This window comes from Pantoea sp. BJ2, from assembly GCF_040255075.1.
Lineage (GTDB): Bacteria > Pseudomonadota > Gammaproteobacteria > Enterobacterales > Enterobacteriaceae > Pantoea > Pantoea leporis.
Window position 1 is genome coordinate 749111 of the sequence record NZ_CP158293.1, and the last position, 57218, is coordinate 806328.

General features: G+C 53.4%; 56 protein-coding genes and 2 pseudogenes (2 of these 58 running past the window's edge). 34 read left to right on the forward strand and 24 right to left on the reverse strand.

Annotated features, from left to right (window positions below; all coding sequences use genetic code 11):
• The 6 genes from AAF463_RS22965 to AAF463_RS22990 form a co-directional block, all read left to right on the forward strand.
• Positions 1–310, forward strand: the 3' end of a protein-coding gene (locus tag AAF463_RS22965; RefSeq protein WP_350262465.1) for a nitroreductase. It extends 401 nt beyond the left edge of the window; the window shows 310 of its 711 coding nt (coding positions 402–711); its start codon lies beyond the left edge, outside the window; it ends in the stop codon at positions 308–310.
• Positions 311–394: 84 nt separating this feature from the next.
• A complete protein-coding gene (locus AAF463_RS22970) occupies positions 395–1141 on the forward strand; it encodes an NAD(P)-binding domain-containing protein (protein ID WP_350262208.1) in 747 nt (248 codons plus the stop codon).
• 112 nt (positions 1142–1253) lie between these two features.
• A complete protein-coding gene (locus AAF463_RS22975; RefSeq protein ID WP_350262209.1) occupies positions 1254–2162 on the forward strand; it encodes an NmrA family NAD(P)-binding protein in 909 nt (302 codons plus the stop codon).
• Positions 2163–2437: 275 nt separating this feature from the next.
• A complete protein-coding gene (locus AAF463_RS22980; RefSeq protein WP_350262210.1) occupies positions 2438–3286 on the forward strand; it encodes a helix-turn-helix domain-containing protein in 849 nt (282 codons plus the stop codon).
• 415 nt (positions 3287–3701) lie between these two features.
• On the forward strand, positions 3702–4103 hold the full coding sequence (locus tag AAF463_RS22985) for a VOC family protein (RefSeq protein WP_271460565.1): 402 nt from the start codon (positions 3702–3704) through the stop codon (positions 4101–4103).
• Positions 4104–4272: 169 nt separating this feature from the next.
• A complete protein-coding gene (locus tag AAF463_RS22990) occupies positions 4273–4725 on the forward strand; it encodes a GNAT family N-acetyltransferase (RefSeq protein ID WP_271460566.1) in 453 nt (150 codons plus the stop codon).
• Positions 4726–4955: 230 nt separating this feature from the next.
• On the opposite strand, the gene AAF463_RS22995 is transcribed toward AAF463_RS22990, so the two are convergent.
• Complete coding sequence (locus AAF463_RS22995) at positions 4956–5396, reverse strand: GNAT family N-acetyltransferase (protein ID WP_271460567.1); 441 nt, start codon at positions 5394–5396, stop codon at positions 4956–4958.
• Positions 5397–5694: 298 nt separating this feature from the next.
• Here AAF463_RS22995 and AAF463_RS23000 point away from each other — a divergent pair, with 298 nt between their 5' ends.
• Complete coding sequence (locus tag AAF463_RS23000; RefSeq protein WP_192235509.1) at positions 5695–6351, forward strand: hypothetical protein; 657 nt, start codon at positions 5695–5697, stop codon at positions 6349–6351.
• Positions 6352–6873: 522 nt separating this feature from the next.
• Positions 6874–7569, forward strand: coding sequence for a helix-turn-helix domain-containing protein (locus AAF463_RS23005; RefSeq protein ID WP_101761095.1), 696 nt, complete (start codon positions 6874–6876; stop codon positions 7567–7569).
• On the opposite strand, the gene AAF463_RS23010 is transcribed toward AAF463_RS23005, so the two are convergent.
• From AAF463_RS23010 to AAF463_RS23030, 5 genes are read right to left on the reverse strand one after another with little or no spacing between them, the layout of a single operon-like run.
• Entirely contained in the window at positions 7546–8142 is a 597-nt protein-coding gene (locus AAF463_RS23010) for a 2-dehydro-3-deoxyphosphogluconate aldolase (protein WP_101761096.1), read from the reverse strand. The two genes, AAF463_RS23005 and AAF463_RS23010, sit on opposite strands and share 24 nt — an antisense overlap.
• A complete protein-coding gene (locus AAF463_RS23015; protein ID WP_350262211.1) occupies positions 8132–9028 on the reverse strand; it encodes a 2-dehydro-3-deoxygalactonokinase in 897 nt (298 codons plus the stop codon). Before AAF463_RS23015 ends, AAF463_RS23010 begins: the two co-directional genes overlap by 11 nt.
• Positions 9025–9921 (reverse strand): dihydrodipicolinate synthase family protein, encoded by an 897-nt coding sequence (locus AAF463_RS23020; protein ID WP_350262212.1) that lies wholly within the window; start codon positions 9919–9921, stop codon positions 9025–9027. Before AAF463_RS23020 ends, AAF463_RS23015 begins: the two co-directional genes overlap by 4 nt.
• Entirely contained in the window at positions 9915–11078 is a 1164-nt protein-coding gene (locus AAF463_RS23025; RefSeq protein WP_350262213.1) for a mandelate racemase/muconate lactonizing enzyme family protein, read from the reverse strand. The genes AAF463_RS23020 and AAF463_RS23025 overlap by 7 nt, the downstream gene beginning before the upstream one ends.
• Before the next feature lie 17 nt (positions 11079–11095).
• Positions 11096–12337: an MFS transporter gene (locus AAF463_RS23030; protein ID WP_350262466.1), complete on the reverse strand. Its 1242-nt coding sequence runs from the start codon at positions 12335–12337 to the stop codon at positions 11096–11098.
• A gap of 604 nt (positions 12338–12941) precedes the next feature.
• Between AAF463_RS23030 and AAF463_RS23035 the strand changes: the two genes are divergently transcribed.
• A complete protein-coding gene (locus AAF463_RS23035) occupies positions 12942–13958 on the forward strand; it encodes a citrate:proton symporter (protein ID WP_350262467.1) in 1017 nt (338 codons plus the stop codon).
• A 182-nt stretch (positions 13959–14140) separates the two neighbouring features.
• On the opposite strand, the gene AAF463_RS23040 is transcribed toward AAF463_RS23035, so the two are convergent.
• Positions 14141–14578, reverse strand: a complete 438-nt coding sequence (locus AAF463_RS23040) for a VOC family protein (protein WP_101761763.1) — start codon at positions 14576–14578, stop codon at positions 14141–14143.
• Between the two features lie 798 nt (positions 14579–15376).
• Between AAF463_RS23040 and AAF463_RS23045 the strand changes: the two genes are divergently transcribed.
• From AAF463_RS23045 to ugpC, 5 genes are read left to right on the forward strand one after another with little or no spacing between them, the layout of a single operon-like run.
• Positions 15377–16624 (forward strand): extracellular solute-binding protein, encoded by a 1248-nt coding sequence (locus AAF463_RS23045; RefSeq protein ID WP_350262214.1) that lies wholly within the window; start codon positions 15377–15379, stop codon positions 16622–16624.
• A 9-nt stretch (positions 16625–16633) separates the two neighbouring features.
• Complete coding sequence (locus AAF463_RS23050; protein WP_350262215.1) at positions 16634–17542, forward strand: sugar ABC transporter permease; 909 nt, start codon at positions 16634–16636, stop codon at positions 17540–17542.
• Positions 17532–18371, forward strand: a complete 840-nt coding sequence (locus AAF463_RS23055; protein ID WP_110866999.1) for a carbohydrate ABC transporter permease — start codon at positions 17532–17534, stop codon at positions 18369–18371. Before AAF463_RS23050 ends, AAF463_RS23055 begins: the two co-directional genes overlap by 11 nt.
• The gene (locus AAF463_RS23060) at positions 18371–19315 is read left to right on the forward strand and encodes a carbohydrate kinase family protein (RefSeq protein ID WP_350262468.1); all 945 of its coding nucleotides are present in this window, start codon (positions 18371–18373) and stop codon (positions 19313–19315) included. The genes AAF463_RS23055 and AAF463_RS23060 overlap by 1 nt, the downstream gene beginning before the upstream one ends.
• 3 nt (positions 19316–19318) lie before the next feature.
• Positions 19319–20404 (forward strand): sn-glycerol-3-phosphate ABC transporter ATP-binding protein UgpC, encoded by a 1086-nt coding sequence (gene ugpC / locus AAF463_RS23065; protein WP_350262216.1) that lies wholly within the window; start codon positions 19319–19321, stop codon positions 20402–20404.
• A 407-nt stretch (positions 20405–20811) separates the two neighbouring features.
• On the opposite strand, the gene bamA is transcribed toward ugpC, so the two are convergent.
• Positions 20812–23244 carry an outer membrane protein assembly factor BamA gene (gene bamA, locus AAF463_RS23070; protein ID WP_350262217.1) on the reverse strand — a complete coding sequence of 811 codons (2433 nt, stop codon included), beginning with the start codon at positions 23242–23244 and terminating at the stop codon, positions 20812–20814.
• A 214-nt stretch (positions 23245–23458) separates the two neighbouring features.
• Positions 23459–24868, reverse strand: a complete 1410-nt coding sequence (locus tag AAF463_RS23075) for an MFS transporter (protein WP_110867003.1) — start codon at positions 24866–24868, stop codon at positions 23459–23461.
• 115 nt (positions 24869–24983) lie between these two features.
• Between AAF463_RS23075 and AAF463_RS23080 the strand changes: the two genes are divergently transcribed.
• Positions 24984–25838: a helix-turn-helix transcriptional regulator gene (locus AAF463_RS23080; RefSeq protein WP_350262218.1), complete on the forward strand. Its 855-nt coding sequence runs from the start codon at positions 24984–24986 to the stop codon at positions 25836–25838.
• A gap of 4 nt (positions 25839–25842) precedes the next feature.
• On the opposite strand, the gene AAF463_RS23085 is transcribed toward AAF463_RS23080, so the two are convergent.
• Complete coding sequence (locus tag AAF463_RS23085; RefSeq protein ID WP_350262219.1) at positions 25843–26835, reverse strand: capsular polysaccharide synthesis protein; 993 nt, start codon at positions 26833–26835, stop codon at positions 25843–25845.
• Positions 26836–27171: 336 nt separating this feature from the next.
• On the opposite strand from AAF463_RS23085, the gene AAF463_RS23090 reads away from it, so the two are divergent.
• Positions 27172–27879: a phage antirepressor KilAC domain-containing protein gene (locus AAF463_RS23090; RefSeq protein ID WP_192235489.1), complete on the forward strand. Its 708-nt coding sequence runs from the start codon at positions 27172–27174 to the stop codon at positions 27877–27879.
• A gap of 102 nt (positions 27880–27981) precedes the next feature.
• On the opposite strand, the gene AAF463_RS23095 is transcribed toward AAF463_RS23090, so the two are convergent.
• Positions 27982–28473, reverse strand: a complete 492-nt coding sequence (locus tag AAF463_RS23095) for a GNAT family N-acetyltransferase (protein ID WP_110867007.1) — start codon at positions 28471–28473, stop codon at positions 27982–27984.
• Between the two features lie 442 nt (positions 28474–28915).
• Between AAF463_RS23095 and AAF463_RS23100 the strand changes: the two genes are divergently transcribed.
• Complete coding sequence (locus tag AAF463_RS23100) at positions 28916–30343, forward strand: trehalose-6-phosphate synthase (RefSeq protein ID WP_350262220.1); 1428 nt, start codon at positions 28916–28918, stop codon at positions 30341–30343.
• A gap of 17 nt (positions 30344–30360) precedes the next feature.
• Here the strand turns inward: AAF463_RS23100 and AAF463_RS23105 are convergent, their stop codons facing one another.
• Positions 30361–31212 (reverse strand): DMT family transporter, encoded by an 852-nt coding sequence (locus tag AAF463_RS23105; protein WP_350262221.1) that lies wholly within the window; start codon positions 31210–31212, stop codon positions 30361–30363.
• Between the two features lie 143 nt (positions 31213–31355).
• Between AAF463_RS23105 and AAF463_RS23110 the strand changes: the two genes are divergently transcribed.
• Positions 31356–32690, forward strand: coding sequence for a PLP-dependent aminotransferase family protein (locus AAF463_RS23110; RefSeq protein WP_350262222.1), 1335 nt, complete (start codon positions 31356–31358; stop codon positions 32688–32690).
• A gap of 18 nt (positions 32691–32708) precedes the next feature.
• Here the strand turns inward: AAF463_RS23110 and AAF463_RS23115 are convergent, their stop codons facing one another.
• The 4 genes and pseudogenes from AAF463_RS23115 to AAF463_RS23130 all read right to left on the reverse strand — a co-directional run bounded on the left by AAF463_RS23115 (position 32709) and on the right by AAF463_RS23130 (position 36127).
• Positions 32709–33890, reverse strand: coding sequence for an FAD-binding oxidoreductase (locus AAF463_RS23115; protein WP_110867010.1), 1182 nt, complete (start codon positions 33888–33890; stop codon positions 32709–32711).
• A 118-nt stretch (positions 33891–34008) separates the two neighbouring features.
• Entirely contained in the window at positions 34009–34950 is a 942-nt protein-coding gene (locus AAF463_RS23120) for a 2-hydroxyacid dehydrogenase (RefSeq protein WP_350262223.1), read from the reverse strand.
• A 141-nt stretch (positions 34951–35091) separates the two neighbouring features.
• Positions 35092–35666 (reverse strand): annotated as a pseudogene (locus tag AAF463_RS23125) (PIN domain-containing protein).
• Complete coding sequence (locus AAF463_RS23130) at positions 35666–36127, reverse strand: helix-turn-helix domain-containing protein (protein WP_350262224.1); 462 nt, start codon at positions 36125–36127, stop codon at positions 35666–35668. The pseudogene AAF463_RS23125 and the gene AAF463_RS23130 overlap by 1 nt, the downstream one beginning before the upstream one ends.
• Positions 36128–36383: 256 nt before the next feature.
• On the opposite strand from AAF463_RS23130, the gene AAF463_RS23135 reads away from it, so the two are divergent.
• From AAF463_RS23135 to crtB, 5 genes are read left to right on the forward strand one after another with little or no spacing between them, the layout of a single operon-like run.
• A complete protein-coding gene (locus AAF463_RS23135) occupies positions 36384–37289 on the forward strand; it encodes a polyprenyl synthetase family protein (RefSeq protein ID WP_110867012.1) in 906 nt (301 codons plus the stop codon).
• Between the two features lie 14 nt (positions 37290–37303).
• Complete coding sequence (locus AAF463_RS23140) at positions 37304–38581, forward strand: glycosyltransferase (protein WP_137387193.1); 1278 nt, start codon at positions 37304–37306, stop codon at positions 38579–38581.
• Positions 38581–39747, forward strand: a complete 1167-nt coding sequence (gene crtY / locus AAF463_RS23145) for a lycopene beta-cyclase CrtY (RefSeq protein WP_101761114.1) — start codon at positions 38581–38583, stop codon at positions 39745–39747. Before AAF463_RS23140 ends, crtY begins: the two co-directional genes overlap by 1 nt.
• Positions 39744–41225, forward strand: coding sequence for a phytoene desaturase (locus AAF463_RS23150; RefSeq protein WP_137387192.1), 1482 nt, complete (start codon positions 39744–39746; stop codon positions 41223–41225). The genes crtY and AAF463_RS23150 overlap by 4 nt, the downstream gene beginning before the upstream one ends.
• A complete protein-coding gene (crtB, locus tag AAF463_RS23155; protein WP_350262225.1) occupies positions 41222–42151 on the forward strand; it encodes a 15-cis-phytoene synthase CrtB in 930 nt (309 codons plus the stop codon). The genes AAF463_RS23150 and crtB overlap by 4 nt, the downstream gene beginning before the upstream one ends.
• Here the strand turns inward: crtB and AAF463_RS23160 are convergent.
• Entirely contained in the window at positions 42090–42623 is a 534-nt protein-coding gene (locus AAF463_RS23160; protein WP_101761117.1) for a sterol desaturase family protein, read from the reverse strand. The two genes, crtB and AAF463_RS23160, sit on opposite strands and share 62 nt — an antisense overlap.
• Before the next feature lie 184 nt (positions 42624–42807).
• Between AAF463_RS23160 and AAF463_RS23165 the strand changes: the two genes are divergently transcribed.
• The 3 genes from AAF463_RS23165 to AAF463_RS23175 all read left to right on the forward strand — a co-directional run bounded on the left by AAF463_RS23165 (position 42808) and on the right by AAF463_RS23175 (position 44680).
• Positions 42808–43047, forward strand: coding sequence for a type II toxin-antitoxin system CcdA family antitoxin (locus AAF463_RS23165; protein ID WP_137387190.1), 240 nt, complete (start codon positions 42808–42810; stop codon positions 43045–43047).
• A 2-nt stretch (positions 43048–43049) separates the two neighbouring features.
• Positions 43050–43358, forward strand: a complete 309-nt coding sequence (locus AAF463_RS23170; protein WP_101761119.1) for a CcdB family protein — start codon at positions 43050–43052, stop codon at positions 43356–43358.
• A 131-nt stretch (positions 43359–43489) separates the two neighbouring features.
• On the forward strand, positions 43490–44680 hold the full coding sequence (locus AAF463_RS23175; protein WP_101761120.1) for an MFS transporter: 1191 nt from the start codon (positions 43490–43492) through the stop codon (positions 44678–44680).
• Here AAF463_RS23175 and AAF463_RS23180 read toward each other — a convergent pair.
• The 3 genes from AAF463_RS23180 to AAF463_RS23190 form a co-directional block, all read right to left on the reverse strand.
• Positions 44673–45017, reverse strand: a complete 345-nt coding sequence (locus AAF463_RS23180) for a helix-turn-helix transcriptional regulator (RefSeq protein WP_110867017.1) — start codon at positions 45015–45017, stop codon at positions 44673–44675. The two genes, AAF463_RS23175 and AAF463_RS23180, sit on opposite strands and share 8 nt — an antisense overlap.
• Before the next feature lie 96 nt (positions 45018–45113).
• Entirely contained in the window at positions 45114–46055 is a 942-nt protein-coding gene (locus tag AAF463_RS23185) for a sugar phosphate isomerase/epimerase (protein WP_192413442.1), read from the reverse strand.
• 8 nt (positions 46056–46063) lie between these two features.
• The gene (locus AAF463_RS23190; protein WP_110867019.1) at positions 46064–47242 is read right to left on the reverse strand and encodes a Gfo/Idh/MocA family oxidoreductase; all 1179 of its coding nucleotides are present in this window, start codon (positions 47240–47242) and stop codon (positions 46064–46066) included.
• Between the two features lie 405 nt (positions 47243–47647).
• On the opposite strand from AAF463_RS23190, the gene AAF463_RS23195 reads away from it, so the two are divergent.
• The 5 genes from AAF463_RS23195 (at position 47648) to AAF463_RS23215 (ending at position 53544) form a co-directional block, all read left to right on the forward strand.
• A complete protein-coding gene (locus tag AAF463_RS23195) occupies positions 47648–48661 on the forward strand; it encodes a LacI family DNA-binding transcriptional regulator (protein WP_350262226.1) in 1014 nt (337 codons plus the stop codon).
• Positions 48662–48678: 17 nt separating this feature from the next.
• The gene (locus AAF463_RS23200) at positions 48679–49503 is read left to right on the forward strand and encodes a sugar phosphate isomerase/epimerase family protein (protein ID WP_350262227.1); all 825 of its coding nucleotides are present in this window, start codon (positions 48679–48681) and stop codon (positions 49501–49503) included.
• 208 nt (positions 49504–49711) lie between these two features.
• The gene (locus tag AAF463_RS23205; RefSeq protein ID WP_137387185.1) at positions 49712–50440 is read left to right on the forward strand and encodes a gluconate 2-dehydrogenase subunit 3 family protein; all 729 of its coding nucleotides are present in this window, start codon (positions 49712–49714) and stop codon (positions 50438–50440) included.
• Positions 50441–50458: 18 nt separating this feature from the next.
• The gene (locus tag AAF463_RS23210; RefSeq protein ID WP_350262228.1) at positions 50459–52228 is read left to right on the forward strand and encodes a GMC family oxidoreductase; all 1770 of its coding nucleotides are present in this window, start codon (positions 50459–50461) and stop codon (positions 52226–52228) included.
• 2 nt (positions 52229–52230) lie between these two features.
• On the forward strand, positions 52231–53544 hold the full coding sequence (locus AAF463_RS23215) for a cytochrome c (protein WP_350262229.1): 1314 nt from the start codon (positions 52231–52233) through the stop codon (positions 53542–53544).
• A 261-nt stretch (positions 53545–53805) separates the two neighbouring features.
• Here AAF463_RS23215 and AAF463_RS23220 read toward each other — a convergent pair whose 3' ends face one another.
• The gene (locus tag AAF463_RS23220; protein ID WP_210080080.1) at positions 53806–54270 is read right to left on the reverse strand and encodes a heme-degrading domain-containing protein; all 465 of its coding nucleotides are present in this window, start codon (positions 54268–54270) and stop codon (positions 53806–53808) included.
• 82 nt (positions 54271–54352) lie between these two features.
• Complete coding sequence (locus AAF463_RS23225; protein WP_350262230.1) at positions 54353–54703, reverse strand: cupin domain-containing protein; 351 nt, start codon at positions 54701–54703, stop codon at positions 54353–54355.
• Between the two features lie 145 nt (positions 54704–54848).
• Here AAF463_RS23225 and glsB point away from each other — a divergent pair, with 145 nt between their 5' ends.
• Positions 54849–55772 carry a glutaminase B gene (glsB, locus tag AAF463_RS23230; RefSeq protein ID WP_192414732.1) on the forward strand — a complete coding sequence of 308 codons (924 nt, stop codon included), beginning with the start codon at positions 54849–54851 and terminating at the stop codon, positions 55770–55772.
• 9 nt (positions 55773–55781) lie between these two features.
• Here the strand turns inward: glsB and AAF463_RS23235 are convergent.
• Together AAF463_RS23235 and AAF463_RS23240 are read right to left on the reverse strand one after the other, a co-directional pair.
• Positions 55782–56159: pseudogene (locus AAF463_RS23235) on the reverse strand (type II toxin-antitoxin system death-on-curing family toxin).
• Positions 56156–56377, reverse strand: a complete 222-nt coding sequence (locus AAF463_RS23240) for a type II toxin-antitoxin system prevent-host-death family antitoxin (protein WP_350262231.1) — start codon at positions 56375–56377, stop codon at positions 56156–56158. The pseudogene AAF463_RS23235 and the gene AAF463_RS23240 overlap by 4 nt, the downstream one beginning before the upstream one ends.
• Before the next feature lie 247 nt (positions 56378–56624).
• Between AAF463_RS23240 and AAF463_RS23245 the strand changes: the two genes are divergently transcribed.
• The gene (locus AAF463_RS23245) at positions 56625–57041 is read left to right on the forward strand and encodes a DUF2946 domain-containing protein (RefSeq protein ID WP_101761134.1); all 417 of its coding nucleotides are present in this window, start codon (positions 56625–56627) and stop codon (positions 57039–57041) included.
• Positions 57042–57113: 72 nt separating this feature from the next.
• On the forward strand, positions 57114–57218 hold the beginning of the coding sequence (locus tag AAF463_RS23250) for a DUF2534 family protein (protein ID WP_350262232.1). Its footprint extends 1632 nt past the window's final position; the window shows 105 of its 1737 coding nt (coding positions 1–105); its start codon is at positions 57114–57116; its stop codon lies beyond the right edge, outside the window.

The following is a 57218-nucleotide window of genomic DNA, read 5'->3' on the forward strand; positions in this document are numbered from 1 at the left end:
CTCGTTCTTTAATGCTCCCCAGGTCGCGTTCCTGTTCATGCCCTCATTTGGTGACAATGTGCGCGTTGCAGGAGACATCGGTATGTATGGACAGACCTTCCTGTTGTCGCTCGCGGCGCGTGGTCTCGGTGGTATTCCCCAAACTTCGCTTGGTTTTTTTGCCCAGACAATCCGTGAATTCCTCGGCGTGCCTGACGAATTGAAACTGCTCTTTGGCATATCTTTCGGCTACCCGGATGAGGCGGCGCCCGGTAACCGGTTCCGCATGGATCGTGTACCGGTCGACACCAGTGTCACCTTACACGACTGACAGAGGATGGGGCGTCATTGTTTTATCCGCCCCGTCCTCCACCGCATCAATTACACAGCGATTAATCGTAACGAGGATGAGATCATGAATATTGGCATACTGGGCACCGGCAATATCGGTAAAACGCTGGTTATGAAACTCAGCGCTGCTGGTCATGACGTCAAGGTCGCGAATTCACGCGGTCCTGACACGATCGAAGGCGAAATCCTGACTCATGGCGCCCGTGCCGTCACGGCCACTGAAGCCCTGACGGGCGTCGACGTAGTGATCCTGTCGACACCACTCAGCGCCATTCCGAAGATCGCCCCGCTGTTCGCCAGCGTGCCTGCCAGCACCGTTATAATCGACACCTCCAACTACTATCCAAAACGTGACGGTGAAATCGCTGACATCGAAGCCGGCCAAACCGAGAGCGAGTGGGTTGCAGAGCAGCTTGGCCGCCCCATCGCCAAAGCGTGGAACGCCATTACTTCCGCCTCCTTTGCACAGAAAGGCCTCCCTGCAGGGACAGCCGGGCGGATCGCCATTCCCGTTGCTGCCAGCGGCGAGCGTGAACGGGATGTGGCGATAAGGCTGGTCGACGAGACCGGGCTCGACGCTGTTTATGCGGGACCGCTCAGCGAATCATGGCGCCAGCAGCCCGGAGCGCCAGTTTACTGCACGGATCTGACGCGCGATGAGGTGCCGGATGCTCTGACCGCGACCGAGCGGGCCCGCCTGCCGAAACGTCGTGACCTCGCCATCGAGGCGATTATGGAACGGGTTGGCGACAGCACCACTAATCCCGACTCGGACTATGCCGTGCGTCTGACGCGCGCGCTCTTTATGTAGCTCACGCAGCGACCCGGGTATGCAGCCGTTGTGGCCGGTTCAGACATGCCCTTTCCTGAAACGTGTCGACGCTCTGACGCTCTATCAACAAACTGAATAAGGTATTGAACTCATGGCAATGCATCAGAAGCCCGTCGTACTGATTCTGGGCGCTACCGGAACTATCGGTAGCCATATCGTCAAAGAACTCGACGACAAAGAGGTTCATCTTCGTATCGCTTCACGCAAGCAAGACACGGTAGACCAGCTGCGCAGGGATGGAAAAGATGGCGTTTATCTCGATCTTGATAAACCGGAGACCTTCGCGCTCGCGCTCGCGGGCGTAGATCGCGTTTTCCTCTTAACCGGCTACAGCGTTGCCATGCTCACGCAGAGTAAAACCCTGGTGGATGCAGCCAAAAAGGCAGGTGTGAGCCATATCGTGCATGTGGGTGTGTTCGCTGAATGGGATACCACGGATGCCCACTTTGCATGGCATCAGATGATTGAAAAATATATCGAGGCGAGTGGTATTGCCTGGACGCATCTCCATCCAAATATGTTTATGAATGTATTCACCGGTCTTTATATCCCCAAAAATTTCACCTACACGACTTACTGGGCCGATCGGAGAGTCGGCTATATCGCGCCCGAGGACATTGCCGCCGTAGCCGCAAAAGTGCTCTTCGATGGGCCTGCGCGTCATGCCGGTCAGCATTACTGGCTGAGCGTGGAAAGTTTGAACGGTGAAGAAATTGCCGCGCTGATGAGTGAGGTAACCGGGCTTGAAATCAGGTGCGAAGACAAAGGACTGGAAGGATTCCGTCAGTTGATTGATTCACTTATCTCTCAAGGGGCTGACAGCTGGTACGCCAGTGCAAACATTGATTTCGTTACCCAGATGCTTGATGGCAGGATGTCCTATATGTCGATGGTGCAAAACGATCTTCCTTATATTCTCGGCAGGCCAGCGAAAACGGTGCGGGAATATTTGACTGAAAATAAAAGTCAGCTAATTGCTTCAGCAAAGAACCTTCAATAAGAAAGTACCGGTGCTCGTGAGATGCTGGCATTTTATTCACGAGCACGTTTTTGCCAGCCTTGTTGAGTTATGATTTTTTGCGGCAGGTTCCCTGCCCGGACGCAGACACGCGTGACTTAGCGCATGTAAAGGCCTCTCAGGCCTCATTTAAAGCGTCTCACTGGACAATAACCAGCGGCTTTATTTTCTCAGGCATTCAACAACGCATCTGTTTTTGCTCATGAACATGGGTAACAAGCGATGCGTAATTTAATGATGCACCGGGACCAATCCAAATGAAAAGTTTTACCCGCGATCTCATTATCTGGATTGAAGAGAATCTTGATAAAAAAATCATCCTCGACGAAGTGGCAGAGAAGTCCGGTTACAGTAAGTGGCATCTCCAGCGATTGTTTCGCCAGGAAACGGGCATGAAACTGGCCACCTACATTCGCGAACGCAGACTGTCCGAATCGGCCATCCTGTTGAAAATGACCAGCGCACCTGTTATCCATGCGGCTGAAAAGTTCGGCTTTACCAATCAGCAGGCTTTCACCCGGACCTTTACAAAATATTTTTGTCTGCCCCCGGCGCGTTACAGGCAGACCAGGGAGTGGCATTTTCGCGGCCTGCAGCCCAGTCTTTTATCAACCGCTGGCACCATGTCGGAACCGGAAACTACATGGCTTAGCGCGCCCGCGCTTTCTGATGTGACCTTCAGCTACCAGTGTGAAAGCGCCGACCTTTACAGTATTGATTTCCACACGGAGCAGCGTGAGCAGGGCCTTAAAAAGGCGGCGCGCCTCCTTCGCGGAGAATCCCCCACCTGGTTCGCAGAACGTTTTGAGCCTGACAGCTCCTCCGGCAATATTCGATTGACACTGACCTTTGGCTGTCGCGAGGATAAAGATGAGCGTGGCGGGAAGAAGACGTCCAGTCCATGCATGTTCCTGCGCTTCCCGTTTGAAGGTAGTGCGGCAGAACTGACTGAAATGCAGATGAATGTTTACCGGCACATTCTGCCGCGCCGTGCTGAAGCCCGGCGGGACGGGCACGACTTATTCATTATGGGGCCGGGCCATGAGGCAAACCTTATGTCATCTCACTTTCAGGGGGATTATTACATACCGGTGACAGCAATCTAAACGCGTTGTGAGCCGGTTTCCTGACTTCTTAAAGGATATTTAACGCAGCTATGAATTAATCTTTCAGATGAAATACTAATAAGCCTTGAAAAATTTATTTCCGGCAAAATACCTGGTGGGAATATTGCACGGGGCACGCATTTTGTTCCAGTAGATACGCAGATTGCATGTCGATTGTTTCTTATAAACGTGCCGGTAGCTGCCTATATACAGTGTAAAAATTGAGTATATGCAAGTTAAAGTTGGTAAACGTCCGCTGTTCGCTCACAGCAGACCTTGCCACGCGAGCATGTCCGCTCAGTGCCAAAAGCGAACGTTAGTATTTGCACTGATCAATGCGGGTAATAGCCTTAATTTGTGTTAGAAAGTTGTTTCAAATTTCAAGGGCGCTGTTTCTAAACTTGATGGAGCAAAAATGAGAACGCAAAAACGATGCATGGGATATGTGGCCATCGTGGTCGATGACTATGACCGAGCAATTGAGTACTACACCGACAAGCTGGGATTTACGCTGGTAGAAGACACGCCGCAACCGGGTAAGCGCTGGGTCGTTGTGACGCCAAATCCCGAAAGCGACTGTAATCTTCTCCTGGCCCGTGCTTCAAATGAACAGCAGGAAAGCTTTATCGGTAACCAGTGCGGCGGGCGTGTATTCATGTTCTTACAGACAGACAACTTCTGGCGCGACTATAACGCTATGAAGGCTAAGGGCGTTCACTTCTGTCAGGAGCCACGTGAGGAAGAGTACGGGATGGTTGTTGTGTTTGAGGACGTCTACGGCAATCGCTGGGATCTCTACCAGAATAAGCAAAATTAAAGCTTTAGGGATCAGGTTACCACGCATAACTGGTTTCAATGCCCGGTCCGCTGTTCGTTTAAAATTGCCTCTAATTTCCAACCGCGCTGAGGAGCGGCGGCGGTTCTGTGAAGAACTCAGGCGTTAAATTTTCAGCGCCACTCCAAGTCATAAAGAGAGAAATAACACCATGACCGAGACGATTCGAATCGCAGCGATTAGTGATGCAGAGGCTGTTACGGCACTTACCAGAATGGCTTACGCCAAGTGGGTGCCTGTGATTGGTCGAGAACCTCTTCCGATGACGTCAGATCATGCTGCATTCATCAAAGAACACAGAGTTGACCTTTTGTTCTGTGGCAAAGATCTGGCCGCGCTCGTTGAAACAATTCAGCGCAAGGAAGATATCCTCATTGAAAACGTAGCAGTTAGCCCGCGTTTTCAGAAACGTGGTTATGGAAGAAAAATGGTGGCTCATGCAGAGCATTTGGCAATTCAGGCCGGTTTAGATATCGTCCGGCTTTATACGAACTCGCTATTTGAAGTGAATCTTCACCTGTACGCATCATTAGGCTATGAATTTGAGCGCAGTGAAGAACGCAACGGCGGAGTCGCTATCCACATGCTCAAGCGCTTGGCCTAGACGATATCGGATGTGGTCAGGCAGGATGTCTGCTGGGAAAACGGCATCACCAGACCATGATGCGCAGCAGGGATTGGCGCGCTCCCTGTTCGATAACACATCGCAACGTTAGTAATACATCCTTCGCGGTAACAACCATTGCGAACATCCGCACCTCGCTCATAGCGGACCGTTCCCGGTCTTAGGTCCGCTTAGTGCCAGAAGCGGACATCGATTAAAATTGCTGTGAATTAAACGCCACGAGATTTCTCTAATTTGATGTCAGTGCCATTGAGATCTGTTTCATTACCCCAACCGAGCTGCATATAAAATTTCGCCGCTCGACTATTTTTATCGGTTTCCAACCAGGCAATCTCATGATGTTGGAATAACTCCTGCTCAGCTAGCCTAACAAGCCTGCGACCTATTCCTTTGCCTTCATATTCAGGCAGAACAAAGGCTGCAAACAGACAGCCTTCATCCGGCAAAATCATGGAGAAGCCAATAATTTTGTTATTTTCAGTCGCAACCCATGCGCAAAGACTTTTTTCAATCATATCGCCTACGACGCCTTCGGTAATACCCATCTGCCGCATCTCTTCACGACTCAGGTGATTCTCCATTACCGATGTTCTGACGTCGAACATACCCTCGATATCAGAGAGTTGAGCTGTTCTTAGGTAGATACTCATTAGTCTAACTCCATGTATGACAGAATAATTTTCATAATAATGTCAAAATAAAATCAACGGAATATAAAGTTTAAGGTAGCTAATTATGTCCGCTGTTCGCTCATAGCGGATTTCCCGAGGTTGCAGCGACCTATGCGCAGCCGTTACGTTGTCTAATTGCATGCGGATGAAGGGATTACAGTGGTGGTGTACAGTTAAATTTTCTTACCGTGACGACTGTTCCTCAACCTCGCCTTTTGCTAGCCTATGCGGCTGGACTGCTTCCAGCCGCATTAGCGTTGCCGGTTAAGGAGTTTCCATGTCGCCTTTCAATAAACACCGCCCCTTCATTTCCCTTTCTCGTCGTCAGCGTCGTAAAAAAGTCATCGAACTTAAAAACCGTATCTATCGTGGACGTCAGCGTTGTGGCGGGTTGTTCTATGATGATTGCGATATCCAATACTACAAAGATAACCCTGACCATATTTGGGCATGGAGTGATATCTATTTTGTCGGCCGCGATCCCGCCGATCTCTGGAATGCTGAAATCATCACGGCTAAGTTGGCGTTTCAAGATGCGGTACATGATCGCGCATTCAATGAAACCTGGGCGATGCTCAGTCAGCAGGAACAAGAAGAAGAGGCGCGATATGAAACAACTCCCAATGTGAATAGCAAAGGCAAAATCGTTAGCCGTACCTTTCTACACCGAGAAAAACAGGCTTATGCGATTTTTGGTGGGCTGACATTTTGGCAGTTTGTTGAGAAGCGTGAGCAGGAAATAGGACAAGATGAACAGCAGGATGTATGTTGTAGTTATCAATTTCTGCCGGGGTTCGCTTATGGGCATGGGCTACGGATGGTTGTTGATGCTGAGGCGCTTAGTGTGCCAGTTATTGAGGCTTCGATTGGAGATTTTTTGAAAAGAGTGAGTGATGTGCCTAGGGGACAGCGATTTATAAGTGGGAGGATTTAAGATGCGAGTGTCCATTAATTAGGGAATAGGAGGGAGTTAACCTTTATCACCCTCCCATATTATTATTTCCCAGTGGATTTACTAGGTTTTAATCCTGGAGTATTTCCGGGAGTATCTTTGTTGTCACGCCGACGCTGATCAGGCTTTCCTGTCGATTTAGCTATTGGTTTTGGACCAGGTTTAAGACCCATGATATTTATCCTTCTAATTTAAGAGGGGCTGCCCTCCTATTCGGTTTTATGGCATAGCTCAAAAAATAACAAGAGGATTAATACGTCACATGCCAGTTAAATTATTATTTTTGATCAGTGTCATTTTATGGCATGTAGCGGGCTTTCGAATGGAGCATTATTCACCATTTGCTATGCGGTTCTTACTAATATTGATGAGCCGGGGTTGTTAACCTGGTTATCCCTCTTAATGCTTTCTTCTTACGTGCATCACAATCTCTTTCTGAATTCATATCACGCTGAAACAATAGGATTTATCATTTTCAAACCATAGTTATCAATGAGGCCATCTATGAACAGCACAGTATACGATGCTTTCCGCTGCCTGAACTTACTTGCGACAGCGACTCGTCCGCATGGAATTCGTGAAATGGGACGGGAGCTTGGACTGGATTCAGCTAAGGTTACGCGATTGATACAGACCTTGCTGACATTGGATATGGTACAGCGCGATGCCAACCGCAAATACAGTTTAGGTATCGGTATCCACCGCTTGTCGGCTCACGCGATTCACAATTCAGCATTTTACAATGCGGTAATGGACTTACTTGAAGAGAGCGGGAATCACGCCATCTCCATCGTGATCGGTGTTCTAAGTGGAAATAAGGTGGTCTATTTGATTCATACCCGCGGCGGAAAGAGTATTGCGCGTGCCATAGGCAATTATGAGTCCTATCCGGTCCATGATTCGGTGATCGGCATTAAGCTTCTATCAGCGATGAGCGACGAAGAGATTATCAGCCAGATTGGTATCCACGATTATCAACTGCTGAGAAATGATATTGACGAGTCGCGTCGGCATCAGGTGTTTGCCAAAAATTTTGGTGCGGGAGATTACCGTCTGGCATGTAATATTCCCGGCATGCAGGCAGCGATCGCACTATCGAATATCAGCAGTGAAAAAATGGATATTGAGAGCTTACGTTTGTACCTTACGTCGGCAGCGAAGAAAATTAGCGGAGAATCACTGCCGATGCTGCAGCAGTAACTCGCAACGAGCAGCTGTCTCAGACACGAGCTGCCCGGTTTTATATAGCGTAGAACCCAGTCCCACACTGTCGTAATAACGCAGGAACTCAGCTGCATTCTCCACCCCTACCCCGCCCACGGCTGAAAAGCTTACGGGCTGAGAGAGTGGACCTTTCACCAGTTGAGGGTAATTTTTCGGTAGCGAACAGGCCGGAAAAACTTTCATCACATCCACTCCCAGATCGATAGCAGTGAATATTTCACTCGGCGAAAACACCCCCGCGTACACTACAAGTCCATATAGTTTAGCCTGCGCAATCACAGCCGGGTTTAAATTAGGAGTCAGAATAAAATCCGCAGCGGCTGCAAAACTGCGCTGCACCTGATCTTCTGTGGTGACAGTTCCCACGCCAAGCTGGATATCATTCCCAAAGCGATGGCGGACTTGTCGCAGGCTGATTTCCCAGTTAGGTGAATTGGTAGTGATTTCTATACGATGAATGCCCTGCTCAACCAGGCAGGCAATATGCGGCACTGCGTCTTCTGGCGTTATCCCGCGGAGGATAGCGATGATTTGCTGATTATCCACCATAACTAAATACCCCATTTAATCCGGCAATGATTGCGTCTTCAGCAGCTAAGAGTTCATAACGACGATGCAAAACCTCACATGCCAACTGGTAATGTGGCAAAAGCATTTCACTACCAATAAAGCATACCGTTTTATTGCCGCCAGGGTGTCCGCATGCAACTTCGTATCCAATGAGCAATCCGGAAAGCCAGGAAGCGGCCTGTTCCTGAGCCAAAGCACCAAGAATATAACGGCCCCGGCAGCGAAACAGTTCCGTCACCAGTTCAACTTTATCATGCACCACTGATAGCGCGGTTTCGACACCCGCCTGAAAAGCGGCCGGTGAGTGAACTTGCTCCGGCAGCCCTTTACCCACCACGGATTGATTGAGTAACAAATGATAAAGTTCGCCAGTCATCAAGGTCTGCATCTCAGTGACCTGCTGCTGCGAGCGTTCAACCCACAGCCATTTGCTGTGGGTGCCGACGGCGGCGAATGTGGAGGCATCAGAAAGCGTGAGCGCACCCGCCAGTTGCATCTCTTCACCACGGCAGATCTCATTCACTCGTTTATCGCAAATACCGGGCCGTATGGTCAGCGGATTTGGCAGGATACCCGGCAGTTCCAGGCCTTTACCCAGCAGTTGCGAAAAACTAAGTGGCATATTGAGGTAACCGGCGTCAGCAATACCGATATTGCTGCCAATCATGCCGCAGAGCAGCACGGGTATTTGTTCATCGTAAGCATCCTCTAGCCGATGCAGCTGCTGCTTTAAAATCTCAGGCAACGCTGAGCGCTGGCACTTGCCGACGCCGCAGCTGTCTTGCACAGATTTAATCACTACGCCATCGCGCACGCTGAGGGCGCGAAAGTTGCTGGTACCCCAATCCACCGCGATATAGTTCATGGACGTCCTCCTAACACGGCGAGAGGCAGGAAATCCGTGATCTCTTTCAATTCCCGACGCGTGGCGTCATCCAGACTTTTCGCCGGCTCACGTACATAATCGCTGGCAAAAATCCCTGCCTGGTGCAGCACTGTTTTATGTATGGCTACCCCGATCCCCGGTTGCACTCCATAGCGCAGGAAAGGTAGATAGCGATAAAACAGCGCTTGCGCTTCCTGACGATCTTGCTGCCATGCCGCCAGGATGGCATTAATCACGTCCGGGAATTCGCAAGCAGGCATGGTGCCCGTTACACCACGGCATAACTCCTCAAAGAGGAAACCTGCGTTCAAGCCGCCAAACAGGCCTACGCTATCTCCAAGCGCCTGTTTTAACGCAGTGATTTTCAACGTCGTCGGCGGTTGTTCCACTTTGATATACCTGATGGCGGGAAAGTCCTGACACAAACGCACCAGCGTCGAAACGGGAATGTTAACGCCCGTCATCAGAGGCGCGTCCTGGATCATGATATCGATTTCGCTGGCCTGACATATGTCTCGCCAGAAGTGATAGATCTCCTCCGGACCGGGCTTAACCACCGAAGGCGGATTGACCATCGCCACCTGAGCTCCCCAGCGATGCACCCGGTTGATGTCTTCAATGGCAACAGCGGATGAAGCACCGCCAGCAGCAGCCACCAGCGGTAAATCCCCCACCAGCTTTTTGACGCAAAAGAACAGGATCTGCTTTTCATCCTGCGTTAAGGCGTAGCCTTCGGAAGCATTGCCAAACAATGCAAGACCATCAATGCCTTGTTGCAGCAGAAATTTCACCAGACGTTCAATGGATGCCAAATCCAGCTGGCCCTGCTCATCAAATGCCGTGGCGAGAATGGGTATGTTACCTTTTAACATGCAGCCTCCATCATCACGTCGCGCACGCGATCTTCATCAATTTCAATGCCTAACCCTGCGCCCTGCGGCAGGTGATACTCACCGCGTTCGCAAATCAGTGGCTGCTTGAGCAGTTGATTAGCGATGGCAAAAACTGGCGGCTGATATTCGAGCATAAACAGGTTGGGTATGGCGGCAGCAACATGGATCGACGCGGCGATGCAAGGACCTAGACCCACGCTTAAATGCGGTGCCACACGTAAATTCCATGTTTCGGCCAGCGACGCGATATGCATCAGCTCGCTAATGCCGGTTCTGCCGACATCGGGCTGAAGGATATCTGCAGCGCGCTGTTCAATCACTGCTTTGAATTGATAACGCGTACGCTCGGTTTCACCTAACGCAATGCTGACCGCACTTTTGGCACGTAATTCGCGATGGCCAGCGATATCTTCTGGCAGCAGTGGTGCTTCGAGAAAGCCGACGCCCAGCGCGTGCAGTTGCGCTGCTAAATCAGTAGCGTCTGCCACACCGTAATTCCAGTGCGCATCAATGAAGACTTGCGCCTCATCGCCGAGCGTTTCACGAATGGCTCGAATATTTTTAATGTCTTCTCGCACGCCGTAGCCTAGAGCTAACTTAACGGCATTAAAGCCTTTCTCCTGCCATTGCCTGGCGAGGCGGCTGCGGCTTTCAATATCAGGCTCAGGTAAACCCGAGACATAGCAAGGGATCACATCGCGAAAGGCACCGCCGAGTAGTTGATGGACCGGAAGACCAAGAATTTTGCCCTTGAGATCCCACAATGCGATATCCACACCTGCAATAGCGTCGATATGATAACCACCGGTATGTCCACGATCGCGCATGGAGTCATACATTTTTGAGTTGAGCACGCTGCTTGAGAATGGTGATTCCCCTATCAACAATGGCGCGAATAGCTGCTTAATCAGTTCTGCGATCACCTGAGGCACCACCGGCGCCAGGGCTTCTCCCCACCCTATATGCCCTTCGCTACTGGTAATTTTCACCAGGCAGGTTTCCATCTTGCGTGAGTAGACGCAGCGGTATTCTGAACGATAGTAATAATCCGGACCGGTTCCGTCCGGCTTACCGCCGAGGTAGGCATGCTCCGGGGTGATTTTGAGTGGGAAACACTCCACTTTCGTTATGTGCATAAAGGCTCCAGTTTCCGTTAATTCAACACTTTTCCGGCAGTTTCTTTTGCAAACCACACTGCAATGAATGAAATTAGCGCGGTGATCATCACGTACCAGGCGGGTGACAGCGGATCTCCCGTTAAGGAGATCAGGCTGGCCGATGCCAGGGGTGTTACACCGCCAAACACCGCCACAGTCAGGTTGTAGGACATCGCGATGCCGCCATAGCGAATCGCCGTCGGGAACAGTTCGACCATTGCTGCGCCACAGCCACCGTTAAACAACGCAACACACACACCCAATACACTCATTGCCGCGATAGAGCTGCCCACCGATCCCTGTGTCATTAGCAGCATGGCGGGATAGGTCAACAGGATGAAACCAGCGCATGCCACCAGCATCAGCGGCCGTCGTCCCCATCTATCAGACAAGTAGCCCTTGATTGGCATGCAAATAGCGACGCTCAGTAAGCCCAGCGTGGTGATGAGATAAGAATCAGTACGGCTGTAGTGCAGATGCGTAGACAAATAGCCGGGCATAAAGGATTGCAGCACCCAGCTGCTGACCGCTTTGATCACGACGAAACCGGTACAAAACAGCAACGCCGACAATGAGGTTTTCAAGGCAGTGCGCAGTGGCGATTTTTCGATTTTGCCGGTGGCTTTTAACTTGTGAAATTCAGCCGAATCTTCCATGTTGCGGCGCATATATAACCCACCCAATCCGAGCGGTGCTGCGAGCAGGAAAGGAATGCGCCATCCCCAGTCATTCATTGCCGTCTCACCCAACCAATAGGTCAACAGCAGCACCAGTCCAGAGCCGCAAACAAACGCCATGAAACTGAAGTTCTCACTCCAGCAGGTAAGCGTGGCGCGACGATGCGGCTCAGCGCTTTCTGCCAGATAGGTAATTACGCCGGAACTCTCACCACCTGCGGCGAATCCTTGTACTAATCGAGTCATCACCAACAGCACCGGTGCGACAATTCCCACCTGATGCCAGGTCGGCAGAATGCCCATCACAAATGTAGATATTGAGGTGATGACAATTACCGTCACCAACACTTTGCGTCGTCCCAGACGATCGCCCATGGAACCGAAAAAGAAGCCGCCCAGCGGACGCATTAAAAAGCCGGATCCAAATACAGCAAAAGATTTCAGAAGTGCGGTAGCAGGGTCAGAACTGACAAAGAAGTTGCTGGCAATAATCGCCGCCAGGGTGCCGTATAAGCCAAAATCGAACCACTCGATAAAATGACCAATCCCGGCTGCCATCATGATTTTGGCAGTACGCTTTGGCGGATTATTGGTTTTTGTCGCCACGTACTCACCGCCATACTGACGGGTTGAATTCTCCATACGACCTCCAGAGGGTAAATGTCGCGCCATAGGAAGGCGCGTCATGTCTTGGAAGTTAGCGTATGAATTTTGATGAGATATTGCGCCGGCGATGAGAGATAGCGTGAAGCCAATCAAAGAACAAATCCGGCAATTGCTTCACATAGTGAAGCAGAGAAGAGATCCCTTACAAAGCGCCTAATGTAAGCCGGGTTTATAGTTATCAGACCAAGCCATTACGTATAATCCCAAAGCTTTGCCTATGCTGCCGGTGGTTTTATTCAATGCGTATATTTCATGTCCGTCCACCAAAAAACCGAATTGAAACATATGGTGTCAGCACATATCTCCTCGTCATTGAAACAGCGCTAAACGAGCTATCCTTCCATAAGGAGGAACAACCTATGTGCGGAAGATTCACACAGTTCCAGAACAGAGATACCTATTTTGATGCCCTTAGTGTAGCTGATGGTGACTACATCCATGATCCTGAACCTATCGGGAGGCCGGGCTTTTTGATCCTTTTATCCGTCTCATTGTTCGTATTGTAAAAGGCGATCCGCTTAAAGTGGTGATCGGCACTGCTATCCTTGGTATCAGCGTGGCGCTCGACGGCGATGGTGCCACCACCTATCTCATCTGTACGGCAGCACTTCTTCCACTGTATCGTCGGCTGGGAATAAAGCTTCAGTACATGGCCACCGTACTGCTGCTTTCAATCGGCGTAATGAACATGCTCCCGTGGGGAGGACCAACAGCGCGCGCTGCCAGCGCCATGAAGGTAGACGTTGGAGAGCTCTTTATGCTGCTTCTGCCCATTATGATCTGTGGCCTTGCCTGGGTAGTGCTGGTTGCCGTTATTTTTGTACTGCGCGAACGTCGCCGGCTTGGGGTGATTAAAATCGATCTGAGTGAAGAGACCGGGCAGCTTACATCTGTAACTAATTATCGTTATCTCTTTAATTCAGCGCTGACCATTGCCCTACTGGTTATGTTAATTCTGGGCATGCTTCCTATGGCAACACTGTTTATGATCGCCTTTGCAGTGGCGATGCTAGTGAATTTCCCTAACCTGAAGCATCAGAAGGAGCTCCTTGCCAAACATGCAGAGAACGCGCTTGCCATTGTTTCTCTCATTTTTGCAGCAGGAATTTTTACCGGCATCCTGTCCGGAACAGGTATGGTAGATGCCATGTCTAACAGTCTTGTAAATTCACTGCCAGCCTCAGCCGGCCCCTGGCTCGGCATCCTCACGGCGCTGATCAGCATGCCGTTCACCTTCTTCATGACAAACGATGCGTTCTATTTTGGCGTTTTACCCATTCTTGCGCAGACAGCGACAAGCTACGGAATCTCGCCTATGCAGATGGCCGTTGCTTCACTGATTGGACAACCTGTTCATCTGCTCAGCCCGCTTGTTGCGTCAACTTACCTTCTTGTCGGCATTCTTAATCTGGATTACGGGCTGAATCAGCGCGCAAGCCTTAAATGGGCGGTGGGAACAGTATTGTGCATGCTGTCAGGCGCCATCGTGCTTGGCACATTACCGCTACACAACTGATCTATACACGTTAATTAATTCGCTGTGATTTAACGCTGCCCTTATTATTTATAAGGGCAGCGTTAATGTACGCTTTTCGCTAAAAACAGAAATTGGCCTGGCGTCGTCCGCTCTTTTCACTAAGAGGGCTTTGCAAACATCACGGTTTTAATTAAAGGATAACAGCTAATAATATGTGGGTCTCATTGGCTGCGTTCCATCAATTCAAGCGTCTGACCATCTGGACTTTGTAAATATATTACTCTGGTACCCTGCATGGGTCCTGACGACACTGTTTGAGGTTTACCCGGCGTCTTCCAACCGTAGTCCGATACTTTGCCTAAGAGCGTATCAAGATCCTCAACCATAAAAGCAAGGTGAGCGTAGCCTGGGATATAGGGCGCTGAAGGTTCTTCTGGCTGCTCAATGTTATTGTATTGGAGTAATTCAATTTGGATATCAGCCAGTTCAAGCAAAGCCATCCGTACATCAGCTCCCCTTGCACCTGTAACCTCATCGATTATAGGCCCAGACATTTTTCCTTCACGTAATAATTTACCGCCAAGAATCTGAGTCCAGAATAATAATGAGTCTTCAATATTTTTAACTGAAAAACCAACGTGATTGACACTTAAGATCATGTGATTACCTACTGAGTTTTGAAAGTCCATCAGCCAACTATATAAAAAGAATGCTTTATTTCTACACCATAAATGCGCGAACGTTTTACAAGTCTGCATCCTTTATCGATAAATTGCGAATATCCTCTTTCGTCTAAAGCTGTCTCTAATTTCCAATCGCGCAAAGGGGCTGCAGCGATTCAGTGAAGCACTATTATGTTAGAAGAGAGCATACGGTAGGATCACTTGAGGATAAGCAGAATGCTTCTGGAAAAGCTCAGGTTGCTTTAAGTTCGGAGGAAGGAACGTGGACTCTGGTTTTTCACCAGGGAACGCCAGCAGCACATGGTGCTTAGGTTCAAGATGCGGTGTTATGTTTGATGTGACAGAACTACCTAAGCCGTCATCATTTTGACGTCCGCTTTTGGCTGTATTATCAGCCGAAAATCTCATCCTAACCAGCTACTGATAACGGCATTTCGCCGTTAAGAGATGCGCTTTCATGCAGCAAGCCCCAACGCAACTGCACCTAAACAATGCATTCGGCAAAAAGCTGATCGGCACTTTTCGCAACTGTCCTCCTTTTTAAAACCACATGAATATCTATGATCGGCCACACATTTTACAATCTGTTTACCTGACAGCGGCGAAAATCTGTGCAAAGTAATGTCCAGCGGCAAACGAGATTTATGCCCTGGCACGTCAATTGCTTTAGCTAACCAATGTCAGCCGCAGCAACCTGACAACCTGTGCGCGTTATTAAATCCATCAAATTGATTTAATAAAACACCCTCTTTTTGCATCAAGGCGGAAAACACCATGAAAATCCGATTCAACCCAGTCATAAAAGGTTGTTTTGCAGCAGTTCTGTTAGCCAGCGTAGGCAGCGCGGTAGCGGCAACCACGTTGAATGCATTGTTTATGACGCAGGCGGCGTATAGCGAAAATGATATCCGCGCCATGACGCAGGCGTTTCAGAAAACGCACCCAGACGTGCAGGTTAATCTTGAGTTTGTGCCGTATGAAGCGCTGCATGACAAAATTGTTGCGGCGCGTGGCGCGGGCGGTAACGGCTACGATGTGGTGCTGTTCGATGCCATCTGGCCGGCAGAATTCACTAAGTTCGATCTGTTGCAGGACGTCAGCAGCCGCATCAGCGCTGATGAAAAAGGGCAGATTTTCCCCGGCGCAATGAACACCGTTGAGTTCAAAGGCAAAACCCTCGGCATGCCGTGGATCCTCGATACCAAATATCTCTATTACAACAAAGCGATGCTGGAAAAAGCCGGTATCACCACGCCGCCGCAAACCTGGCAGCAGGTGATGGATGACGCGCGCATCATCAAGCAGAAAAACATCGTGAAATATCCGCTGGTGTGGAGCTGGTCGCAGGCGGAAGCGCTGGTGTGCGATTACACCACGCTGGTATCAGGTTTCGGTGGCAAGTTCTATAACAACGACAAACTCGATTTCTCCTCCCCGGCCTCGTTGCAAGCGGTGAAGCTGATGAAAAGCTCGCTGGATGAAGGCTTGAGCAATCCGGCTTCACGCGAATATCTGGAAGAGGATGTGCGTAAAGCCTTCTCCAATGGCGATGCGGCTTTCGCGCTCAACTGGACCTACATGTACAACATGGCCAACGATCCTAAACAAAGTAAGGTCGCCGGCCAGGTGGGCATCGTTCCCGCGCCAGGCGATGCGCCGGGCAAATTCGGTGCCGTTAATGGTTCGATGGGCCTTGGCATCACTAAAGGCAGCACGCATGCGGATCAGGCATGGCAATACATCCGCTACATGACTTCACAGCCGGTACAGAACCAATACGCCACGCTGAGTCTGCCGATCTGGAAAAGCTCGTATCAGGATCCGGCGGTGCTGAAAAACCAGGAAAGCCTCATCGCGGCGGCGGATAAATCGCTTAACGTGATGCTGTCGCGTCCGGAAACGGCTGACTATTCGCGTCTCTCCAACACGCTGCAGCAGCAGTTGCAGCAGGTGCTGGTGGGCAGCGCAACGCCAGATGCCGCGCTGCAAGCGGTAGATAAGAGTGCGGCGCGTCTGCGCTAAGGGGCAACAATGCTGAGTTTGCGTCAACGCGAACAACGGCAGGCATGGGTGCTGCTGGCACCCATGTTGTTGGTGATGCTGTTGCTCACCGCATGGCCGCTGTTACGCACCATCTGGCTGAGTTTCACCGATGCCGCCCTGATCGGCAGCGGTGAAGCGCCGGGCTGGATTGGCTTTGAAAATTATCTGTTCGCCATCACCGATGCGGATTTCCGCAGTTCGCTATGGCGCACGCTCTATTTCACCGTGGTGTCGGTGGCAATTGAAGGCGTGATCGGCGTGCTGGTAGCGCTGTTGCTGAACCAGAAATTCGCCGGTCGCAACGTGCTGCGCGTGCTGGTGATTTTGCCATGGGCGCTGCCGACCATCGTTAACGCCATGATGTGGCGTCTGAATTTCAACCCGGATTACGGCAGCATCAACGCCCTGCTGACGCAGTTAGGGATCATTGATGGCTATCGCAGCTGGCTGGGTTCGCCGGATTCGGCGCTCAACGCGGTGATGTTCGCCGATATCTGGAAAAACTATCCGCTGGTGACCTTACTGGTGCTGGCGGCGCTGCAATCGATCCCCGACGATCTGTTTGAAGCCGCACGATTGGATGGCGCATCGGCGTGGCGGCGTTTTCGTGCTATCACCTTCCCGGCGATTGTTGGCCCGCTCAGCGTGGCGCTGGTGCTGCGCACCATCGACGCCTTCAAAATTTTCGACATTATCTACGTAATGACACGCGGCGGTCCGGTCGATAGCACCAAAACCCTGAGTTTTTACGTGTATCAGGAGTCGTTTAGCTACCTGCGTGCCGGCAGCGGCGCGGCCTACGCGATGTTGATGACCTTACTGTGCGCGGTGCTGATCACGCTTTACATGTTGTTACTGTGGCGCCAGCGCCGCAAAGGAAGCGCTTATGAAGGTTAAATTGCGCCATGTCGGTAAATACGCCGCCGCGCTGCTGGTGGCGTTCTCGGTGTTAGCGCCGATGGGCTGGCTGTTTTTAATGAGCGTCAGCGCCGCCAGCGATCTCACCCGCGTACCGCTGGAGTGGCTGCCGCGCCAGTGGGATTTCACCCGCTACGGCAAGCTACTGTCGCTGGCGCCGGGCCAGCCGGGCGTGCTGTTTCTGCATGCACTCGGCAACAGCCTTTTAGTGGCCACCGGCGCAACAATCATCTGCTTACTGCTGGCCATTCCGGCAGCGTTCAGCTTTTCGCGCTACCGCGGGCGCGACGGCTGGCTGTTTGCCTCGCTTGCCATCTATATGGTGCCGCCGGTGGCATTCGTGTTGCCGCTCTACTTCCTGTTGCAGCAGTTCGATCTGCTCAACACGCGGCCCGGATTGATCATCGTTTACTGCTCGCTGATTCTGCCGTTCCTTACCTGGATGCTGAAAAACCAGTTCGATACGCTGCCGCAGGATATTGAGCAGGCGGCGCGGCTCGACGGCCTGCGCGTCTGGCAAGTGCTGTTACGCATTACGCTCCCGCTGGCGAAGCCGGTGTTGGGGGCCGCCGCACTGTTTGGCTGGCTGCTGGCGTGGGACGAATTTTTCTATGCGCTGCTGTTTACCAGCAATATCGCCGCACAAACCTTACCGGTCACCATTGCCGGATTTACCGCCGGACGCGCCACCGATGATGGCTTAATCGCTGCCGTTGGCATTCTGGCGTCGGTGCCACCGCTGTTTATTGCCATCTGGCTGCAGAAGACGCTGGTTAGCGGCCTTGCCAGTGGCGGGAGCAAAGGATGATGGAGCAGAAACTCACCGCCACGCTGTATGTGGTGGGTAACATTAATGTCGATTTGATCATGGGCACGCTGGATAACTGGCCGCAGCGCGGTACTGAAGTGATGCTGAATCACAGCGAACTGCGTCCTGGCGGCTCGGCGGGCAACTGCGCGCTGGCGCTGGAAGCGATGCAGGTGCGCCATCGCGCGGTCGCCAATCAGGGCAATGATGGCCTGAGCGCCTGGCTGGCGAGTCATTTTCCGCACAGCGCTGCGCACTGGACGCGCTACAGCTGCGAAACCTCGCTTACCGTTGGCGTGACGCATTCGGATCACGAACGCTCTTTCCTGAGTAATCTCGGCCATATCGTGCAACTCACCGCGCAGGATGTGCTGGATCAACTGCCGGCTACCGCGTCTGACGGCGATATCGTGCTGCTGTGCGGCACGTTTTTGTGTCTGCATCTGTATGACGATTATCCGGCGCTGCTCGCCGAGCTACGGCAGCGCGGCTTTGTCACCGCCGTCGATACCGGCTGGCCGCCGCAGGGCTGGACAAACGAAGTGCGTCAGCAGATCACGCACTGGCTGCCGCTGTGCGACTGGCTTCTGCTCAATGAAGTGGAAACGCTGGGATTGGCGGCGTCAGACGACTTGCCCGCCAGCGCGCAAATGCTGGCGCAACAGCTGAGCGGACGCGGCGGCTGCGTGGTGAAATGTGGCCCGAAGGGCGCGCGCTGCTGGCAGGTAGATCATTCAGTGAGTCAGCCTGCGCGTCCGGTCACGGTGGTGGATACCATCGGCGCGGGCGACAGTTTCAACGCCGGATTTCTCACCGCCCTGCTGCATCAGCAAGATCTCACCACGGCTTTGCAATGGGGGATTTCGGTGGCGTCACTGGCTATCAGCACCTTGCCGCGTCGTTACCCCGACTGGCATCAACTGCAACTTTCCCAGGAGTTTTAAATTATGGCCAGTGTTGAACTCGTAAAAGTGGCCAAACGCTACGCAAAACAGTCGGTGCTGCATCCGCTCGATCTCACCATTCCTGACGGCAGTTTTACCGTGCTGGTTGGCCCATCCGGCTGCGGAAAATCGACGCTGTTGCGCTTGCTGGCCGGGTTGGAGAGCTTGTCGGATGGCGCGATCCTGATGGACAAAGTGCAAATCAACGACCGCGATCCAGCCGATCGCGATATCGCCATGGTGTTTCAGAGCTATGCGCTCTATCCGCACTTAACCGTGGCGGAGAATCTGGCGTTCCACATGCAGGTGAAGAAGGTGAAGCGCGAGGAGCAGCACACTAAAATTGCGCGCATCGCCGGGATTCTTGGCATCGATAAGCTGCTACAACGCTATCCGCGTGCACTGTCAGGCGGACAGCGTCAACGCGTGGCGATGGGCCGCGCGATGGTGCGAAATCCCAAAGTGTTCCTGTTCGATGAGCCGCTGTCGAACCTCGATGCGCAGCTGCGTATGGAGCTACGCGCCGAGATCAAATCGCTGCATCAGCGTTTCAAAACCACCATGGTTTATGTGACGCACGATCAGGTTGAGGCGATGACGCTGGCCGATCAAATTGTGGTGATGAAAGATGGCCGCATCGTGCAGCAAGGCGCGCCGCTGGCGATTTACGACCGTCCGGCGGATACCTTTGTCGCACGCTTTATCGGCTCACCGCCGATGAACCTGTTACCGGCACAGCTGATTGCCCGCGATGGCGTGCCCGGCGTGCAGTGCCAGGATCTGTGGCAGCCGTTGCCCGCGCGTTGGCAAGCGGCGGCGCGCGCACGTGCTGGCGCAGTCGTGACGCTCGGGGTGCGCCCGCACGATCTGCTGGAAGCCAACAGCAACGCCGCGGCCTTGGTGAAAGTAGTGGAGATCACCGGCGAATCCACATTGTTGCATCTGGAATGGCACGGTCAGCCATTGCATATGCAAATTGCCGGTCGCCATGCAGCAGTAAGCGGCGAGAGCATTATGCTGGGCTTCAACCCCGAGAAAATTCATCTGTTTGATGCCGAGACGGGGCTGAGGTTGGCTGAGTCGCTCTAGGTTGGTGCTCAGGCCTGAAAAGGCCAACCCGTTGAGATGAACATCGCTGTTGATGGTGCGATTTGGAAAACCGCAATGAATCACCATCAAGGAGGAAAAGGTGGACAGTGGAGTAAAGCGTCCGCCGCAAGGATGCGGCGGCCGAGGCTACAGGGATGTATTCACGCCGTCTTTACGCAACGCCCGCCTTTTCCGACTGAAACGCACGTTTTTACCTAACAAATAAAAAAGCCACCCAAACCTGGGTGGCGAAATACAATTTATCACATGCATAACAACGATATTGGCGAAGACTCATTCCTTAAGCATTTCACGACGGCTATTTTACCCTGCTGGCTATTTTATTCTGTCTTCACCGTTTAAAGATAATGTAAAACTCCTCTCAACCTTTAACGAATTAAATACATCTACCAGGTTTTACCAACATTAAACTGGAACTGCTCCGACTTATCGCCCTCATATTTTTTAATCGGCAACGCATACGAAAACACCAGCGGACCCAGCGGTGACTGCCATTGCAAGGCCACGCCACTCGACACGCGAATCTGGCTGGGATCGCCATAATCGGGAATCCCCGCCGCTTTAGTGGCTGCGGTATTCTGCCAGCCGGTATCCCATACGGTGCCGGCATCAACAAACAATGAAGTGCGCAGCGCATCGGCATAGCGCTCGCTGATAAACGGCGTAGGGACAATCAGCTCCGCGCTCACCACCGCCATCGCATTACCGCCCACCGCATCATCCGATTTCTCCACCGGGCAAGCACCGTAACTGCTTTCGCTGCCGCTGCAGCGGTAATAGGCGGCTTTTGGCCCGATGGTGTTGGAAGAGAATCCGCGTACCGAACTCGAGCCTCCGGCATAGAAGTTATCGTAGAACGGCACTTCTTTGCCGCCTAAACCGTCAGCGTAACCGGCTTTACTACGGCCCATCAGCACCCAGCGATGATCGCTGCTCAGCGGCAAATAGCCGTTGGCGGTCAGCGTGCTTTTGTAATAACTGTTGGTGGAACCTGGAATAGTCACTTTGGTGTTGAAACCGGCGCTCACGCCCGAGGTGGGAAAGAAGCCGCGATCCAGCGAGTTGTAGCTCCAGCCTATGTTCCAGAAGAAATCGTTGGCGGTAAATTTGTCCGCCACGGTGGCATCGTCATCGTCGTCATCGCTGGTGATGACTTTTGGATGAATGCCCTGCGAACCCAAATAGCGCCACATTGCTACCTGCGGTGCCATATTGCTGACGCGGTTATAGACGTAATCCAGCCCACTGTTCACGCTGCTGTTTTCGCCAATTGGGAAGCTTAACGTGCTACTCGCGCCGAAGCTTTTCAGCGTGTATTCGGAAAGATCGTTATCTTCCGCGCTGTAATCGTTGTAGAACAGTTTGCCGCCAAGACTCACGCCATCCACGGTGAAATAGGGATCGGTAGCGGCGATTTCGACATAGGTTTGATAGCTGTTTTTCGTGCCGCTGAAACTCACAGTATTGCCGGTGCCCATCCAGTTATCCTGGCTAACACCAAGCTGATAACTGATGCCGCTGTCGGTGCCGTAACCCAGTCCAACGTTGAAGGTGCCGGTATTGCGCTCCTTCACTTTGTACACCACGTCCACCTGATCCGGGCTGCCCGGCACGCGCTGCGTATCAACATCTACGCTTTCGAAATAACCGGTACGATTAAGGCGCGCCTTGCCCTGCTCCACCTGATTGCTCGCCAGCCATGCGCCTTCCATCTGACGCATTTCACGACGCAGCACCGCATCTTTTGAGGTGTCATTACCCGAGAAACGCACCTGTCGCACCGAGAAGCGCCGCCCGGCATCGACATTCACGTGTAGCTGCACAGTTTTATCGCTGTCGTCTATTTCCGATTGCGTATTCACCTGCGGGAACGCATAGCCGTAACGACCGAGCAGGCTTTTAATTGCCTCTTCGTTTTGGCTGATTTTTGCCCCGCTGTATAAGCTGCCCGCCGGCATGTGCGCCAGTTTTTCAATTTCGGCGGAATAGCCGGCCATATTTCCGCTCAGCGTTACGCCGCTAACATGATAAACATCGCCTTCATGAATATTTATCGTGACGTAAATATGCTTTTTATCCGGCGTTAAACTGACTTGTGTGGAATCGAGGTTAAAGCGTGCGTAACCGCGATCGAGATAATAACTGCGTAGCGTCTCTAAATCGCCCGAGAGTTTCTGTTTCTGGTATTTCTGATCGGCGATCAAATTCCACCACGGCACATCGTCGCGCAGCTGGAAATGCGAGATCAGTTCATCAGCGGAAAAAGCGTGGTTGCCGACAATGTTGATCTGCTGAATTTTCGCCGACACGCCTTCGGTGAAAATGAACTTCAGATCGACACGGTTGCGCGGCAACGGCGTGACGACCGCTTTGACGCTGGCAGTATATTTCCCGGCGCTGTAATAGAAATCTTCCAGCCCTTTTTCCATATCCGATAGCGTGGTGCGGTCCAGCGCTTCACCCACGCGCACGCCCGAGGCATCAAGGTTTTGCTTGAGCTGATCCTCTTTAATCGCTTTGTTACCAGAGAATGAGATGCTGGCAATCGCCGGGCGCTCTTTGACTTTGATCAGCAGCGCATCCCCGTCACGCAGCACCTGCACATCGTCAAAATTGCCGGTGGCGAACAGCGCGCGGATGCTGTGGCGAATATCATCATCATTGACGCGATCGCCAACACGCAGCGGCATATGCAGCAACGCCGCGCCGGGTGCGACGCGCTGAAGCCCAGCAAAGTGAATATCCTTTAGAGTGAAATCATCTGCACCAAAGGCAGTGGTGGTTACCATTAAAAGTAACCCGGTTAACATCTTCTTCATCTGTTGTGAGCCTGCCGTTTTTCCTGTGCCTGATTCAAGCGCCTTGCTTCCGCACCACATAAAAACGGGCTGAACACGCGGTTCAGCCCGTTAACTGCGGCGATATGTTCCGGAAAAAAGACCGCTGAGCCAAAGGTAAATTCAGCGCGACTCGCGGATTTTCGGTTGTTTTACAATAAGCTGCATCGCTCCTGCCAAAATCTCCGCATAAGAATTACCCTTCTGCCGTTACCGGCTGAAACGTACGGCGATTGAGGCTGGTGAAGATCACCAGTAATGCCATCATTACAAGCTCAACGCCGAGCGTACCGGTGATCGCCGCCAGATGATTGCCGTGCGTATAAATCTGCGTGAATACACCGCCCAGCAGCATCGGGCCTAAACCTAACGCCGATTGCTGCACCGTCGACAGCACCGCGCTGCCCGCGCCCGCCTGATGATGCGGCACGCCGCTCATGCCAATGCGGTAGAAGGTGCTGACGATAAACGACTGACCAAAGCCAATCAGCACCGTGGCGGGAATTAGGGTGAAAATACCGACCTGCGGCCAGGCGAGTTGCAGCGTGGCGATAAGGGCCACCAATCCAACCATCTGAATACCGCAGCCCATCAGTAAGGCGCCGCGCTTACCTAAACGCTCGACGATGCGCGTGGATTGCATCGCCCCGATAAAATAGGCCACGCCCAGCGCGATAAACGCATTCCCGGACTGAAACGCCGTCAGCCCTAAACCGGCCTGCAGCGTCAGCGCGACGGAAAACATAAAGCCGCTCCAGCAGGAGAAGAACAGCACCGCTAACGTCAGGCCAAAACGCACGCTCGGCAGACGCAGCAGTGAAGGCGGCAGCAGCGGCGCGCCGTTGGCCGCTTCCAGACGCAGCGAACTCTGACGCAGACGATGCAGAAACAGCGGGAACAGCACCAGCAGCAAGATGCACGGCCACGACCAATGCAGCAGCGGACCGAGCGCCAGTGCCAGCATCAGGCAACCAATCGCGCCCGCCAGCAGCAAGGTTCCGCTAATATCCACCGGTACGCGCTGCGTGTTCTGCGTCTCCGGCACAAAGCGGCGCGCGGTGATCAGCACAAACAGGCAAATTGGCAGGTTAATCAGGAAAACGCTGCGCCAGCCGTAGCCGCCGATATCCGCTTTGATGAGAAATCCGCCCAACACCTGACCGATGATAAAGGCCAGCCCGCCAATGCCGCCGTACAAACCGATGGCGCGCGCATGCGCTCTGCCCTTCAGCGTGATGTGCAGCGTGGCGAGGATTTGCGGCACGATAAAGGCCGCGCCCACGCCTTGAAGCGCGCGGGCAAACATCAACAGGCCAACGCTATTGGCGATGCCGCATAATAAAGATGCAATACCGAAGATCCCTACTCCGGCAAGGAACACGCGACGGCGGCCGTAGTTATCCCCGAGCCGTCCGCCCATCGCCAGGCAGATGGCAAAGGCAATGCCGTAGACCGCGACGATCAGCGCCAGCTCAATCGCCGTGGCCTGCAGCGTGTGGGCCATCGCGTCTAACGCTACGTTAACGATAGAAAAATCAATCATGGGCAGCAGCTGCCCGGCAAGCAGGACCATCAATCCTGTGCGTTGAAGTTGCGATGTCTGCATCGGTTTTACCTTGTTTTTGCTGTCAGTACGGCATAGCATCACCTAACCATTAAACGGGTACCAGTTCTTAATTATCATGGTATAAACACTACCCGTCTTGTCGAAGGATCTGCTTATGAACCTGGCATCCTCGCCTGTTACCACCGAACAAAACAACCGTAAATTACTCGGCACCTTTCTGCGCACGCGCCGGGAAAATCTCGATCCCAATCGACTCGGTTTACCCCGCATGCGCCATCGCCGCACGCCGGGTTTACGCCGCGAAGAAGTCGCGCAGTTAGCGGATGTTGGCGTGACCTGGTATACGTGGCTGGAACAGGGACGCGATATCAAAGCCTCGCCGAAAACCCTGACGGCGATCGCTAGCGCGTTGCAGTGCAACGATGTGGAAACGCAGCACCTGTTTTCGCTCGCCGGGCACGCATTGCCCTCGGTGCGCGTGGTGGCCGCCTGCTGCAAAATTGCCGCGCACAATCAGCAGATGCTCGACGCGATCCAGTTACCGGCGATTATTGAGACGCCGCGCTTTGATATTATCGGTTACAACGCCGCGTGGTGTGCCTTGATGGGCGTGGATTTAGCCGAAATCGCGCCTGAAGATCGCAACTGCATCTGGCTGGCCTTCAACCACCCAACCTGGCGCAAAGCGCTGAATGACTGGGATGAAGTGATGCCGCAGATGGTGGCGATGTTTCGCGGGCAGATGGGCGAGCACCTTGGCGATCCGCACTGGGAAAGCTTTCTTGCTCGTTTGCTGAACAGTTCAGATGAGTTTGCTCACACCTGGCAGCGCTATGAATTGGGCCAGGTGGAGAATCGCGTTAAACGTTTTTACCGCGACGAAGTGGGTGAAATGACGCTGCGGCAAAATAACTGGTGGTCCGCGTCACGCAACGGCGATCGCCTGCTGGTATATGTGCCGGACGATGAAATCAGCGCCGCAGCACTCCAGCAGTTGATCAATCCGTGATGCGTTATGCCTTGCTCGTCAGTGCCGGAACCGGTGTTTGCGGGTGGGCGCCCTTCTGGCTGTTTAACAGAATCTGACCCAATAAGCTGTCTTTGTTCACCACGCCATATTTCAGGTTGGTGTCGAGATATTTACGATCAAATCCCGTCAGTTTGGTCAGCGGCGGCAAGACGGCCGGCAGACGATCGACCATCAGCATGCGGCTCAGCTTCACCGGACGCCACTCCACCAGGCTTTGATATAGCAACGCGCTGGCTTCGCATTTACGCAGATAGAAGTTGTACTGATTGTTCTCACGCAGCGCCTGCTGCTGCGCGATATACACCACCAAATAATCTGGTGGCGTGATGCCCTGAACAATGGTTTCGTAATTGGGCAGCGCGAGCAAACGACGGAAAAACTCGTCGGCGCCCACTTCAACAATCGGGCGGAAAAAGTGCAACCAGCGCGCAATAAAGGCGTTATTTTTTGGCGCGGCCAGGAACCAGGATTCAATCACCGGATAGGCTTTATCCAGCGTCGAACTGTCGCGATAAAAGGCGATCAAGTCATAACCATCGTCAACATTCACCGCTAACAATTCGTCCATCGTGCGGTTGAGAATGATGGTGCCATCCATCCAGATTCCGCCGTAGCGATACAGCAGTTCCAGCCGAATTACGTCACTTTTATGTGAAGGGCGCATATCCTGATGCACGAAGTGCAGATCGGGCAGATAGTGCTGAATATTCAGGTTATTGATGACGGTTACCTGATAGCCGGGGTTTTCGCGCACGATTTTATCGACAAAAATCTGCACCTCTTCCGGTAGCGTTTCACTTTCCCAGTACATCCAAATCTGACGCGGAATGGCCGCGGGCGCGGTCTGGCGTGCAACTAAATTGATATCCTGCTCTGCGGCAGGATTGTAATCGGGCAGCGTTCTGCGTTTGGTCAGCTTTTTTTCCGCCAGTAAACCTAGTGAAACCAAATGGGTTTTAATTTTATTCTTTTTCATCGTTTCTCCAGCAGCACAGCCGCCAGTTAACTACTTATTGCTGTTAAAAAAGGCACACATCAGCCCTGCACCTAATGCTGCAAAAGCCGACAAAAGCCCGGAAAATTGGCTCAAAATTATCAAACAGCACTCAGCGCGACAATTTAATAAACCGCTAAAACCTCACTTTAAGAGAATACGTAGAGCGCAGGGTTTGCGAAATCTGGCTTTGTGAAACGTTACGCAAAGCCGAACATCTTAGGTGAACGGTTAAAAATAATACTGGATATATAAACAGTGTTGCGTATACTTATTCAACAGCCACGAGGCTGAGTAAGTCTTCAAGAGGTGATAATGATGATGATCTCAACGGAAAGTCTGTCTGCTTTGAATGCATCAATGATGATGAGCAGCCGCGAAATTGCCCATGTCACGGGCATTACGCACGGCGAAGTGAAGCGCCTGGTGAAAAGCCTGGAAACTGCACAGCGTCTTTCCCAGCCTTTGACGGTGAATCTCTATGAGCATCAGGGTGAAGTGCGTCAGGAGTTTCATCTTAACAAGCGCGATTCATTACTCGCCGTTGCCCGGCTTTCGCCTGGCTTCACTGCGGAATTACTCGATCTCTGGCAGCAGCGTGAACAGTTTACCCATCTGCCTGATTTCACCAATCCGGCGGAAGCGGCCCGCGCCTGGGCGGAGCAATTTGAGCAGCGCCGTGCGGCTGAGCAGCAACTTGCGTTGTCGGCACCTAAGGCTGAATTTTTTGATCGCTTTGTCGAGATCGAAGATTCGCTCGGCTTTCGTCAGCTGTGCAAGATGTTGAAGGTAAAGGAAACTGAATTTCGTGAGTTTTTGTTAGAACGCAACATTATGTATCGCGAAAAAGGCACGCTGGCACCGCAGCAGCACCATATACAGGCGGGATATTTCACCCTGCGCTCCGGACGTGGCGAGAATCAGCATGCTTTCTCCCAAGCGCGTTTCACCGCCAAAGGCGTGAAATGGGTGGCCAGTTTATGGGCGGGACATCTGTCGGCTCAGCCGAAAGGTGTGGCTGCATAAAGTGTGCGCAGGTGTCGTAGCGGCGTAATTTATTGCGCGATAAATCGCGCCGCCAGGGAATGTGCGATCATTGAATGCTTAGCGTTATATTTACCTGTTGAATTACAGTTTCATCAGCATCTCATGCCACGCCATGCCACCGTGGTCTGACTCAGACGGTTTGATGTACTGATAGCCCCATTTTTTATACAACTCAACGTGCTGGGTTTTGCACATCAGATGAATGGTTCGCTTGTCCATTTTCTTCATCAGCTCGATAAACTGGCGCATCAGCAGCGACGCATAACCTTTGCCCTGATAAGCGGGATCAAGCACCACTGACATAATCACGGCGTTGGGTGCTGCCGGATCGTGGCCGATTAACTCTTTGAACGCTTCATCCGACATCACCACCTCCCACGCACAACCGGCGTTGATAAAACCAATCACCTTGCCATCGGTTTCCAGACATAAAAATCCCTGTGGATACTGCGCAATGCGGGTAGCAATTTTTTCACGCGTGGCGGCTTCATCACCTTCGTAAGCCTCAATTTCAATCGCGTAACAGCGATCCACATCTGCCAGCCTGGCTTCTCTAAATACTAACGTTGACACGATTAAACCTCTTAGATTCCTCTATGAACGGCGGTCATTCTAACAGGCCGAATGTGTCTTTGCGCATAAGTGCCCTCCTCAAACGATTAAAGTCGCCATGTAAAGTGATCAAAAAAAATTAACGAAAACATTTATCTGGGTTCTAAATAAAATCTATTAAATTTTTATAACTCTCAGCGTCTTTTTTACGACATTTTTACGGGTTGGTCGGTTAGATTAATTTCATCGACAGCCCTGAAGGATTCGGAGAGGTAGCGCGAGATGAAAAGTATCGAACTCACTAATAGCGGTTCATCCGCATAACGTCAGCGGTCAACACGCACCGGTCCATTAACGCCTGTGAGCGTAAATCATGAGCGGCATGCTGCAATTTTTACTGCGCCAACCTTTTTTAAATTCTCTGCCAACGATTCATGGGCAGATTAAGCAACGGGTCAAAACTATGTCAGGCTTGATTTTGGTATCACACAATCAAAATAATCACTCAACGCTTTCTAACATTTATGAAAGCATATTGACGCGTCGCGGTGGCATGTGGGTGAAATGGAGTGGCGAGTTTGAATCATTTACCACTGAACCTCATCGTGAGCTGAATTTTACTAGCGGCAAAGCATTCGATACGCTGACATTTCGCTTAACCAAAGCAGAATATGAAGAAGGTTATCATCAATATATTCATCAGGGATTGTGGCCGGTATTTCATCAGCGCCCCGACATGGCGCGTTTTTCCACCAGCAGCCAAATCGGTTATATGAAACTGAATGAAACCTATACGCGCGCCATCAGTGAATATGCCATGCCCGATGATGATATTTGGTTGCAGGATTATCACCTGATTCCCAGCATTAAAATGCTGCGCGATGCCGGCCTGATAAATCGTATCGGCTTCTTTTTCCATCAGCCTTTCCCAGCAGGACAATCTTTTGAATCGGTGCCGAACTGGCGCTATCTGGCCGATGCATTATTGTGCGCCGACTTAATTGGCTTTCAGACCACCCAAGACATGAACAATTTCACCGCCTGGATTGAATCCCGCTTCCGTTGCGAGCGTCTAACGCCTTACACGCTGCGTATCCACGGCCGTCAGATTCGCGTAGGCGTATTCCCGGCAGGCATTGATACCGTGGAAACCAGCGCGCTAGCTGAAAGCAACAGCTGCCATTATATGGAGCAGCAATGTCGCGCAACCTTACCGGAGAATCTGATCCTTAGCGGTGGCCATTTTGACGACAGCACCGGCACGCCCTACCGCATCAGCGCCATAGAAGTTTTACTGCGTCAACACGAGGAGTATCACCACAAGTTTTCCATGGTGCAGCTGGCTTCAGCGGCGTCAGGTTACAGCCATCGCATTAAAGAGTTATCGCGCGATTTGGAAACCCGCTGTGGCGAAATGAACGGCGTGCATGGCGAGCTGAACTGGTATCCGGTGCGTTATTTGAGCAACCATTATTCACATGAAGAACTGTGCGGATTTTACCGTGCAGCGCGTGTGGCGTTGGTCACACCGCTGATAGCCGGAATGAGTTTAATGGCGAAAACCTATGTGGCGGTGCAAGATCATGCTAATCCCGGCGTGCTGATTCTGTCGCAGTTTGCCGGCGCCGCCGAACAGATGCAGGGCGCGCTGTTGGTTAATCCCTACGATCCCGATGCCATCGCCGATGCCATTCATACCGCGCTTATCATGCCGCTTTCGGTGCGTCGCGAACGTCACGCCAGCCTGCTAAAAAACCTGCATCTGCATGATTGCCACAAATGGGCCGATAGCTTCATCAACGCGCTGCAGCCGCGAGAACAGGAATGCGATTTAACCCTGAAATCAGGTGCGATAATTTCGAATGGTTTCAGTGGGCGACTGCGTTATTAATCCAATATGCATGAACATTAACACGCAAATTTTCGCGAACCAATGACGCAGAGAATGACGCCAAGCGTGACAGCTATCATCAGCGGGTTGACGCTCTCGTGCAGCAACGAAGCCGACAGGCCCAGCCCAAAAAATGGCTGAAGCAACTGCAGTTGCCCGACAGCTGCAATTCCACCGATAGCGAGCCCTTTGTACCAAAAGATAAAACCTATCAGCATGCTAAAAAGCGAGACATAGCCCAGCGCAAGCCAGGCTGAAGTGCTGATGTGGTTTAGGGATTCAGGCAAGGTCAAATATGACGCGATCAACATGAAAGGCAGTGAAATAATCAGCGCCCAACAAATCACTTGCCAGCCTCCCAGCTCACGCGAAAGTTTTGCCCCCTCGGCATAGCCCAGGCCGCAGACGATCACTGACGCGAGCATAAGCAGATCACCTTTGAGTGATATAACAGCGAGATGAGAAAGCGCAAAGCCCATAACCAGCAAGCTGCCGCAGAGGGAAAAGAGCCAGAAAGCGCGCCGCGGACGTTCACCACCACGAATGACGCCAAAGATGGCGGTTGCTAGCGGAAGCAACCCGAGGAAAACGATTGAATGTGACGAAGTTACGTGCTGCAAAGCCATGGCGGTCAGCAATGGAAAACCGATCACTACGCCCATAGCGACGATGAAGAGCGAGTATAGTTGGGTGGGATCAGGTCTTTTGACCTTAAACAAGCAGATCAACATGAGCGCCAGCACACCCGCTATCGATGCACGGATGAAAGTCAGGAAAAACGGGTCGATGTCCTGAACGGCAATGCGCGTTGCCGGCAGCGATCCGCTGAAAATAATCACGCCCGCCAGGCCGTTCAGCCAGCCTGACATCGACTCAGGACGCGTCTTTTGTATCACCACGTTAAACCTCTTTCAGTAGCTGAGTGAAGGTGACTATTTCCTTCATGAATTGACGCTGCGGAGGATAAACGCCATGATCCAGAACAATCAAAATATTGTCATGGATACAATAGATGAAAGCACGTTATAAGGATGTGGTTGACGAATATGCTGCGGCTATACGCAGTGGAGGATTGTCTGCAGGCACGCGCCTGCCTACGCATCGCGCGTTGGCTACGGAAAGACGGATCTCATTAGCAACCGCTACACGCGTCTACGCCGAACTTGAAGCAATCGGTCTGGTCAGCGGTGAAACCGGACGCGGGACTTTTGTCAGGGAAATTTCTTTGCCTCATGGCCTTGGTGTCGATCAGCATGTGGTCGCAACCGATGTGGTGGACCTCAATTTCAATTATCCCGCATTACCCGATCAGGCCGATCGCCTGCGCGATGCCCTGCGCAATCTCTCCAATGCTGGCGATATTGAATCGCTGCTACGCTATCAGCCGCATGCCGGGAAAGAGAGCGACCGGCATACCATTGCATCATGGCTTAGCTCAACCGGGATCACGCCTTCGGCTGATGACATTTTGATTGTCAACGGCGCACAGCACGGCCTTACCATAGCGGTGATGGGATTGCTGAAACCAGGGGATGTTGTGGCAGTAGACGCGTTGATTTATCCCGGCTTTAAGGCGCTGGCGGCGCTTTATCATCTTGAACTTGCCGCCATACCTGCTGGGCCAGACGGTCCTGATTTCAATGCATTAAAACAGATTTGTCAGCGCAGACGCGTCCGTGCGATTTATACCATGCCTACGTTGCACAACCCGCTTGGCTGGGTTCTGAGTGCTGCTCAGCGCAGAGAGATTGCCCTGATTGCCCGAACATTTGATCTTCTGGTAATTGAGGATGCCGCCTATGCTTATCTGGTGCCTCGTCCGCCGCCGCCAATGGCTTTTTATGCCCCTGAAAGGACCCTTTATGTAACCGGCTTTGCGAAAAATATCGCTACCGGGTTGCGCGTCGGCGCCGTCGTCTGCCCTGCTGGCATGCGTGCAGCGCTTGAGCGCGCTATTCGTGCCACTACGTGGAATACCCCTTCTCTGATGGTCTCGTTAGTGTGTGGCTGGATTAAGGATGGGACGATCAGACGTCTGGAAACACTGAAAAGACGGGATGCTCGTGAACGCCAGTCGATCGCCCGCCAGATTCTTGCGCCCGAGGATTTTATCAGCCATCCCAACTCTTATTTTCTCTGGCTACCGTTGCCATTCGAAGTCAGGGCTGAACGGGTGGTACAGCGTTTAATCCACCAGCAGATCTCGGTATCTTCGGCTGAACCGTTCAGTACCTCAATCAATGTGCCGCATGCCATTCGTCTTGCGTTGGGATCGGTCAGTAAGGATAAACTGCGGCTTGCCATGGCGGCGGTGAAAGAGACCATCGATTATGAAAGAGACCTATAAAAACACAGTCTCATCGCGTTATTGCGCCGCCGGGAAATTACGCTTGATGGGCGCAAACGCTTCCACGCTTTTCCCCAGCAGACGCTGCGGACGGAAATCGCTCAGCAGCTCACTTGCCGCATCGCCGATCAGTTCTTCAGCCACCAGCTTGCCAATCAATGGCGAAAGCGTGATACCGCTGTGGGTCACCGCCACATACACGCGCTGATGCGCGGTGACATAGCCCAGCGCCGGTAAACCATCGGCAGGTCTTGCACGTTGCCCCACAACAATTTGTTCAATCTGCAACTCGCCCGCATCCGCAAACAGCGCGTGATAACGCGCGCGGAATTGCGCGGCGATATCGCTGGTGATTAAGGGTGGCGCAGCAGAATCGGCTAGATGATCCAACTCTAAGGCTTGCAGCAGCAAACGTCCGCCGCCGTCCGGGCGTACGTTAAGTTGCGGAGAGATGAGATTGGCATTGAGCGATAACGGCTGCGGCGCGGTGCGCACCAGGAAACTACAAGCCACCGCGTTCGGTTTGCTGGTATCCAGCAACGCCAGATTGAGTCCCAGTGAATTTAGCAGCTGATTGGCCCAGCGTCCGGTGGCTAACACAATACGATCGCCCTGCCACTGCTCGCCATTTTCCAGCTGCAGCGTAACCCGATCGGCACTTTCACTGATGCTATTGATGCGCTGATGCTGGTACAGCACCGCACCGCGCGCTTTGGCTTCTGACCATAAGCGCGCCAGATAGAGCGCCGGATGCAGCACCGATTCTGTCGGGAAATGCCACACACTGCCGCTGATGGCCTGCGCCCGCAGCTCCGGAATATCGCGCAGCACATCTGCTGGCGACACTTCACGCGCCGCATAACCTGCTGATTGCAGCGACGTGGCACGCTGCAGCAAACGTTGCTGCGCATCGCCCACGGCGGCCCACTCCCATGTACCGCCAGTTTCCAGCCAGCGCAATCCGTTCGGCTGCGCTTGCTGCAGTTTGAGGTGCTCTTCCATCGAGAGCGCATTAAGCAGGTGATAACTGCGCGGCTGTTTGCCATTGGAGTTTACCCAGGCAAACGTCGTGCTGCTGGTGCCCGCGCCAATGTGCTGTTGTTCGAAAACGGTGACTTCAACGCCCTGCAACGCTAAGGCGCGCGCCACCGCCAATCCGATAACGCCGCCGCCAATAATTGCAATTTTCTGTGCTGTCATAATGGGCTCCTGAATTAAGTGCCGATATCATAACAGCCTGGCTGAACGAAAATTGCTATCGCTAAATAGGGATTATTACGCAGGATATAAGAATTTCGTCTTAATCCGGATGCTTAAATTATACCGATGTCAGAATCTTCCCATCGGCAAAATAGGCCCGTAAATTCTCCAGCACATTATTGGTCATTTGCGCACGCGTTTCGTGAGTTGCGCTGGCAATATGCGGCGTTAACAGCACATTATTTAGTTCACGCAGCGCGGGATTAATTTTTGGCTCATCCGGATACACATCCAGCGCAGCCCCTTTAATGATTCCCTGCTGCAGTGCAGCGATCAAGTCGGGTTCATTGATTACTGTGCCACGCGCAATATTGATCACTACGCCCTCTTGGCCGAGCGCCGCCAGCACCTTCGCGTTGACCAGTTTCACATTCTCTTTGCTGCCCGGCAGTGCCAGCACCAGAAAATCGCTAAAGGTGGCGAGTTGTTCGATCGTATCGCAGCGCTTATAGCTGACGTCTTTCGCCGAACGCGCGGTATATGCCACTTCCATACCAAAGGCTTCGGCACGGCGCGCGATGGCTAAGCCAATCGCGCCCAACCCGGCGATGCCAATTCTTTTTCCGCTGGCGCGGCTGGAGAGTTCGACGCCGTTATTTTCCCATGCCCCGGATTTCGCAAACTGATGGTAAGCGACCAAATTACGCGAGAACGCCAGCGTCATTGTCATTGCCAAATCGGCAACATCGTCAGTCAAAATGTCGCGGGTGATGCTGACCTGAATATAGTTTTCGGCAGTGTATTTCAGGTCAATACGATCGGTGCCGACACCGAATACAGCAATGACTTTACACTCCGGCAGTTGCTCCAGCAGTGCCGTTTCCACCCCGACATCGCCGCGCGTAACGATGGCATTGATCGCTTTGCCATGCTGCTGGATAAATAGCATTGCGTCATGCTGCTCATATAAACGATGGCAATGGAAATGTTGCGTGAGCTTTTCATCTAACTGCGGCATTAGCGGCTGAATAATCAGCACGGCAGGTTTGGTATTCGTCATTTTATGTTCCATTAGCGGTATTTATTGACCACCAGCCTAACGGAGTTATTTATGTTACGGCGTTGCTGTTACTTTTTTCGCTGATAAGATCACGCGGAAATATATGGCATGCCGTGCAGCAGCGTAATGATTTAATCGTTGCTAAATGAGAAAACGAAACTTATCTAATGCGCTTACTGTCATCGGTAAACCCTGGCGTAATAACGAATCCAGATAAACCGTAACGCCCATTGCTGGTTGTCTAAAACTCGCGCGTTGCGCATTCACTGCCTTCAAAACCAGCGCCTGATTTAAGTCGAACAGATCCATGATGAATTCGTCAGGATGAAGAGCTTCAATTTCGAATTCAGCCATGAGGTTTCTCGGGAAATCCTTCAGATTCATTGTGACAATCACTTCAGCTTTACACCGTATAGCGGCAGCGACAACATGGCAGTCATTGGAATCAGGTAATGTAATGCCAGAAATAAGCGGTTCAAATCCCGATACCATTGCATCTGGAAGCGCTTTATTCATCAATGTCTGCGTGCGCGCCAACTGATCTTCAGCAATATCTGGTCTGTTAGTGCGTAAATTACGCTTCCATTCATCCTGAATGGTGGCCGTCATTTTGGCTGGTAGAGCCCCGTCAGACCGAGGCGAAGCAGTACATCGCGCAGTATGGATGGATACAACACACATGCATACAGTACCACGGCATAGGGTGAATGGTTCATCAGTAGAAATTGAGATCCTGTCCCTGGTCTGCCAATTCCTGCATTGCATCATTGCTCTCTTGCGCACGCTTGTCTTTAAACTGCATAAGATCCGCAAAAAGCACGCGACGATGGCGACCTGTTTTATGGTACGGAAGCTGACCTTGCTCTAACAGTTTCACCAAATGTGGGCGTGAAACGTTTAAAATATTTGCCGCTTCCTGCGTAGTTAATTCAGTGTGTACAGGCACAACCTGAACCGCATTTCCCACCGCCAACTCGCCCAAAACAGCCATGAGTAGTGTCAGGGCAGACGTTGGCAGCTCAATCTGATGCGTTTCGTTGTGCGCATCCTGAATCGATATTTTTTGCGTTTCCTGCTTGGTGGATAGATAAGTTGCGAGCTCCCTCTGCCCGCGCGAAGCGGCCTCAATCTCCTTCGGAGCCGGAAGGCTCAAGCTATCCAGAATTGAGTGTTTCATGCGTTTTCCAATTGATAGTTTGTGGTTTCAAATTGCAGTCACCGAATGATAATCGCAATAAACGAAACAATCAATATTCGAAATAAACGAAATGATCTCTCTTTAGCCGACGCTTGAGCATTACTTCTCTACGTAATTCTCATCCATTATCGGGTTTGGAATGGTTTAACCACGCTGCCCTCGCTGGCAAACTTACCTTACGCAGTCTACGGTTAATCAAAAAGCATAATAATTTCATCAACCATGGATAGCCATTATGACCACCCATGTCGATAGCACAGCGCATCAGACAAGCGAACTGCTTCAGCTGCAGCAAATTTTACAGGCGCATCTCGAACATTTACTGCCTGCAGGACAGCAAAGCGATCGCGTGCGTGCCGCGATGCGTGCCGGTACGCTGGCGCAGGGCAAGCGCATCCGTCCTTTATTACTGATGCTGGCAGCGCGCGATATGGGTTGCGAGCTGACGCAAAATGGCATTCTCGATCTCGCCTGTGCCGTGGAAATGGTGCACGCGGCATCGCTGATTTTGGATGACATCCCGTCAATGGATAACGCGCAGATGCGCCGTGGTCGCCCAACCGTGCATCGCGAGTTTGGTGAAACCGTGGCGATTCTCGCCGCCGTCGCGCTGCTGAGCCGCGCATTTGAAGTGATTGCCATCGCACCCGATTTGCCTGCGGTGCACAAATCTGAAGCGATTGCCGAACTCTCCGCCGCCGTGGGCCTGCAGGGATTAGTGCAAGGGCAGTTTCAGGATCTGCACGACGGCACCCAGAGCCGCAGTCCGGAAGCGATCGCCTTGACCAATGAACTAAAAACCAGCGTGCTGTTTCGCGCCACGCTGCAAATGGCGGCGATTGCCGCTGACGCTTCACCGCAGGTGCGGCAACGTCTTAGCTTCTTTGCTCAGGATCTGGGCCAGGCGTTTCAGCTGCTCGACGACCTCGCCGACGGCTGCAAACACACCGGCAAAGATGTGCATCAGGATCAGGGTAAATCCACGCTGGTACAGATGCTCGGGGCTGACGGCGCAGAACGTCGTCTGCGCGATCATCTGCGCAGTGCCGATGCACACCTTGCCTGCGCCTGCCATCGCGGCATCGCCACTCGCCAATACATGCACGCGCTGTTTAATCAACAGCTAGCGATGTTCAACTGAGCGCGGCTAAGCCGTTGGGCCACTTTGCGGTGATCGCGCCGCCGCTTTACAGCCACTTTCACGCGTTGCAGGCGTTAGCACAAACGCTGCTGGCGCGTGGCCATCGCATCACCTTCATCCAGCAAGCCGACGCCCGCACTTTGCTCAGCGACGAACGCATTAATTTCGTTGCAGTAGGCCAGCAAACGCATCCGGCCGGTTCGCTGGCGCCCGTGCTGCATCGGCTGGCTTCGCCGGGCGGCCTGTCGCTGTTCCGCGTAATCAACGATCTCGCCTCCTGCACCGATATGCTGTGCCGAGAACTACCAGCGGTACTGAAATCGTTGAACATTGATGGTGTGATCGCTGATGAAATGGAAGCAGCAGGCGGATTAGTCGCTGAAGCGCTGCATCTGCCGTTTGTTTCGGTGGCCTGCGCCCTACCGGTCAACCGTGAAGCCGGCATTCCGCTGGCGGTGATGCCCTTCCGTTACGCTCAGGATGAAAAAGCGCTGAAACGTTTTCAGGCCAGCAGCGATATCTATGATCGCATCATGCGTCGCCACGGCGACGTCATCCTCAAACACGCGCGGGCGTTCAATTTGACGGAGCGGCGCGGATTGCATCAGTGCCTTTCGCCGCTGGCACAAATCAGCCAGATGGTGCCCGCCTTTGATTTTCCGCGTCAGCAACTGCCGGCCTGCTATCACGCCGTCGGACAACTGCGCGCGCCGCTTGCGGCAGCGCCGCTCAATGCGCCCTGGCCGGCGCTGCGCCAGCCGGTGGTTTACGCCTCGCTGGGTACGCTGCAAGGCCATCGCTTCCGCCTGTTTTTGCATCTGGCACAGGCGTGCCGCCGCCAGCAACTTTCTCTGGTGATCGCTCATTGTGGGGGATTGAACGCCGATCAGGTGCACAAGTTGCAACTGGCTGGTGCAGCGTGGGTGACGGATTTTGTCGATCAACGTGCCGCCCTGCAACACGCGCAGCTTTTTATTACTCATGCCGGATTAAACAGCGCGCTGGAAGCGCTGGAATGCGGTACGCCGATGCTGGCGCTGCCCATTGCCTTTGATCAACCCGGCGTGGCCGCGCGCATTGAGTGGCATGGCGTTGGACGGCGCGCATCGCGCTTTAACCGCGTTCATCAACTGGAGCAGCATCTGCGACAATTACTTACCGACGATCGCTACGCGTTACGGATGTCAGCGATACAGGCACAGTTGCAGCGCGCAGGCGGTTGCCAGCGTGCGGCCGACATCGTCGAACAAGCGCTGTGCCAGCAACAAGTTGTGCTGGCGGAGGCCACCTGATGCGTGCGCACTACGATGTGATTCTGGTCGGTGCCGGACTGGCAAACGGTTTGATTGCGCTGCGTCTGCGGCAACTGCAGCCGCAGCTCAAATGCCTGTTGCTGGAGAGCGACGCACATCCGGCAGGCAATCATACCTGGTCATTTCATCAGAGCGATCTTAGCGCCGATCAGCTGCGCTGGCTGCAGCCGCTGATCACGGCGCGTTGGCCTGGCTATCAGGTGCGTTTTCCCGCGTTGCGCCGCAACCTGGACGGGGATTATTGTTCCATCGCGTCAGGCGATTTTGCCCGGCATCTACTCGCGGCGATGGGTGACGATCTGTGGACAAATGCTGCCGTTAAACAGGTAAAACCCACACAGGTGACGCTGGCGGATGGCCGTGAACTTGATGCGCAGGTGGTGATTGATGGCCGCGGCCTGCAGCCAACGCCGCATCTGCAGCTGGGTTATCAGGTGTTTCTTGGACAAGAGTGGCAGCTGGCGCAGCCGCACGGCCTGCAGCAGCCGATCCTGATGGATGCCACCGTCGATCAGCAAGCGGGCTATCGTTTTGTTTACACGCTGCCGCTCAGCGCCGATCGGTTACTGATTGAAGATACGCATTACGTTAATCAACCTACGCTGGCGGAGAACTCCGCTCGTCAGCACATCGCTGACTATGCCAAACAGCAAGGTTGGCGGCCTGGCACGCTGCTGCGTGAAGAGCATGGCATATTACCGATTACCCTGAGCGGCGATATTGATCGATTCTGGCAACAGCAGCGCGGCCAGCCATGCAGCGGCCTGCGCGCCGGACTGTTTCACGCGACAACCGGTTATTCTTTACCGTCCGCCGTGGCGCTGGCGGAGTTGATAGCCACGCTGTTGCCCACCGATGCCCGCACGCTCAGTCAACACATCGAACGCTTTGCCCGTCAGCAGTGGCGCGAGCAGCGATTTTTCCGCCTGCTGAACCGCATGCTGTTTTTGGCCGGTAAGCCGCAGCAGCGCTGGCGTGTAATGCAACGTTTTTACCGGCTCAATGCCGGGTTAATTAGCCGTTTTTACGCCGGACAACTTCGTCTGCATGATAAAGCGCGGATTCTGTGCGGCAAGCCGCCGGTGCCCATCGGTGAAGCGCTGCACGCGCTGTTGAATTCTGTCGAACCAGGGAAGAAAAAATGAAACGCACTTATGTGATTGGCGCAGGCTTTGGCGGCCTGGCGCTGGCGATTCGCCTGCAAGCGGCGGGCATACCAACCACCTTACTCGAGCAGCGCGACAAACCGGGCGGACGCGCCTATGTGTTTGAAGATAGCGGCTTTACCTTTGATGCCGGGCCCACGGTGATCACCGATCCCAGCGCTATCGAAGAGTTGTTCACGCTGGCGGGAAAATCGCTCAGCGATTACGTCGAGCTGATGCCGGTCACGCCCTTCTATCGCCTGTGTTGGGAAGATGGCAAACAGCTCGACTATGACAACAATCAGCCGTTGCTGGAGCAGCAGATCGCTACCTTCAATCCACAGGATGTCGCCGGTTATCGTCAGTTCCTCGCCTATTCGCGCGAGGTATTCAAAGAGGGTTATCTGAAACTCGGCACGGTGCCGTTTCTGCAGGTGCGTGACATGCTGCGTGTTGCACCGCAGCTGGGACGTTTGCAGGCGTGGCGCAGCGTCTACAGCATGGTGGCGAAATTTATTCAGGACGATCACCTGCGGCAGGCGTTTTCCTTCCACTCATTGCTGGTGGGCGGTAATCCTTTTGCAACGTCATCAATCTATACCTTAATTCATGCGCTGGAACGTGAATGGGGCGTGTGGTTTCCGCGCGGCGGCACCGGCGCGCTGGTGAAGGGCATGGCGCGACTGTTTGAGGATCTGGGTGGCGAGCTGTTACTGAATGCCGAAGTGAGCCAGCTGGAAACCAATGAAAATCGTATTAGCGGCGTCCAGTTAAAGGATGGACGACGCTTCGATGCCGCAGCCGTAGCCTCCAATGCCGACGTGGTGCATACCTACGACAAGCTGCTACGCCATCATCCGAAGGCTAAGAAACGTGCGACATCGCTCAAGCGTAAGCGCATGAGCAACTCGCTGTTTGTGCTCTATTTTGGCCTCAATCAGCCGCATGAACAGCTCGCGCATCACACCGTCTGTTTTGGTCCGCGCTATCGCGAATTGATCGATGAGATTTTTAATAGCAGCCAACTGGCAGAGGATTTTTCACTCTACCTGCACGCGCCCTGCAGCAGCGATCCGTCGCTGGCACCACCCGGCTGCGGCAGCTTTTATGTGTTAGCGCCGGTGCCGCATCTCGGCACCGCTGACATCGACTGGCAACAGGAAGGACCGCGCTTGCGCGATCGAATTTTTGCTTATCTGGAGCAGCACTACATGCCGGGATTACGTCAGCAATTAGTAACACACAGAATGTTTACGCCGTTTGATTTTCGCGACACGCTGCATGCCCATCACGGCTCGGCGTTTTCGCTGGAGCCAATTTTGACGCAAAGCGCCTGGTTCCGACCGCATAACCGCGATGCCGATATCAGCAATCTCTATCTGGTGGGTGCGGGTACGCATCCAGGCGCGGGCGTGCCCGGCGTAATTGGTTCCGCCAAGGCCACCGCTCAGCTGATGCTGGAGGATCGCGCTGAATGAATCGACAGCCTTTACTCGAGCAAGTGACACAAACCATGGCGGTGGGCTCGAAGAGTTTCGCCACCGCCGCCAGGCTGTTTGATGCACCGACACGCCGCAGCACGCTGATGCTGTATGCATGGTGTCGTCATTGTGACGATGTGATTGATGGGCAAACGCTGGGCGAAGGCGGCACGCAGCATGCGGTCGAAGATGCACAGGCACGCATGCAGCATCTGCAGATTGAAACCCGCCGCGCCTACAGCGGCGCGCACATGGATGAACCGGCGTTTAAGGCGTTTCAGGAAGTGGCGCTTATTCATCAACTGCCGCAACAGCTGGCGTTTGATCATCTGGAAGGCTTCGCCATGGATGCGCGCGACGAACACTATACGAGTTTCGACGACACGCTGCGTTACTGCTATCACGTCGCGGGCGTAGTCGGTTTGATGATGGCGCGCGTAATGGGCGTGCGCGACGAAGCGGTGCTCGATCATGCCTGCGATTTAGGGCTGGCGTTCCAGCTTACTAACATTGCGCGCGATATCGTCGAAGATGCCGAAAATGGTCGCTGCTATCTGCCGCAAGCCTGGCTCGATCAGGCGGGATTACGCGCCGATACGCTGACAGCACCGCAACATCGTGCGGCGCTGGCCACGCTGGCTGCGCGTTTAGTGACGGAAGCGGAACCCTATTATCACTCGGCGCGGTTCGGCTTGCCGGGTTTGCCGCTGCGCTCGGCGTGGGCCATCGCGACGGCACGCGGTGTTTATCGCGAAATCGGGGTGAAAGTTCAGCACGCCGGTGTTCACGCCTGGGATTCACGACAGCGCACCAGCCGCAGCGAAAAACTGGCGCTGCTGGTGAAAGGGGCCGGCCTGGCGATCACTTCGCGTGTGGCTCGTCCGGCGCCACGTCCGGCTGGTCTGTGGCAGCGTCCTCGTTGATTTTTCTCCCGTGGCGCTGACGCAGCGTGGCTTGCAGCTTATTGAGCGGTGGCGCGTAGAGGAAACCAAACGACACGCAGCCTTCACGCCCGCGCACTGCATGATGCATGCGGTGCGCCATGTATAAGCGCTTGAGATAGCCTTTGCGCGGGATATAGCGAAACGGCCAGCGTTGATGCACCAGGCCATCGTGCACCATGAAGTAAAGCGCGCCGTAGGTCGTCATCCCGGCACCAATCCACTGCAGCGGCCACATGCCTTGCACGCCGACATAGATCAGCACGATCGCCAGCACCGCAAACACCACCGCATACAGATCGTTAAGTTCAAACTTGCCGCTGTGCGGTTCGTGGTGCGACAAATGCCAGCCCCAACCCCAACCGTGCATGATGTATTTATGCGACAGCGCCGCGACGATTTCCATCACCACCACGGTTGCCAGCAAGATAAGCACGTTCCATAACCAGATCATTGTTCGTCCATTTGTGGAAAAGGGAAATACTAAAGGTGGACGCGGATGAGCGATGGCGCAAGGTTTACCATGTTTAGAAATTTTAAAAGTCCACAACACGTTAGAAAGCTGCATTGCAGAAAGCGCAGATTTCACCCATACTCACCACACTGATTTATACACGTGTTAACTACACGGGGGATTTATGCCTTCTACAGCCGTAAGACAAAAAAAAACTGTCAGCGTGACACTTGAACCTGCATTACTCGAGCAGGCTAGAGAAGCAGGGCTCAATTTATCCGCCATCCTATCTAAAGCTTTACATTATGAAATTCGCACAACCGAAGCGGAAAGATGGAAGCGTGAAAACAGTGAAGGTTTGCAGGAACTCAATCGCATAACCGAAGAACACGGTTTATTGTCGGATGAATACAGGACGTTTTAGACATGCAATATTTTATTTATCGCAATACCAATAGGAACAGCGAGTACCCTTATCTGGTAGACGTTCAAAGTGAGATTATCGGCGAACTGGCGTCACGAATCGTTATCCCGCTCTACCCTCTAAAGCAGTTTAAAAAAAAGCAAGTTGAACGACTTAATCCGGTAATCAAGGTTGAAGGCGAGGAATTTCTGGTCATGACTCACGAAATGGCCAGTGTGCGCGTGTCGCTTCTAGGCGATCAGGTGATGGATGCACGTGTGTATCGCCAGCGGATTAAAGACTCGGTTGATTTTGTCTTTGATGGGTTTTGATACTTTACATCCTAAAAGCCCCTCGTTAGTATTGCCCTCCTTTCAGCAGTTAATCGCCGCTGCGTAAGCGTTAACGTCAACCAACGCACCATAAGCAGACTCGCTCTGCCTCATTGCTATGGTGCGAAAATATGACCCATACCGTTTTATCTGCGAATCCTGCTCTGCGTCGTTCTGGTTTTTTCCTGTTCTTACTGCTGCTGACAGCGGCCAACTTGCGCACGCCTATTACCGCGGTTGGCCCGGTGCTGGAAAACATCCGTCTGACGTTTGGCTTGAGCGCCAGTGCGGCGGGCGTGATCAACTTCTTGCCGCTATTGATGTTCGCTACCTTAGCGCCACCCGCAGCATGGTTCGGCAACCGTTTTGGTCTTGAGCGCAGTTTATGGGGCGCATTGCTGCTCATCACGCTGGGATCGATTCTGCGTATCAGCGGCAGTGAAAATGCGTTGTGGGTGGGAACGATCATCCTGAGCTCGGGGATTGCGGCGGCCAACGTGCTGCTGCCGCCGCTGATTAAGCGTGATTTCACCGAACACACCGCGCGATATGTTGGCTTGTACGCGATGACCATGGCGATCACCGCCAGCATTGCATCGGGCGTGGTGGTGCCGCTGGCAGAGCTGAGTCGCGCGGGTTGGCGACTCTCATTAGCGGTGTGGCTGATTCCGGCGATTATCGCTCTGTTGGCCTGGCTGCCGTACCTGAAAAAACCTGCGCCTCAGACCAAAAACAGCGCCAACGGCGCATCAACGCGCTCACCATGGCGCGCGGCCTTAGGCTGGCAGGTTTCGCTGTTTATGGCCTGCCAGTCGTTGGTGTTCTACACCTTGATCGGCTGGTTTACGCCTTTTGCGCAAGACAGCGGCATTAGCCAGCTGGAAGCGGGTGGCATGCTGTTTGTCTATCAGATTGTGGCCATCGTTTCGAACCTGGCCTGCATGAGCGCACTGAAAAAAATGCACGACCAGCGGATGATTGGTTTTCTCGCATCGCTATCGATTTTTATCGCCGTCGCGGGACTGTTAATGGCACCGCAATACGCGCTGCCGTGGCTGATTCTGGCGGGACTGGGCGCCGGTGCATCAATGGTGATTTGCCTGTCGCTGTTTAATCTGCGCACCCATGATCATTTGCAGGCGTCGAAATTGTCGGGCATGGCACAGTGCGTCGGTTACGGATTAGCGGCGCTGGGCCCGCTCTGTTTTGGGCTGCTGCATGATGTCAGCGGCAACTGGCAGTGGCCGCTGATGCTGCTGTTGGTGATTGCGGGGTTGCAGATGATTGTGGCTACGCTGGCTGGGCGTGCGCGGGTTATTTAACCTGGAAATCATCCAGCGTGGTGCGGGTCAGGGGATCTTGCTGGGTGGCGCTTAGCAGTGAATCAAGCAGACCCGGGAAACGGGCATCGAGATCGTCGCGCCGCAACGACAGCAGGTTTTCACGTCCAGAGGGTTTCTGCCAGATAATGCCGCCTTCGCGCAGCACGCGCCAGTGATGGGTCAACGTGGATTTGGAGACGCCTTTCAGCAGCGATCCGCAAGTATGTTCGCCGCCGTCCGCCAGAATGCTGATTACCGTCATGCGCATCGGGTTGCCCAACGCCGCCAGCACATTCTCCAGCCTGATTTCGTCGCGCTGTGGATGGTTTTCCAGCATGGCGTGCCTCTTAATAGTGGGTGAACCACGGATTATCAGGCAGGCAAGGCTCGATGTACAGAACACGGCGAGCGGTTGCCCGCCGTGAATTTGACATTACTGGCTAAGGGTTTGCTTGAGTGCCGCAATTGAGGAGGTTACGCCCGCTTCCACCGACATGGTGAGATCTTCCATTTCCAGCGATACCCAGTCGTTGTAGCCCATCATGCGTACCACCGAGAAGAACTCTTTCCACCACTGCAGATCCTGGCCGCAACCAACGGCAACATAGTTCCAGGCGCGATTGGCGACATCTTCCACCGGTTTGGTTTCCAACAGACCGTTGATATCCACCAGCCCGCGCTCCAGACGCACATCTTTGCCGTGACAGTGATGAATTGCCGGGCCGAGTGCGCGCGCTGCCGCAATCGGGTCCGCGCCCATCCACAGCAGATGGCTGGGATCGAGGTTGAGGCCCACCATCTCACCCACCGCGTCGCGCAGACGGAACAAGGTTTCCGGATTCCACACCAGCATCGAACTGAAGTTCTCCAGCGCGAATTTCTCCACGCCGCTCTCTTTAGCGCGCTGTACCAGCCCTTGCCAGTAAGGGATCGCCACTTCATTCCACTGATAATCGAGGCAGTTTTTCAGCGTCGGCGGCCAACTTACGGTGTAAGTGATCCAGTTTGGAATGGTGTCGTGCGGGCTGGCGGGCGGCAAGCCGCTCATCATGACGATTTTCTTCACCCCCAGTTCTCCGGCCAGCGCCAGCGCGTTTTCCGTATCGCGCTTATGTTTGTTGCCTAATTCGCCTGGATCGAGCGGATTACCCGACACATTCAGCGCCGCAATCGACATGCCGCGGCTCTCCAGCGCCTGCAACAACTGTTGACGCTGCGTGGCGCTGCCGAGCAACGCTTCGGTACGCAGATGCGGCGCTGGTGACCAGCCGCCGGTCGTCATCTCAACGCCGTAAACACCCAGCTCCAGCAACTTATCCAGCATCTGTTCAAACGGCAGATGACCCAGGCTATCGGTACAAAACGAAAGTTTCATGGCAATCCTTATTCGTAGTTAACCCAGCTCGCGCCGTTGTCCGCAGAACGCACGCAGTTTTCGATCCAGCGCACACCTTCAATTCCGGCGTTAATATCGGGATAGATCAGGTTATCAAGCGTGGTTTGGTCGCCCTGTTGGGTGGCGTGGATGGCGATAGCAAATTTCAGATAGATATTGGCCCAGGATTCCGCCAGGCCTTCAGTGTGCAGCGCGCCCAGGCGTTCATCGGCCAGGGCGCTTTCATGCAGGTACGGCATGCCGTGATGCATAATCTGATTCGGCTGGCCCTGCACTTCATATTTCAGCTCGCCTGGGTTGTAGTCGCTCCACTCCAGGCTTGCACGCGAACCAATCACACGAATACTTTGGCTGTCCATCGAACCGGCATTAATCGATGAGGCCCACATGCGCCCTACCGCGCCGTTGTCGTAATGCATCAGCACCATGGCGTTATCTTCCAACGGCGCGCGCGAGGGAATGAAGCTTTGGCGATCGCACAGCAGCGATTTCACTTTCAGTTCTGGCAACACCAGCTGGGAGATGTAGAAAGTGTGCGTGGAGATATCGCCGAGCACAAAAGACGGACCGGCAATCTTCGGATCGACGCGCCATTTTTGCGCTTCGCTAAATTTGTCGGCGCTGTCATTAGCGCTGAAGCCGTGGGTGTATTGCAGCTCCACCATGCGCACATCACCAATTTCGCCGTTGGCGATCATCGCCCGCATCTGCATCAGCAGCGGATGGCCGGAGAAACCGTAGGTCACGCCAACGATCAGCCCTTTTTCCGCCGCTAATGCTTTAATTTCCAGCGCTTCGGCGGTAGTGAAGAACAGCGGCTTTTCACAAATGACGTGAATACCGGCATTCAATGCCGCTTTGGTGATCTCAAAATGGGTGCCGTTTGGCGTGGCGATGGACACCACTTCAACGCCATCTTCACGCTTCGCCTCTTCGGCCAGCAACTGCTGATAAGTGGCGTAGCAGCGATCCGCATCGAGCCCTAAGTTGACACCGAAATCGCGGCCACGCTCGGCATCGATATCAAAGGCGCTGGCCACCATCTGATACGCCGTGTTATCACGCAGCGCACCGCAACGGTGTTTATAACCCACCTGGCTGAGACGGCCGCCACCGATCATGGCCCAGCGCAGTGGGCGTGGAATACTCTTTTCACCGATGAGCATAACAACTCCTGTTTATTTTGCACTCGGGTGCAAAATGGTTTGAGGTAAGAGGTCAGAGATTAAATTTTAGCTGTTTTACTATTTGCTACCGGGTGCAAATTAAGCGATACACGTTAGATAAAAATGAGATTTGCTTTGTAGTGGTGAGCAAAATGTCAGCTAAGACGACTTTTTAGTCAATCTGGCAAAGTGCAAATCAGCGAAATCGATCACAAAAAGTTAATGAAATGCACCCGATTGCAAAAAACGTTGCAATCGGGTGCAAAGATCAAACATAATCGCAACATCCTAAAAATAGGGTTATTTGTCGCGCTTTACGCCAATTGCGTGCGCTTAGGTGTTTATTTTCCGTTGGGTTTCACGTTCAATGCTGGGGGTCTCCGCTTTTTCCCCTATGCAGGTGCTATGAGTAAACCAACCGCAAAATCTCACAAAGCCACCGCCAGCGATGTGGCAAGACTGGCTGGCGTCTCGAAATGGACGGTATCGCGTGCCTTTACGCCCGGCGCGTCAATTTCCGAGAAAGCGCGCGAACGCGTAATCGCGATTGCCACCGAGCTGGGTTATCGCCCTAACCTGCTGGCCCGCAGTCTGTCGCAGAAGAAGACACAGATTATTGGCGTGGTGATCGACGAGCTGAAAAATCCGCACTCGATGTTGATGCTCGACACCGTCACCCGCCAGCTACAGCAGCGCGGCTACATGGCGCTGCTGCTGAATATTGGTAGCGGTGAAAACTACCGCGCGGTGCTGTCGCTGGCCGATCAGCTGCAGGTCGATGGCATGCTGTTTCTCGGCACGGTGCTGAGTGATGAGCTGGTCGCCGTGGCGCGTGAAATGCACCACATTCCGCTGGTGCAGGTGTGCCGTAACAATGACGAGCCGGATATTGAAGTGGTCAATATCGACGGCTTGCAGGCGGGCAAACAGCTGGGCGAACTGCTGCTGGCGCAAGGTTATAAGCGCATCGGGTACATGATGGGCCCGGCCACCAGCAGCCATCACACGCTGCGTTTGGAAGGTCTGCAACTTGCGCTGAACCAAGCTGGCCTGGCGCTGGAAGTGCTGCTCACCGCCGGTGAATACGCCCGCGAACGCAGCTACGCGGCGTTGACTGAGTATCTCAACGCGCACGCGCCCGATCAGCGGGTTGAAGCGCTGTTTTGCGAAAACGATGTGCTGGCGCTCGGCGCGCTGGCGGCCTTACGCGAAGGTGCAGGCAACAAATTCATGGCGGTGGTGGGTTTCGATGACATCGATGAAGCCAGCTTGCCCAGCTGGCAGCTCACCACCTTCAGCCAGCGTATTGATTTGATCATCACTGAAGCCCTGAACCGGCTGATTGATGAACGTGCCACTCCGGGTGGCGTTTGGTCTCAGGGAGAATTGCGTATTCGACGCTCTCACCTGAAGCCGTGAGGTAACAAGGAGGAGAGATGAAGTTGTCGTTGCATGGCGTGTCTGTTTGGTACAGCAATGCCGTCACTCAGTTACGCATCGCCCATGAGACTGGCTTTAGCGGGATGGAGATCCTGCCAGAACATCTGTATCGCTATCTGGATAACGGTGGCAGCTATGCTGCCTACCGCGATCTGATGGCGAAATACAGCGTCGATATTACCTGCATCAATGCGCTGAAACGTATTGGCCGCCATGAGCCGGAAGCGCGAGCTGAGCTGCTGCGCGAAGCGGAAAAAATCTGCCAGGCCGCGGTGGAACTGCGTTGTCCGGTGGTGCAAATCATGGCGCTGACCGAACTCGATCATCTTTCCGCCGCCGAGCGTGATGCCATCCTGCTGGAGAATATCTCCGCCATCGCCGATATCGGCGCACCGCACGGCATCAAATTCCAGATTGAAGTCGTCGCCTTCACCGCGTTCAATTCGCTGCAACACGCACTGGATCTGATTAAACAGAGCGGCAAAGACAATCTTGGCGTGGTGGTGGATTTCTGGCACCTGCATGCCGGCGGCGGCACCACGCCTGCTGAAGTGGCGCGCATGGATAAAGATCTGATTTACGGCGTGCATTTCTGCGATGGCCGCGCGGCCAAGCCGGGTGAAGCCTGGGATGAGTGGGTACAGCGCGACTACGCACCAGGCCAGGGCGATGTGGATATTGCCGCCTGGGTGGCGGCGGTAAAAGCTACCGGCTACGACGGCGTTTGGTCACCGGAACTATTAAGCCCGCAAAACTGGGAAGACGATTTGTGGGATATTTCCCGTCACTGCTATGAAGATATGAATAAATATATTCATTAACATAAAGGGAGCCCGATAAACGGGTTTCCCGTAAATACGGTCACCATAAATGGCGACCGTATATTTACCCTACCTCTGAAAAAAACAATTACGAACGCAGATTCGTCGCTAGCGCCTGCGCGCTATTTGCGCACGGTCATTGCGTCTGAAATATCTGAACGTCGTGCTCTGTCAATATTCATCTATTGAAGTTTAAGGGATAAAAAGTATGAACCGAAGAGAAGCGCTCTTTTCGCTCAGTGGAATTGTGGCATCCCTCGCTGTCGCGCCGCAGCTACGGGCGAAAGAGCTGCACAATGTCCCGCTGGAAACCCAACTCAGCACCGATCACCTGCCGCAACCGGCATGGCAAGATGGTTATCAGGTGCTCACCAATCCGCTGGATCGCCAGAATCTGGCAGCCATCTTTGACCGCCTAATCCCCGCCGATGACCTTGGCCCGTCCGCCAGTGAAGCGGGCGCGATTGAGTTCCTCGATAACCAGTTAGCCGGTGATTATGGCTCTGGCGCGGCGCTCTATTTGCAGGCGCCGCTGCATCCGGAAAATGAAGCGGCATTGATGGGCAGCCCGCAATTTCTTACCCCGCCAAAAGCGCGCTATTTAACCGGCTTAGCCGCGCTGGAAAAGTGGGCGCAGCAACAGCATCAGGCTTCATTACATACCTTATCAGCTGAACAGATCGATACATTCCTGACAGCAATGGAAGACGGCAAGATCGATTTAGGAAAAGACGTGAATAGCCAGGCGCTGTTTGAATTAATGCTGCAAAACGCGCGCGAAAGCTATTTAGCGGATCCGATTTATGGCGGAAATAAAAATATGGTGGGTTGGAAGATGATCGGTTTTCCCGGCGCACGCTATGACTATCGCCCTTATATCGAACGCCGCAACGAAAATCTGGCGCTTATTCCCGTCAGCCTCATTCCTAACGATTAAATAGCCGGAGCTGAGTCAATGTCATTAGTTAGAAATAAAGCTGACGTGGTCATCGTCGGCTTAGGTTGGGCCGGTTCGGTAATGGCGGAAGAGCTTACCCGCGCGGGACTTAACGTGGTCGCCATTGAACGCGGTGCCTGGCGCGATACTTCGACCGATTTCCCGGTCGCCATTGATGCCGATGAACTGCGTTTCCACACGCGCCGCAAAATCCTGCAGCCGATGAGCGTGGAAACCACCACCTTCCGCAACCGCAGCGATCAGCTGGCAGCGCCGGTACGTAACTGGTCAGCGTTTCAGTTTGGCTGGAACGTTGGCGGTGCAGGCACGCACTGGGCCGGCATGTCATGGCGCTTTACGCCGTGGGATTTTGAAGTGGCGAAGCAAACCCGCGAACGTTACGGCGCGAAAAAGATGCAGGGTTTGCAGCTGCAGGATTGGGGCGTGACCTACGACGAAATGGCGCCGTTCTACGATCGCTTCGAGCGTATTGCGGGCACTTCCGGTATCGCGGGCAATCTCAACGGCCAGCCACAAAAAGGCGGCAATATCTTCGAAGGCCCGCGTTCACGCGACTATCCAACCCCGCCGCTGAAAGAAACGCACTGGATGAGCAAGTATCGCAAAACCACCGAAAGCATGGGGTATCACCCGTTCACGGTGCCGGCCGGTAATCTGTCGCAAGCTTATGTCAATCCGCTCGGCGTCAGCATGGGTCCGTGCACCTATTGCGGCTTCTGCGACTTCCACGGCTGCGGCAACTTCTCCAAGTCATCGCCGCAAGCGTGCATTTTGCCGGTGTTGATGCGCCGTCCAAACTTCACGCTGCTGACCGAAACGGAAGTGTTGCACGCCGTAAAGCATGACGACGGTAAAACGGTGAAAGGTGTGAAATTTATCACCCAAGATGGTGTGGAGGGCTTCCAGCCGGCTGATATCGTCTGCATCACAGCTTATCAGATGGATAACGTGCGTCTGATGCTGCTCTCCGGCGTGGGTGAACAATACGATCCGCTGACCGGTCGCGGCACCATTGGCCGTAACTACAACTATCAAACCTGCTCCAGCGTCACCGGCTTCTTCGATAACGAATACATGAACCCGTTCATCGGCGGCGGCGCATTGGCGGTGCAGATTGATGACTTCAACGGCGATAACTTCGACCACAGCGATCTCGATTTCATCGGCGGCGCGGGCATCATGGGCTTCTCCACCAACGGTCGTCCAATTCAGAACATGAACGGCCTGCGTCCCGGCACCAAACGCTGGGGCAGCGAGTGGAAAGCGGGCTACAAGCGCGATTACCAAACCGCCGGTACCATCTTCTGTCAGGGCACCTCGATGCCGATGCGCGAAGCCTATCTCGATCTCGATCCCACCTACAAAGATCGTCACGGCCAGCCGCTGATCCGCACCACATTCGACTGGAACCAGAACGATGTGCGCATGGCGAAATTCGTTACCGATCGCGCCATCGACATCATGAAAGAGACCGGCGGCCAGCATATCGTGGTGGATAACCAGGCGGAGAAGAGCTGGAATCCGTACCAGCAGCACAGCTCGCACACCATTGGTGGCGCGGTGATGGGCAGCGATCCCAGCACCTCCGCACTCAATCCCTATCTGCAAAGCTGGGATGCGCACAACCTGTTTGTGGTCGGCGCATCCGCCTTCCCGAACAACGGCGGTTATAACCCGACCATCACCATTGGTGCGCTGGCGGTGCGTGCTGCGCAGGCGATCCACCAGAAGTACATCCATAATCCGGCACCGCTGGTGGGGGCGTAATCATGGCGAAAGCAAAGAAGATAACTTATACGCTCGCCGCACTGGCGGTGATTGCGGGCATCGCGGCGTCGGGCCGTTTGTGGGTGGTGTTAGACAGCGCGCGTTCAAACGTTGCCGACGACAACGTGCAGTTGGCCGATTTCCACAGCAATGACGATGCCGCTATTAAACGCGGTGAATACGTGATGCGCCTCGCCGACTGCGCCGCCTGTCACAATGCGGACTTCTCCGGCGGCTACACAATCGATACGCCTTTTGGCGCGCTGCAGACCTCGAACATTTCACCAGACCGTGAAACCGGCATCGGCAACATGACCGAGCGCGATTTCTTTAACGCGGTGCGTCAGGGACGCGGCGAACACGGCTTCCTCTATCCGGCGATGCCGTACACCGCTTATACACAGATGAGCGATGATGATATGCACGATCTTTGGGCCTATTTTTCGGCACAAAAACCGGTGCACAACGCCATCGATGAAAATGCGGGCATGAATTTCCCCTACAACATTCGCCTGGCAATGGCTGGCTGGAACCTGTTGTTCTTCGATAACAGCGCGTTCAAGCCGCAAACCGCGCAGAATGATGAGTGGAATCGCGGTAAGTATATTGTTGATGGTCCGGCGCACTGTAGCGTTTGTCACACCGCGCGCAACGCGCTGGGCGGCGAAATCAGTAGCCACTATCTGCAAGGTGGCAATCTGGGAAGCTGGTACGCGCCGGATATCTCGCCGAATCCTCATGCTGGCATTGGCAAATGGAGCGACGCGCAGATCGCTGACTACCTGAAAACCGGTTCGAACGGTGCAAGCGTGGCGGCGGGTCCAATGGCCGAAGCGGTCGAGCACTCGACGCAGTATTTTAACGATCGTGATTTGCACGCTATCGCCACTTATCTGCGCAGCTTACCGGCTTCTTCCACGCCGCAAGCCGCCGGATTCGTGATGGATAAAACACGTCACGATCGGGCCGCACTGCGCTATGAAGTGGATTGCTCGGCGTGTCACGGGTTGTCGGGTGAAGGTATCACCGGCATGGTGCCCGCTTTTGCCGGCAATGGCGCGATGCAGAACGATCCCACCAACATGATCCACGCATTGCTGGACGGTGCCCGCGCGCCGCACACCGCAGACCGACCAACGTCCGCGGGCATGCCGGCATTCTCCTGGAAGCTTAACGATCAGGAGATGGCAGATGTACTGAACTACGTGAGGAATTCGTGGGGTAATCAGGCTACCGAGGTGAAAGCCAGCCAGGTCGCCGATCTGCGCAAAGCCACCGGCGCAGGCGCTAAGCTGAAAGTACTGGTGATGAAATAGCGTTTCTTCACCGAGCTTCTGGTTACCTTTCAGCGTCGTTGCTGGTCGCTAACCAGCAACACTTTCAGGATACAAGGGTTGCCATTTATGGCGTAATGTTCGTCAGTTAAGACATGAAAAACCCTCATTACCGAGAGCACACACTGTAGCGGCGCAATTTATTGCGCGATAAATCGCGCCGCTACGGAAGGTGCGGTAATGTGATATGGCGCTTAACAGCCAGGCATTACGCCATTTATGGCGATCTTTTTTATAAATCCATCAGCGCAGCAGCTGAGTAATCCCCCACAGCGCTAACGCATGATCGTCTGCAGACGGTAAACCGCTGATGGTGACTGCACCAATGATCGCGCCCTGAGCAGTGAGCAGCGGGAAAGAACCACCGTGATCGGTGTAATCTTCCTGGCGGATATTGCGCTGCTGCGCCATACGCTCGCCCTTCTGTTCATTCATAAGCCCCACATACATCGAAGAGTGGCCGGTCAACAGCACGGTATTACGCTTACGACGCATCCATTCCAGATTTTCTGGGGCGGATCCTGGCAACGCCGCCAGAAACAGCACCTGACCAAACGCATAGACTTCGATAGCCACAGGCGCATTGTCTTCACGCGCGCGCTGCTGGATGCTTTGGCCGATTTGCCACGCTAAATCGAAATCAAACTGCGGTAAACGATGCTCGGCTTCCTGCTGCTGCAAGGTTTCTAAGGACGGCAGCGATGACATGATAGAATCCTCTCAATTTGAAATAAATTTTCCATATTTTATATCATGGAATGAATTTTTCGCATGTGATGAGGTTCTCACTTCAGATTGTGCTAACCGGAATCGCACCGTAATGCACCGCGAGCCACACCGTTGGGCTCTTGCTGTCGGTCCAGTTGACGCGATGGCGGCAGCCAGCTGGGATCTCGACAAAATCACCGACCTGCAAGTGACGCTCCTGCGTTTCCCCTTCCAGCTGCAATCCTGCCGATCCTTGTAACACCAGCACCCATTCCCCTTGCCTCTGGCAGTACCAGAAATCGGGCGGACTGGCTTGTCCGGTAGAAACGATGCGTTCAATATGCAGATTGGGCTGCGTCAGCAGCGCTTCAAACGTCTCTGCGTTGCCGTTCTGTGCGGCGGCGGGGAAATCGCGAAACAGGTTAGTTATCATCGCGCGGGCTCGACATTTAATGAAATCAGCCCGCACTGTAACGCAGGCTTCACCCAGAAGGCTCACAGAATTTTGCGCCGCCGATTGACGCGCTGCGCGCAAATCACCATCATCCTGGCCAATATCGGTTACACGGAGTGTGAAGGTGTCGGAACTCAGTAATGCATTGCTAGAAGAGATTGTCAGCGAAGTTCGTCCGCTCACCCAGCAGGGAAAGGTGGCGGATTACATTCCGGCGCTGGCCGACGTGGATGCCGATCAGCTCGGCATCGCCATTTGCACGCCCGACGGACGCTGTTTTCAGGCGGGCGATGCCGCGACGCGCTTCTCCATTCAGTCGATCTCCAAAGTGCTGTCGCTCAGCGTGGCGCTTACCTTGTATGAAGAGGGTGAAATCTGGCAACGCGTCGGCAAAGAGCCGTCGGGACAGGCATTCAACTCGCTGGTGCAGTTGGAGCTGGAACAGGGCAAACCGCGTAATCCGTTTATCAATGCCGGTGCGCTGGTGATGTGCGATCTGCTGGAAAGCCGCCTGACAGCACCACGCCAGCGCATGCTGGAAATTGTGCGTCGTCTGGCGCAGCAAAATGACATCCATTACGACCGCGTCGTTGCGCGCTCCGAATACGAACATTCGGCACGCAACGCTGCTATCGCCTGGTTGATGAAATCCTTCGGCAACTTCCATAACGATGTCAGCAAAGTGATGGAAACCTATTTTCACTACTGCTCGCTGGCAATGAGTTGCCAGGAACTGGCGCGCACCTTTCTCTATCTCGCCAATCATGGCCGCACGCAGGATGATGAATCAGCGGTGATCTCACCGCGCCAGGCACGTCAGGTCAACGCGCTGATGATGACCAGCGGCATGTACGATGGTGCCGGGGAATTCGCCTGGCGCGTGGGCATGCCAGCGAAGTCTGGCGTCGGCGGCGGTATTGTCGCGGTGATCCCCGGTGACATGAGTATCGCCGTCTGGTCGCCAGCGCTGGATCATTCGGGCAACTCTTTAGCGGGCACCGCACTGCTGGAGAAACTTACCGAGCGATTGGGTAGATCGATTTTTTAGACAATGTGGTTAGTGTGATCCGAAGAATGCGCGCAATTGGTTTGCCAGATAAGGCACTCCGGCTTCGCCAGTTGCTGCCATGACCGTCAATTCGACTAATTCAGGCCGGTCATGTACGCGTATTCCATTACGCTTTAAAAACAACATGGTTACGTTAAGCGAGGTTCTCTTATTCGCATCGGCAGAAATATACCCGCGTGAGATTGCCACCCACTAGGTTGCTGTAAGCTCAAAAATATCCTGAATCCCTTCGTAATATTCACGATTAATAACGCGGGTAACAATAGCTTCTGCTCTTCCGGGATCGGGCATTCCTGCAACACCGGCATAACGCTTTAAAAGGTAATCGTGAAGTGCGATAACCTCCTCAGCAGAAACGTGAATCATCTATCTGTTAACGCTTTATTAGATGCATCAAACTCACCCATTAACTCTGCGAATTCAGCATCCAGTACGGCTTTTCGATACGCCTCGAAACTGGCTTTGCTGATGACAACCGCTGAGTCACCGCTGCGTCGAGTAATTTCAACGGCCTCCCCTGCAATCGCCTGGTCCAAAACCTGAGATAAATTCTCTATGGCGCTGGTATAAGTAAACTTGTTCATAATACCTCCAACATGTACAGGTGAAAGGTACTTCTCTTGACCTTTGTCATCAATGGTATTTTCCTGACGCGATGTTATGTTTCCGCTCTGTTTTTATCAGGTTGCATTAACGTTAACAGCCGCATCTCTTTAAGTGACTATTTTCAAAAGGTGCGAATTTTTTCTTAAATAGCCTCTATTTTTTTAACCCATCAACGTCAATCGCGTTACACTTCCGCCTCATTTACGGAATCATCCACTAGCAACCATGACGTTTACACATCACTTCCGCCAGCGTTTGACTGCCTGCGTCGCCATTGTGGCGGTGCTGCTGCTGTTCGTCGCGCCGATTGTGTCGAAAACGTTGATGGAGCGTCAAAGCCAGCTGCTGGCGATGCCGCAGCACAGCATGATGGATAGCTCAATGAGCCATCATGAAATGATGATGGCGGATATGCCGATGCCCGGCATGAGCCATCACATGATGGACGACGGCGAGTTTGCCTGCGGCTATTGTGATCTGCTGGTGCATGTCCCGCTCCTGATGTGGGTGTTTATTCCGTTTATCTGGCTGATCATGGTGATCTCGCGCGCCCCGCCGCTGCCCCACGTGGTTGCGCCGATTGTGCGTCGCGTTAGCAGCATTCATCGTCCGCGCGCCCCGCCTGCACCGCTTTCCTACTGACCTCATTTATTGCAGTGCACGCTCAGCTTGAGCGATGTGCTAAGACAATTTCTTTTTGGAAGGAAGACGGCTTTGTCTGCTGCTCACTCTGCAGCACCGCGCGGCGCGGTGCTTAATTTGATACGTCGCTTACATTTTTATATTGGTCTGTTTGTCGCCCCGTTCATCTTTGTTGCG

Bases quoted from the DNA above. Each gene is read 5' to 3' on its own strand.
- crtY (WP_101761114.1), top strand. From the start codon at position 38,581: ATGCGTGCGCACTACGATGTGATTCTGGTCGGTGCCGGACTGGCAAAC.
- AAF463_RS23115 (WP_110867010.1), bottom strand. From the start codon at position 33,890: ATGACAGCACAGAAAATTGCAATTATTGGCGGCGGCGTTATCGGATTG.
- AAF463_RS23000 (WP_192235509.1), top strand. From the start codon at position 5,695: ATGTCGCCTTTCAATAAACACCGCCCCTTCATTTCCCTTTCTCGTCGT.
- AAF463_RS22990 (WP_271460566.1), top strand. From the start codon at position 4,273: ATGACCGAGACGATTCGAATCGCAGCGATTAGTGATGCAGAGGCTGTT.
- AAF463_RS22995 (WP_271460567.1), bottom strand. From the start codon at position 5,396: ATGAGTATCTACCTAAGAACAGCTCAACTCTCTGATATCGAGGGTATG.
- AAF463_RS23165 (WP_137387190.1), top strand. From the start codon at position 42,808: ATGCCTTCTACAGCCGTAAGACAAAAAAAAACTGTCAGCGTGACACTT.
- AAF463_RS23240 (WP_350262231.1), bottom strand. From the start codon at position 56,377: ATGAACAAGTTTACTTATACCAGCGCCATAGAGAATTTATCTCAGGTT.
- AAF463_RS23085 (WP_350262219.1), bottom strand. From the start codon at position 26,835: ATGAAAAAGAATAAAATTAAAACCCATTTGGTTTCACTAGGTTTACTG.
- AAF463_RS23200 (WP_350262227.1), top strand. From the start codon at position 48,679: ATGAAGTTGTCGTTGCATGGCGTGTCTGTTTGGTACAGCAATGCCGTC.
- AAF463_RS22985 (WP_271460565.1), top strand. From the start codon at position 3,702: ATGAGAACGCAAAAACGATGCATGGGATATGTGGCCATCGTGGTCGAT.
- AAF463_RS23130 (WP_350262224.1), bottom strand. From the start codon at position 36,127: ATGAAACACTCAATTCTGGATAGCTTGAGCCTTCCGGCTCCGAAGGAG.
- bamA (WP_350262217.1), bottom strand. From the start codon at position 23,244: ATGAAGAAGATGTTAACCGGGTTACTTTTAATGGTAACCACCACTGCC.
- AAF463_RS23205 (WP_137387185.1), top strand. From the start codon at position 49,712: ATGAACCGAAGAGAAGCGCTCTTTTCGCTCAGTGGAATTGTGGCATCC.
- AAF463_RS23120 (WP_350262223.1), bottom strand. From the start codon at position 34,950: ATGACGAATACCAAACCTGCCGTGCTGATTATTCAGCCGCTAATGCCG.
- AAF463_RS22970 (WP_350262208.1), top strand. From the start codon at position 395: ATGAATATTGGCATACTGGGCACCGGCAATATCGGTAAAACGCTGGTT.
- AAF463_RS23215 (WP_350262229.1), top strand. From the start codon at position 52,231: ATGGCGAAAGCAAAGAAGATAACTTATACGCTCGCCGCACTGGCGGTG.
- AAF463_RS23050 (WP_350262215.1), top strand. From the start codon at position 16,634: ATGCTGAGTTTGCGTCAACGCGAACAACGGCAGGCATGGGTGCTGCTG.
- AAF463_RS23060 (WP_350262468.1), top strand. From the start codon at position 18,371: ATGGAGCAGAAACTCACCGCCACGCTGTATGTGGTGGGTAACATTAAT.
- AAF463_RS23090 (WP_192235489.1), top strand. From the start codon at position 27,172: ATGATGATCTCAACGGAAAGTCTGTCTGCTTTGAATGCATCAATGATG.
- AAF463_RS23045 (WP_350262214.1), top strand. From the start codon at position 15,377: ATGAAAATCCGATTCAACCCAGTCATAAAAGGTTGTTTTGCAGCAGTT.
- AAF463_RS23105 (WP_350262221.1), bottom strand. From the start codon at position 31,212: ATGTCAGGCTGGCTGAACGGCCTGGCGGGCGTGATTATTTTCAGCGGA.
- AAF463_RS23245 (WP_101761134.1), top strand. From the start codon at position 56,625: ATGACGTTTACACATCACTTCCGCCAGCGTTTGACTGCCTGCGTCGCC.
- AAF463_RS23210 (WP_350262228.1), top strand. From the start codon at position 50,459: ATGTCATTAGTTAGAAATAAAGCTGACGTGGTCATCGTCGGCTTAGGT.
- AAF463_RS23195 (WP_350262226.1), top strand. From the start codon at position 47,648: ATGAGTAAACCAACCGCAAAATCTCACAAAGCCACCGCCAGCGATGTG.
- AAF463_RS22975 (WP_350262209.1), top strand. From the start codon at position 1,254: ATGGCAATGCATCAGAAGCCCGTCGTACTGATTCTGGGCGCTACCGGA.
- AAF463_RS23220 (WP_210080080.1), bottom strand. From the start codon at position 54,270: ATGTCATCGCTGCCGTCCTTAGAAACCTTGCAGCAGCAGGAAGCCGAG.
- ugpC (WP_350262216.1), top strand. From the start codon at position 19,319: ATGGCCAGTGTTGAACTCGTAAAAGTGGCCAAACGCTACGCAAAACAG.
- AAF463_RS23040 (WP_101761763.1), bottom strand. From the start codon at position 14,578: ATGATCTTAAGTGTCAATCACGTTGGTTTTTCAGTTAAAAATATTGAA.
- AAF463_RS23190 (WP_110867019.1), bottom strand. From the start codon at position 47,242: ATGCTCATCGGTGAAAAGAGTATTCCACGCCCACTGCGCTGGGCCATG.
- AAF463_RS23185 (WP_192413442.1), bottom strand. From the start codon at position 46,055: ATGAAACTTTCGTTTTGTACCGATAGCCTGGGTCATCTGCCGTTTGAA.
- AAF463_RS22980 (WP_350262210.1), top strand. From the start codon at position 2,438: ATGAAAAGTTTTACCCGCGATCTCATTATCTGGATTGAAGAGAATCTT.
- AAF463_RS23150 (WP_137387192.1), top strand. From the start codon at position 39,744: ATGAAACGCACTTATGTGATTGGCGCAGGCTTTGGCGGCCTGGCGCTG.
- AAF463_RS23025 (WP_350262213.1), bottom strand. From the start codon at position 11,078: ATGCACATAACGAAAGTGGAGTGTTTCCCACTCAAAATCACCCCGGAG.
- AAF463_RS23100 (WP_350262220.1), top strand. From the start codon at position 28,916: ATGTCAGGCTTGATTTTGGTATCACACAATCAAAATAATCACTCAACG.
- AAF463_RS23175 (WP_101761120.1), top strand. From the start codon at position 43,490: ATGACCCATACCGTTTTATCTGCGAATCCTGCTCTGCGTCGTTCTGGT.
- AAF463_RS23030 (WP_350262466.1), bottom strand. From the start codon at position 12,337: ATGATGGCAGCCGGGATTGGTCATTTTATCGAGTGGTTCGATTTTGGC.
- AAF463_RS23010 (WP_101761096.1), bottom strand. From the start codon at position 8,142: ATGGTGGATAATCAGCAAATCATCGCTATCCTCCGCGGGATAACGCCA.
- AAF463_RS23135 (WP_110867012.1), top strand. From the start codon at position 36,384: ATGACCACCCATGTCGATAGCACAGCGCATCAGACAAGCGAACTGCTT.
- AAF463_RS23110 (WP_350262222.1), top strand. From the start codon at position 31,356: ATGAAAGCACGTTATAAGGATGTGGTTGACGAATATGCTGCGGCTATA.
- crtB (WP_350262225.1), top strand. From the start codon at position 41,222: ATGAATCGACAGCCTTTACTCGAGCAAGTGACACAAACCATGGCGGTG.
- AAF463_RS23055 (WP_110866999.1), top strand. From the start codon at position 17,532: ATGAAGGTTAAATTGCGCCATGTCGGTAAATACGCCGCCGCGCTGCTG.
- AAF463_RS23075 (WP_110867003.1), bottom strand. From the start codon at position 24,868: ATGCAGACATCGCAACTTCAACGCACAGGATTGATGGTCCTGCTTGCC.
- AAF463_RS23005 (WP_101761095.1), top strand. From the start codon at position 6,874: ATGAACAGCACAGTATACGATGCTTTCCGCTGCCTGAACTTACTTGCG.
- AAF463_RS23020 (WP_350262212.1), bottom strand. From the start codon at position 9,921: ATGTTAAAAGGTAACATACCCATTCTCGCCACGGCATTTGATGAGCAG.
- AAF463_RS23225 (WP_350262230.1), bottom strand. From the start codon at position 54,703: ATGATAACTAACCTGTTTCGCGATTTCCCCGCCGCCGCACAGAACGGC.
- AAF463_RS23015 (WP_350262211.1), bottom strand. From the start codon at position 9,028: ATGAACTATATCGCGGTGGATTGGGGTACCAGCAACTTTCGCGCCCTC.
- AAF463_RS23080 (WP_350262218.1), top strand. From the start codon at position 24,984: ATGAACCTGGCATCCTCGCCTGTTACCACCGAACAAAACAACCGTAAA.
- AAF463_RS23180 (WP_110867017.1), bottom strand. From the start codon at position 45,017: ATGCTGGAAAACCATCCACAGCGCGACGAAATCAGGCTGGAGAATGTG.
- AAF463_RS23160 (WP_101761117.1), bottom strand. From the start codon at position 42,623: ATGATCTGGTTATGGAACGTGCTTATCTTGCTGGCAACCGTGGTGGTG.
- AAF463_RS23170 (WP_101761119.1), top strand. From the start codon at position 43,050: ATGCAATATTTTATTTATCGCAATACCAATAGGAACAGCGAGTACCCT.